General features: G+C 66.8%; 51 protein-coding genes (2 of these 51 running past the window's edge). 28 read left to right on the top strand and 23 right to left on the bottom strand.

Features of this window, described 5'->3' with window-relative positions; genetic code table 11:
* The 5 genes from I5803_RS20635 to I5803_RS20615 form a co-directional block, all read right to left on the bottom strand.
* Positions 1-535, bottom strand: the 5' portion of a protein-coding gene (locus I5803_RS20635) for a L,D-transpeptidase family protein (RefSeq protein WP_196988185.1). Its footprint begins 134 nt before the window's first position; only the first 535 of its 669 coding nucleotides appear in the window; the start codon lies at positions 533-535; the stop codon falls past the left edge of the window.
* 171 nt (positions 536-706) lie between these two features.
* Positions 707-1564 carry an outer membrane beta-barrel protein gene (locus I5803_RS20630; RefSeq protein WP_196988184.1) on the bottom strand — a complete coding sequence of 286 codons (858 nt, stop codon included), beginning with the start codon at positions 1562-1564 and terminating at the stop codon, positions 707-709.
* Between the two features lie 184 nt (positions 1565-1748).
* Entirely contained in the window at positions 1749-2576 is an 828-nt protein-coding gene (locus I5803_RS20625; protein ID WP_196988183.1) for a 5'-3' exonuclease, read from the bottom strand.
* Entirely contained in the window at positions 2576-2809 is a 234-nt protein-coding gene (locus I5803_RS20620) for an HNH endonuclease (protein WP_196988182.1), read from the bottom strand. Before I5803_RS20620 ends, I5803_RS20625 begins: the two co-directional genes overlap by 1 nt.
* Positions 2810-2861: 52 nt before the next feature.
* Entirely contained in the window at positions 2862-3851 is a 990-nt protein-coding gene (locus I5803_RS20615; RefSeq protein WP_196988181.1) for a Bug family tripartite tricarboxylate transporter substrate binding protein, read from the bottom strand.
* Between the two features lie 232 nt (positions 3852-4083).
* Here I5803_RS20615 and I5803_RS20610 point away from each other — a divergent pair, with 232 nt between their 5' ends.
* Genes I5803_RS20610 through I5803_RS20590 form a run of 5 tightly spaced genes read left to right on the top strand, consistent with a single transcriptional unit; the run spans position 4084 to position 10130 of the window.
* A complete protein-coding gene (locus I5803_RS20610) occupies positions 4084-6105 on the top strand; it encodes an alpha-ketoacid dehydrogenase subunit alpha/beta (protein WP_196988180.1) in 2022 nt (673 codons plus the stop codon).
* Complete coding sequence (locus I5803_RS20605; RefSeq protein ID WP_196988179.1) at positions 6102-6926, top strand: IclR family transcriptional regulator; 825 nt, start codon at positions 6102-6104, stop codon at positions 6924-6926. Before I5803_RS20610 ends, I5803_RS20605 begins: the two co-directional genes overlap by 4 nt.
* The gene (locus I5803_RS20600) at positions 6923-8314 is read left to right on the top strand and encodes an aromatic ring-hydroxylating oxygenase subunit alpha (protein WP_196988178.1); all 1392 of its coding nucleotides are present in this window, start codon (positions 6923-6925) and stop codon (positions 8312-8314) included. The genes I5803_RS20605 and I5803_RS20600 overlap by 4 nt, the downstream gene beginning before the upstream one ends.
* Positions 8315-8316: 2 nt before the next feature.
* Positions 8317-9177: an alpha/beta hydrolase gene (locus I5803_RS20595; protein ID WP_196988177.1), complete on the top strand. Its 861-nt coding sequence runs from the start codon at positions 8317-8319 to the stop codon at positions 9175-9177.
* Positions 9174-10130 carry a PDR/VanB family oxidoreductase gene (locus I5803_RS20590; RefSeq protein WP_196988176.1) on the top strand — a complete coding sequence of 319 codons (957 nt, stop codon included), beginning with the start codon at positions 9174-9176 and terminating at the stop codon, positions 10128-10130. Before I5803_RS20595 ends, I5803_RS20590 begins: the two co-directional genes overlap by 4 nt.
* Positions 10131-10163: 33 nt before the next feature.
* On the opposite strand, the gene I5803_RS20585 is transcribed toward I5803_RS20590, so the two are convergent.
* From I5803_RS20585 to I5803_RS20560, 6 genes are all read right to left on the bottom strand, one after another.
* Entirely contained in the window at positions 10164-11312 is a 1149-nt protein-coding gene (locus tag I5803_RS20585) for a zinc-binding dehydrogenase (protein WP_196988175.1), read from the bottom strand.
* A gap of 120 nt (positions 11313-11432) precedes the next feature.
* Positions 11433-12257, bottom strand: a complete 825-nt coding sequence (locus tag I5803_RS20580; RefSeq protein ID WP_196988174.1) for a hypothetical protein — start codon at positions 12255-12257, stop codon at positions 11433-11435.
* Between the two features lie 229 nt (positions 12258-12486).
* Positions 12487-13080 carry a YdeI/OmpD-associated family protein gene (locus I5803_RS20575; protein WP_196988173.1) on the bottom strand — a complete coding sequence of 198 codons (594 nt, stop codon included), beginning with the start codon at positions 13078-13080 and terminating at the stop codon, positions 12487-12489.
* Positions 13081-13118: 38 nt separating this feature from the next.
* Entirely contained in the window at positions 13119-13901 is a 783-nt protein-coding gene (locus tag I5803_RS20570; protein ID WP_196988172.1) for a transporter family protein, read from the bottom strand.
* 33 nt (positions 13902-13934) lie between these two features.
* The gene (locus I5803_RS20565; protein ID WP_196988171.1) at positions 13935-14735 is read right to left on the bottom strand and encodes a cyclase family protein; all 801 of its coding nucleotides are present in this window, start codon (positions 14733-14735) and stop codon (positions 13935-13937) included.
* Entirely contained in the window at positions 14732-15721 is a 990-nt protein-coding gene (locus I5803_RS20560) for a Bug family tripartite tricarboxylate transporter substrate binding protein (RefSeq protein WP_196988170.1), read from the bottom strand. Before I5803_RS20560 ends, I5803_RS20565 begins: the two co-directional genes overlap by 4 nt.
* Before the next feature lie 162 nt (positions 15722-15883).
* On the opposite strand from I5803_RS20560, the gene I5803_RS20555 reads away from it, so the two are divergent.
* Positions 15884-16138 (top strand): DUF6139 family protein, encoded by a 255-nt coding sequence (locus I5803_RS20555; protein WP_196988169.1) that lies wholly within the window; start codon positions 15884-15886, stop codon positions 16136-16138.
* Here I5803_RS20555 and I5803_RS20550 read toward each other — a convergent pair.
* Positions 16135-18342 (bottom strand): hypothetical protein, encoded by a 2208-nt coding sequence (locus I5803_RS20550; RefSeq protein ID WP_196988168.1) that lies wholly within the window; start codon positions 18340-18342, stop codon positions 16135-16137. The two genes, I5803_RS20555 and I5803_RS20550, sit on opposite strands and share 4 nt — an antisense overlap.
* 72 nt (positions 18343-18414) lie before the next feature.
* Positions 18415-19314, bottom strand: coding sequence for a LysR substrate-binding domain-containing protein (locus I5803_RS20545; RefSeq protein ID WP_196988167.1), 900 nt, complete (start codon positions 19312-19314; stop codon positions 18415-18417).
* 120 nt (positions 19315-19434) lie between these two features.
* Here I5803_RS20545 and I5803_RS20540 point away from each other — a divergent pair, with 120 nt between their 5' ends.
* The 10 genes from I5803_RS20540 to I5803_RS20495 all read left to right on the top strand — a co-directional run bounded on the left by I5803_RS20540 (position 19435) and on the right by I5803_RS20495 (position 29426).
* Positions 19435-20319, top strand: a complete 885-nt coding sequence (locus tag I5803_RS20540; protein WP_435520875.1) for a dioxygenase family protein — start codon at positions 19435-19437, stop codon at positions 20317-20319.
* Complete coding sequence (locus I5803_RS20535; protein WP_196988165.1) at positions 20316-21134, top strand: citryl-CoA lyase; 819 nt, start codon at positions 20316-20318, stop codon at positions 21132-21134. The genes I5803_RS20540 and I5803_RS20535 overlap by 4 nt, the downstream gene beginning before the upstream one ends.
* Positions 21131-22276 carry a CaiB/BaiF CoA transferase family protein gene (locus I5803_RS20530; RefSeq protein WP_196988164.1) on the top strand — a complete coding sequence of 382 codons (1146 nt, stop codon included), beginning with the start codon at positions 21131-21133 and terminating at the stop codon, positions 22274-22276. The genes I5803_RS20535 and I5803_RS20530 overlap by 4 nt, the downstream gene beginning before the upstream one ends.
* Positions 22273-22824, top strand: a complete 552-nt coding sequence (locus I5803_RS20525; protein ID WP_196988163.1) for an NADPH-dependent FMN reductase — start codon at positions 22273-22275, stop codon at positions 22822-22824. Before I5803_RS20530 ends, I5803_RS20525 begins: the two co-directional genes overlap by 4 nt.
* Before the next feature lie 23 nt (positions 22825-22847).
* Positions 22848-24059: an amino acid ABC transporter substrate-binding protein gene (locus I5803_RS20520; RefSeq protein WP_196988162.1), complete on the top strand. Its 1212-nt coding sequence runs from the start codon at positions 22848-22850 to the stop codon at positions 24057-24059.
* A 4-nt stretch (positions 24060-24063) separates the two neighbouring features.
* Complete coding sequence (locus I5803_RS20515; RefSeq protein ID WP_196988161.1) at positions 24064-24924, top strand: branched-chain amino acid ABC transporter permease; 861 nt, start codon at positions 24064-24066, stop codon at positions 24922-24924.
* Entirely contained in the window at positions 24921-26687 is a 1767-nt protein-coding gene (locus tag I5803_RS20510) for a branched-chain amino acid ABC transporter ATP-binding protein/permease (RefSeq protein ID WP_231402483.1), read from the top strand. The genes I5803_RS20515 and I5803_RS20510 overlap by 4 nt, the downstream gene beginning before the upstream one ends.
* Positions 26680-27384 carry an ABC transporter ATP-binding protein gene (locus I5803_RS20505; protein WP_196988160.1) on the top strand — a complete coding sequence of 235 codons (705 nt, stop codon included), beginning with the start codon at positions 26680-26682 and terminating at the stop codon, positions 27382-27384. Before I5803_RS20510 ends, I5803_RS20505 begins: the two co-directional genes overlap by 8 nt.
* Before the next feature lie 15 nt (positions 27385-27399).
* Positions 27400-28428 (top strand): uroporphyrinogen decarboxylase family protein, encoded by a 1029-nt coding sequence (locus I5803_RS20500; protein WP_196988159.1) that lies wholly within the window; start codon positions 27400-27402, stop codon positions 28426-28428.
* A 95-nt stretch (positions 28429-28523) separates the two neighbouring features.
* The gene (locus I5803_RS20495; RefSeq protein WP_354001695.1) at positions 28524-29426 is read left to right on the top strand and encodes a sulfurtransferase; all 903 of its coding nucleotides are present in this window, start codon (positions 28524-28526) and stop codon (positions 29424-29426) included.
* A gap of 13 nt (positions 29427-29439) precedes the next feature.
* Here the strand turns inward: I5803_RS20495 and I5803_RS20490 are convergent, their stop codons facing one another.
* Positions 29440-30951, bottom strand: coding sequence for an alpha/beta hydrolase domain-containing protein (locus I5803_RS20490; protein WP_196988158.1), 1512 nt, complete (start codon positions 30949-30951; stop codon positions 29440-29442).
* A gap of 295 nt (positions 30952-31246) precedes the next feature.
* Positions 31247-31390, bottom strand: coding sequence for a hypothetical protein (locus I5803_RS20485; protein WP_196988157.1), 144 nt, complete (start codon positions 31388-31390; stop codon positions 31247-31249).
* Between the two features lie 107 nt (positions 31391-31497).
* On the opposite strand from I5803_RS20485, the gene I5803_RS20480 reads away from it, so the two are divergent.
* The 5 genes from I5803_RS20480 to I5803_RS20460 are packed head-to-tail and all read left to right on the top strand — an operon-like array spanning position 31498 to position 36202.
* Complete coding sequence (locus tag I5803_RS20480) at positions 31498-32688, top strand: CaiB/BaiF CoA transferase family protein (protein WP_196988156.1); 1191 nt, start codon at positions 31498-31500, stop codon at positions 32686-32688.
* Entirely contained in the window at positions 32688-33497 is an 810-nt protein-coding gene (locus tag I5803_RS20475) for an enoyl-CoA hydratase (protein WP_196988155.1), read from the top strand. Before I5803_RS20480 ends, I5803_RS20475 begins: the two co-directional genes overlap by 1 nt.
* Positions 33498-33510: 13 nt before the next feature.
* Positions 33511-34488, top strand: a complete 978-nt coding sequence (locus I5803_RS20470; protein ID WP_196988154.1) for a zinc-binding dehydrogenase — start codon at positions 33511-33513, stop codon at positions 34486-34488.
* 26 nt (positions 34489-34514) lie between these two features.
* A complete protein-coding gene (locus tag I5803_RS20465) occupies positions 34515-35486 on the top strand; it encodes a Bug family tripartite tricarboxylate transporter substrate binding protein (protein WP_196988153.1) in 972 nt (323 codons plus the stop codon).
* A gap of 35 nt (positions 35487-35521) precedes the next feature.
* Complete coding sequence (locus tag I5803_RS20460) at positions 35522-36202, top strand: GntR family transcriptional regulator (RefSeq protein WP_196988152.1); 681 nt, start codon at positions 35522-35524, stop codon at positions 36200-36202.
* Between the two features lie 4 nt (positions 36203-36206).
* Here the strand turns inward: I5803_RS20460 and I5803_RS20455 are convergent, their stop codons facing one another.
* Both I5803_RS20455 and I5803_RS20450 read right to left on the bottom strand, forming a co-directional pair.
* The gene (locus tag I5803_RS20455) at positions 36207-38576 is read right to left on the bottom strand and encodes an FG-GAP-like repeat-containing protein (RefSeq protein ID WP_196988151.1); all 2370 of its coding nucleotides are present in this window, start codon (positions 38574-38576) and stop codon (positions 36207-36209) included.
* A 65-nt stretch (positions 38577-38641) separates the two neighbouring features.
* On the bottom strand, positions 38642-39562 hold the full coding sequence (locus I5803_RS20450) for a LysR family transcriptional regulator (RefSeq protein WP_196988150.1): 921 nt from the start codon (positions 39560-39562) through the stop codon (positions 38642-38644).
* A 115-nt stretch (positions 39563-39677) separates the two neighbouring features.
* On the opposite strand from I5803_RS20450, the gene I5803_RS20445 reads away from it, so the two are divergent.
* The 4 genes from I5803_RS20445 to I5803_RS20430 are packed head-to-tail and all read left to right on the top strand — an operon-like array spanning position 39678 to position 43757.
* Positions 39678-40646, top strand: a complete 969-nt coding sequence (locus I5803_RS20445) for a Bug family tripartite tricarboxylate transporter substrate binding protein (RefSeq protein ID WP_196988149.1) — start codon at positions 39678-39680, stop codon at positions 40644-40646.
* Between the two features lie 8 nt (positions 40647-40654).
* Entirely contained in the window at positions 40655-42025 is a 1371-nt protein-coding gene (locus tag I5803_RS20440; RefSeq protein ID WP_196988148.1) for an MmgE/PrpD family protein, read from the top strand.
* A gap of 17 nt (positions 42026-42042) precedes the next feature.
* The gene (locus I5803_RS20435) at positions 42043-43128 is read left to right on the top strand and encodes an isocitrate/isopropylmalate dehydrogenase family protein (protein ID WP_196988147.1); all 1086 of its coding nucleotides are present in this window, start codon (positions 42043-42045) and stop codon (positions 43126-43128) included.
* A gap of 41 nt (positions 43129-43169) precedes the next feature.
* Complete coding sequence (locus I5803_RS20430; RefSeq protein ID WP_231402482.1) at positions 43170-43757, top strand: alpha-ketoglutarate-dependent dioxygenase AlkB; 588 nt, start codon at positions 43170-43172, stop codon at positions 43755-43757.
* A gap of 13 nt (positions 43758-43770) precedes the next feature.
* Here the strand turns inward: I5803_RS20430 and I5803_RS20425 are convergent, their stop codons facing one another.
* Both I5803_RS20425 and I5803_RS20420 read right to left on the bottom strand, forming a co-directional pair.
* Positions 43771-44235 (bottom strand): hypothetical protein, encoded by a 465-nt coding sequence (locus I5803_RS20425; RefSeq protein WP_196988146.1) that lies wholly within the window; start codon positions 44233-44235, stop codon positions 43771-43773.
* 35 nt (positions 44236-44270) lie between these two features.
* Positions 44271-52205 (bottom strand): calcium-binding protein, encoded by a 7935-nt coding sequence (locus I5803_RS20420; protein WP_354001694.1) that lies wholly within the window; start codon positions 52203-52205, stop codon positions 44271-44273.
* A gap of 504 nt (positions 52206-52709) precedes the next feature.
* Between I5803_RS20420 and I5803_RS20415 the strand changes: the two genes are divergently transcribed.
* Positions 52710-53255: a hypothetical protein gene (locus tag I5803_RS20415; protein ID WP_196988144.1), complete on the top strand. Its 546-nt coding sequence runs from the start codon at positions 52710-52712 to the stop codon at positions 53253-53255.
* Between the two features lie 147 nt (positions 53256-53402).
* Here I5803_RS20415 and I5803_RS20410 read toward each other — a convergent pair whose 3' ends face one another.
* Together I5803_RS20410 and I5803_RS20405 are read right to left on the bottom strand one after the other, a co-directional pair.
* Positions 53403-54056 carry a hypothetical protein gene (locus I5803_RS20410; protein ID WP_231402481.1) on the bottom strand — a complete coding sequence of 218 codons (654 nt, stop codon included), beginning with the start codon at positions 54054-54056 and terminating at the stop codon, positions 53403-53405.
* Positions 54049-54843, bottom strand: coding sequence for a hypothetical protein (locus tag I5803_RS20405; RefSeq protein WP_196988142.1), 795 nt, complete (start codon positions 54841-54843; stop codon positions 54049-54051). The genes I5803_RS20410 and I5803_RS20405 overlap by 8 nt, the downstream gene beginning before the upstream one ends.
* A 196-nt stretch (positions 54844-55039) precedes the next feature.
* On the opposite strand from I5803_RS20405, the gene I5803_RS20400 reads away from it, so the two are divergent.
* Positions 55040-55342: a helix-turn-helix domain-containing protein gene (locus tag I5803_RS20400; RefSeq protein WP_435520866.1), complete on the top strand. Its 303-nt coding sequence runs from the start codon at positions 55040-55042 to the stop codon at positions 55340-55342.
* A 74-nt stretch (positions 55343-55416) separates the two neighbouring features.
* Here I5803_RS20400 and I5803_RS20395 read toward each other — a convergent pair whose 3' ends face one another.
* Positions 55417-56388 (bottom strand): tripartite tricarboxylate transporter substrate binding protein BugE, encoded by a 972-nt coding sequence (locus I5803_RS20395; RefSeq protein WP_196988141.1) that lies wholly within the window; start codon positions 56386-56388, stop codon positions 55417-55419.
* A gap of 127 nt (positions 56389-56515) precedes the next feature.
* On the opposite strand from I5803_RS20395, the gene I5803_RS20390 reads away from it, so the two are divergent.
* Entirely contained in the window at positions 56516-57427 is a 912-nt protein-coding gene (locus I5803_RS20390) for an AEC family transporter (RefSeq protein WP_196988140.1), read from the top strand.
* Positions 57428-57435: 8 nt separating this feature from the next.
* Here the strand turns inward: I5803_RS20390 and I5803_RS20385 are convergent, their stop codons facing one another.
* A protein-coding gene (locus I5803_RS20385) for a hypothetical protein (protein WP_196988139.1) crosses the window boundary here: on the bottom strand, positions 57436-57671 show its 3' end. The gene runs 1789 nt beyond the window's last position; 236 of the gene's 2025 nt are visible here — the last part of the coding sequence; the start codon falls outside the window, past its right edge; the stop codon is at positions 57436-57438.

The raw sequence follows: 57671 nt of genomic DNA, 5'->3' as shown, positions 1-57671 counted from the left end.
TGATGCAGCCGAACGAGATGCGCCGCTCCGAGGGCAAGGGAGACGCGAGGCGCTGCGCGCGACGCTCCTTCGGCGTGCCGGGCACGACCGCATGCAGCGACAGCGCGGAGTCGTAATCGACCCACAGCACTTCCACGCCGTGGATGTCCCGGTCGGTGTTCGCCTTGAAGCGGCCCGCGGGCGTGGTGCGTTCGTCGGGACGGATACTGGAAAGCGGCCGCTGGCCGATGCCGGGCACCGTGTGGTCGCCGATCGCAAGGCCCAGGAGGGCTGGGGTCGCGCCGCGCAACCTGCCGTCGGCCTGGAACACGTACACGCGCGCCTGCACCTTGTCGATGACGATGAAGGGAAGGTTCTGGTTGTCGGCGGTTTGCAGCACGCGGTCCGCCAGCTGCTGCGCGGCAGGCGACGGCGTTTCGCGGCCGAATTCGGCACGGCGCAGCGCCGCATCTTCCTCGGCCCCGGCCCCGAAGGCCAGGAGGCCCCCCAGGAGGAAAACCACGCCACCGATGAACCGTACTGCTGGACCCTGCATTTTTCCGCGTTCCTTGGAAACACATTCGATGCCGTGCCCGATGCGGTACGGCTGACCTTGGGCCCCAGTCTAAATCGACGCCGGCCCGCGTAGTAATCAGTTACGCACACTCCCAAACGACAACACGGCGAAGATGCAATCTTCGCCGTGTTGTTTTCCGGCGATTACCGGTTAATTACGACCCTGCTTGGCCGGCCGGGATTCCGGCATGGGCGCAGGCGGGGGCGGCGGGGGCGGCGGCGGGGATGCAACCGGCGCCGGGGGCGGAGGCGGGGGCGGCGGAGGCGTCCGGGCGGGAGGCGGCGGCATCGGTGCCGGCGGCGGGGCCACATAGGCCGGGGCCGGTGCGGCGGCAGCGACGCGGCGCGGCGCATCACCGAAGTAATACACCAGGCCCACGGAAGCCATGTCGATGTTCGACTTGTTCCTCACGGGGTCGTTGATGCGATAGCGCTCGAGCTCGGCGCGCACCGACAGGCGTTCCGTGAAGGCGTACTGCATGCCCACGCCGACCTTCGGACGCAGGTGCTTGTCGCCATCGTTCGCGAAGATCGTAGTGACGGCGCCCGTGCGGCTGTAGCTGGTGCGCGAGTCGACGTAGGCGGCGCCCACGCGGCCGAACACCGAGAAGCGGTCGCCGATCGGCAGGATGCCGAGCAGGTCCAGGTTCACGCCGCGCGGACGGAGCTCACCGGCGAAGCTGCCTGCGGGCACCGTGGTGTAGCGGTAGTCGAAGCTGCCGAGGTCGAAGTAGCCACCTTCAACCGCGAAGTACGGGCTGATGCGGTAGCCGCCATAGAGCTTCCAGCCCTTGTCGCGGCTGTCTTCGCTCGCGCCGCTCACGGCGAAGCCGGGGCCGACGTAAGGCGTGATCGAAGCGGGATTGTCGAAGTGTCCGCGCGTGCTGCCGTAGTTGCCGCCGATGTACGCGCCGAGGGGCTCGGCAGCGAACACCGGAGAACACGCCAGCGCCGCGAGGGTCACAAGGCTCAGCTTGCGCCCGACCGGCATCTGTTGTCTGTGGGTCATGAGGATTCCTTTAAGTTTGCTTCACCGTACATGTCGGTGCAACGGCGCAAGCTTCAGGCATGAACGAGACAAGCCGCGTAGGACTGAGGCCTATTCGACCGGAACGTGGTGGAAAGCCAACTCGGCAGTGGAATTGCGGCCCGGCGACGCAGCTCGACAGCGCGGCGTGGTGGAATGCGTCGGCTCAGGCCTTCGCGAACGCCTTCCGGCTGCGCTCCAGCAACTTCGGTGCACCCATCCGTTCCGCCCACGCGGCGAACGCCGGCGTCGGGCCCTTCCACTGCAACGCGTCGACCTTGCGAAACAGCTTCGCATCGGTACGCAGCGTCGCGAGCCGTTTGAACAGCAAGGCGGCTTCGCGATGCTCGCCCAGCACGCCCGGCGGAAACCGCTCGATCGACCCGTGCGCGTTCAGCAGGCGCGCCGCGCCGACCGCGCCGATGCCCTGGATGCCGGGATAGCCGTCGGCCGCGTCGCCCACCAGCGCGAGATAGTCCGGGATCTGCTGGGGCGCCACGCCGAACTTCTTGCGGATGTCCTCGGCGCCGCGCACCTGCTTGCCTTTGCGATCGACCTGCAGCACACGTTCTCCGCGCACGCACTGCGCGAGGTCCTTGTCGGGCGTCCAGATGCGCACCAGCTCCACGCGCTTGTCCGCATCCGCCAGATGCGCTGCCGTGGCCAGCGCGTCGTCCGCTTCCAGTTCCACCATCGGCCACACGACGACGCCCATTGCCGCCAGGGCTTCTTCCAGCGGATGGAACTGTGCGAGCAGCGCGGGCTCGATGCCCGCACCCGTCTTGTAGCCCGGCCACAGGTCGTTGCGGAAGGATTCGATGACGTGGTCGGTTGCGACGCCGACGTGCGTCACCTGGTGCTCGAACATTTCGAGCACGCCATTGAGCACGCCGACGACCGCGCCGAACGGGCGGTCCTTGCCCTTGGTGAAGCGGCGCAGGCCGTAGAAGTGCCGGAAGAGCTCGTAGGTGCCGTCGACGAGATCGACGACCATCACTGCCCCGACCCGCCGGCGGCCTTCGCGTGGCGCCCGTGGTTGCAGGTGCGGTGGCTGATGGCGAGGTTGTCGATGTGGCTGCTGCCGCCGTCGACGAGGGGCTTGATGTGCTCGAGCGTCGCGTCTTCCAGCGCGACCGGCTCCCTGCAGATCCAGCACGGCACGACGCCGTGCAACTGGCGCGCCACCGTGCGGTAGATCTTGACGCGGGTGAGGGACAGGCGGCTCATGGGCGGGGTAGGTTACCCCAAACCCTGAGCACGCAGAAGCTCGCCCGACGCGCTAGTCGATTTCGATGCGCGCCTTCTTGATGTAGCGTCCCCAACGGTCGTACTCGGCTTGCGTGAATTCCTGGTATTTCGCGGATGGCATGTGCTGCACGACCAGGCTCATTTTCTTCATGGCCTCGGCCACCTGGGGTTCTGCGATCGAGGCGTCGAGCGCGGCGTTGAGTTTCTCGATCACGGCGGGCGGTGTGCCTGCCGGCGCAAGGAGGCCCGTCCACAGGCCGGTCTCGAGTCCGGCGATACCCAGGTCCTTCAGCAACGGCACATCGGGATGGCCGGGGAGGCGCTCGGGGGAATTGATGGCGAGGATGCGGACCGTGCCCGCTTTCGCGTACTGCTCGGCGACGAGCAGCGGGATGATCGAGCAGTCGATCTCCCTGGACAGCTGTGCCTGCATCAGGGGAGCGGTGCTGAGGTAAGGCACATGTTTCATGTCGACCTTGATGACATCTTTCAGTGCCTCCATCGCGATGTGGCCGGAACTTCCGATGCCCCACGATCCATAGAACAGCGGCGGCTTCGCATCGCGGGCCATCTGCGTGAATTGCGCGAAGGTCTTCGCCGGGTTGCTGCCGTGGACCATCACCGCCAGCGGCGTGATCCCCACCGGGCCGATCGAGACGAAGGCGCTGTTGGGGTAAGGCGCCTTTCGCATCACCTGCGGCGCGATCGATTGGGAATCGGCGGAGCCGAAGAGCAGCGTGTAACCGTCGGCGGGGCTGTTGGCGACCACGGCGCTGCCGAGCGTTCCGGTGGCTCCGGCACGGTTGTCCACGATGACGGGTTGCCCGAGCCGTTGCGACAGGACCGGCGCGATGGTGCGCACGACGGTGTCGCTGCCCCCACCAGCCGCCCAGGGCACCACGATCTTGATGGGACGCCGTGGATAGTCGCTCGCCTGCGCCCTGCCGAAGCCCGGCAGCCCGCTCAATCCCGTGGCGACGAGCCCGCCCAACACCCCGCGCCTTGACATGTGAAAGCTCATTTCATCTCCTTGGTGGAGCAGCGATTTATCCACGCGTCGCGAAGCGGGTCAAATAAAACAGATGGTTATCAATATTTGATGTTTTCATGCGGCGATCCGCGCCGTGTTGGCGCTTCGAAGGCCTGCGCACCCCAGAATCATCAGATAGTGATGAACGCACGTTATATTTGACCCACTGCGTGATGCGCGGATAGATTTCCGGCACGCCACAGTTGGCGGCCGGAAAGAATGCATGACGCAAGTCGAGACAGACCAGAAGGCATCGTTTTTGCTCGATGCCTACCGACGGATGAGCTTCATCCGCAGCTTCGAAAGCACAGCCCTCAGCCTTACGAAAGGCGACAACGCGCTGATCGCCGGCTCGGCGCACTTCTGCGCCGGCCAGGAGGCGGTGCCAGTGGGCGCCCTCGCCGCGCTGGGGTCCGATGACCAGGTCGTGGCCACCTACCGGGGTCATGGCTGGGCACTGGAGAGTGGCATCGGCGCACGCGAGCTCCTCGCGGAGCTTTGCCACAAGGCTGAAGGGATCAATGGCGGCCGCGCGGGCTCTGCGCTGGTCATGGCCCCGCACAAGCGCTTCCTGGGCGAAAACTCCATCGTGGGGGCCGGCCTGCCGATTGCCTGCGGTGCGGCGCTGGCGAGTGCGTCGGCGGGTGCAAACCGCGTGGTGGTCGTGTCGTTCGGCGATGGGGCGACCAGCCAGGGGGCGGTCCACGAAGCCCTGGTCTTTGCGGCGAGCCGCCAGTTGCCCGTGATCTTCATCTGCGAGAACAACGGCTGGTCGGAAATGACTTCGACGTCCTCGATCGTGAAAGTGCCGCGGCTCGCCCGCCGTGCGATCGGCTACGGCATGCTGGGTGTCACCGTTGACGGGTCCGATCCCGAGGCCGTGCGCAGCCAGGTGGCAGACGCCGCTGCGCGCGCACGCGCGGGCGAGGGTCCTTCACTGATCGAGTGCCTGGTGCCGCGGCTGTGGGGGCACTACAACCGTGACATCGAACACTATCGCCCCCCTGCGGATCGTAGCCTCGCAAAGACACGGGACCCGCTCGCCGCCGCCCGGGCCCGCCTGCTGGAACTTGGCCAGATCTCGGCCGGCGAACTCGACGCGATCGACGCCGAGGCAGCGTCCCGAATGGAAGTGTTGGCGGCGGAAGTGCGGCAGCTCGCCGCGCCCGACGCGAAGACGGCAACAGCCCATGTGGTGGGAGAGGCAGTGGTCTCCCGGACGGATGCCGCAAGGACGGGAGCCAGCACGGGCGCGGGCACCGAGATGACGTACATCCAGGCAGTCAACCGCGCGCTGAGACGCGAACTCGAAGACCGGCCGGAGGTCCTTGTTTTCGGCGAGGACGTCGGGCACGCGGGCGGCATCTTCGGCGCCTCGCGAGACCTGCAGAAGGAATTCGGCGCCGAACGCGTGTTCGACACACCGATCGCCGAAAGCGCGATCCTCGGCGGGGCCGTCGGCGCGGCGATGTGCGGCAAGCGGCCCGTCGTGGAGATCATGTGGGCCGACTTCATGCTGGTGGCACTCGACCAGTTGATCAACCAGGCGGCGAACGTGCGGTATCTGACGCGGGGCCGGCTCAGCGTCCCCATGGTCGTGCGGACGCAGCAAGGCGCCACACCGGGCTCGTGCGCCCAGCACGCCCAGTGCCTCGAGACGTTGCTGGCCCACATTCCGGGCCTGCGCGTGGGCCTTCCGTCATGCGCCGAGGATGCCTACGCCATGCTGCGCGCCGCCGTCGCCGATGAGGACCCCTGCGTCATCATCGAATCGCGGGCGCTCTACCAGTCGAAGGGGATCGTCGACCTCGATGCGCCGCTGCAGCACGTCGGCGGCGCGCGCCTGCGAGCCGACGGAAAGGACATCCTCCTTGCCGGCTGGGGCAGCATCGTTCCCGTGCTGATGGGCGCTGCCGCATTGCTGCGCGAACGGGGGATAGAAGCCTCGGTGCTCGATCTTCGCTGGCTGGCTCCTCTGGACGAGGGGGCCATCGAGAAAGCACTGAAGCATTGCGGCGGGCGCATCGTCGTTGCACACGAGGCCAATCTCACGGGCGGCTTCGGCGGGGAAATCGTCGCCCGCCTCATCGAGCGGTGCGGCCCATCCCAGGTGCGATTCCGCCGGGTGGCCAGTCCCAACATCCGCATGCCCGCGTCGCCGGCGCTGCAGGCGGCCGTCCTGCCGGACGCCAGTCGCATCGCAGACGCGGCATGCGAACTCGTCGACGCGGGGGTGACGGCATGAAGAACACCGAGCATGTATCGCCGCAGGCAGCCGATGCGCCCGGCCGAACCGTTGCCGTAAAGCCGCGGATCAATTCGGTCGCCCGGGCGATCAACATCATGCTGGAGATCGCTGGCAGCGACCAGGGCCTGTCGGCCAAGGAAATCAGCGAGCGGCTGGAGATCGAGCGGCAGACGGTCTATCACCTGCTCCACACGTTGTCGGCGCTGCGCGTCGTCACGCGCGACGAGCATCGCAAGTACCGGGTGGGGCTGAATGTCGGCATGCTCAGCGCCGCGTTCCGGCGCCAGTTCTCCGCGCCGATCTACCTGCACCCGATCGTGAGCGCGCTTGCCGAAGCGACCGGGGAGACTTGCTACGCGGTTGGCTGGTGCGAGGAAGAAATCGTGACGCTCGCCGTGGTGCACGGCGTCAACGCCGTCGCCTCCGCCGAGGTCCCGCATGGGCAATACACCGACGCCCACGCACGCGCGTCGGGCAAGCTGCTGCTCGCGCTCGCGCCGCTCAGCCGCAGCTACGAATATCTGCAACGGCGCTATCCGCTGAGCCCGAGAACCGGCAAGACATTGACGGACCGCGCGCAACTGGAAGCCGAGTTCCGCTGCATCCGGGCCGACCGGTTTTCCATGGACGACGAAGAGTTCGAGGAAGGCGTCTGCTGCATGGCCATTCCGCTGGAAGGCGGGCACTCGCCGTACGCGATTGCCCTGTCTGCGCCGGCGGAGCGAATGCGGGCGCAGAAGGACGACTACCTGCAGCTGGCAAGACGAATCGCACGCGGCGACATCTCGCCGCCCACCAAATCCCGGAGCAACGCATGAACGATCCCCACATCCCCGCCCAGATCGCGCAAGTCGACGCGATCAATTACCAGGAGATCCTCGATCTCGACACACGGCCGGTCCCGGACTTCATGCGGGAGAGGCGGGTGCCCGACCTCGGCACGGACGCCGTCCCCGTGGCGCATTACACGTCACCGGAGGTGTTCAGGAAGTCCATCGACAAGATGTGGATGAAGACCTGGCAACTTGCTTGCAGGGAAGAGCAGATCCCCAACGTCGGCGATTACGTGGTCTACGACGTCGTCGGCAAATCGCTCATCGTCGTGCGCTCCGCGCCCGGTGAAATCCGCGCGCTGCACAACTCGTGCCTGCATCGCGGCCGCAGGCTGGTCAGCGACAACGGCCATAAGGGGATGTTCATCTGTCCCTTCCACGGCATGCAATGGAAGTTGAACGGGACGTTTGCGCACAACCCGTTCCAGTGGGACTTCCCCCAATGTCCGGAGAGCTCGATGAAGCTTCCCGAGGCCAAGGTCGGCACCTGGGGTGGGTTCGTCTTCGTCAACTTCGACCTGGATGCCAGGCCGCTGGAAGAGGCGCTGGGGCCTATTCCCGCTCACTTCTCGCGGTGGAATTTCAAGGACAAATACATCGCCGCGCACATCGGCAAGCGCGCGAAGTGCAGCTACCTCGTCGCCTTCGAGGCGTTCATGGAAACGCACCACGCGATCACCACGCACCCGGAAATCCTCTCCTACATCACCACGGGCAACTGCCAGTACGACGTCCTGAGCGAACTGGTGTGCCGCCACATCAGCGCGCGCGGCTACCAGAGCACGGAGTACAAGCGCAAGCAGTTCACCCAGAACGAGATCGCGACGCTGATGCTGCAGAACAGCCTACGCGACAAGGGCGCCGGGGAGTCCGAAAGCGGCGAAATCACGCTTCCCGAAGGAATGACGGCCCGCGCCTTCATCGCCGACATGTACCGCAAGCAGCTGGCCGAGCAGAACGGCCGCAGCATGGACGATGTCGCCGACTTCGAGCTGGGCGACTCGCTCATCTACTCGATGTACCCCAACTTCCAGATCTGGGGCGGCGTCATGCCCAACTGGGTCTACCGCTTCCGCCCGGGCGGCACCAGCCACGACGAGTGCCTGATGGAGTTCTACCTCCTGCGCGATGTCCCGGCGGGCGCCGAGCGTCCCAAACCCGCGAAGTATCACCTGCTCGGCGACAACGAGGCATGGGCGTCGTCGGAGCTCGGCGAGGGTCCCGGCAGCGTGCTGGATCAGGACTGGTCGAACATGGAGCAGGTGCAGCTCGGGCTGGAAGCTTCTGCGACTGGCGTAGTGCAGCTCGGGCACTACCTCGAGATGAAGATCCGCCACCATCATCAGCTGCTCGCGAAGTACCTGGAGGAATGACCATGCATCGCGATGTCACCTTCAAGGCACGGGACGGCACATCCCTCTCCGGATGGTTCTTTCCGGTCGAGCGCGCCGGCGGGACCGTCCCATGCGTGGTCCTGACGCACGGGTTCAGCGCGCAGATCGACTTCGGCCTGGAACCGTTCGCACGGATCCTGCAGGGCGCCGGCATTGCCGCGCTCCTGTACGACCATCGGGGCTGGGGCCGCAGCGGCAGTGAACCGCGCCTCCAGTCGGACCCGTTCCAGCAAGTACACGACATGCGCGATGCCGTGACCTACCTCGCCACGCTCCCCGAGGTCGATGAGCACCGGATCGGCATCTGGGGCAACAGCTATTCCGGCGGGGTCGCCTTGATGGTCGCCGCCGTCGACCGGCGCGTAAAGAGCGTCGTGGCCGTCGCACCCTTGATCAGTGGCTCCGCGGGGATGCGCCGCATGATGGGCGAGCAGAACCACGCCACGCATCTCGCGGAGATGGCGCGCGTGCGCAAGGCCGAAATGCTCAGCGGCACGGTGGCGTATCGGCAGCACACCGCGCACGAGGAAACGATCGCATGGTTTCGTGAAGCCGATCATGAAGGCCAGTGGCAAAACCGGGTGGCCACGTTGTCCTACGACATGATGGGCGAATTCGAACCCGGCGACTACGTGCCGCGCATCGCGCCCACGCCCCTGCTCATGGTCGTCCCCGAAGACGACACACGATCCCCGGCCGACATGCAGCTCGATGCCTTCGAGCGCGCCAAGCAGCCCAAGCAGCTGATCAGGATGAAAGGGGGCCACTACGAGCCCTACCGCCAGGTGGACGCCGTCGGTGGCGCCGCGCGCGATTGGTTCCTGAAGACGCTCGCGAGATGAGGACGCTGCGCGCATACGTGCACGCGATGCGGTTTGAAGCCGAGGGCGTCGTCAGCGTGGAGCTTCGGCCCGATCGGGCCGAGGAGTTCCCCGCTTTCCAGGCGGGCGCGCACGTGGATCTGCACCTGGGAAACGGCCTTGCCCGGCAATATTCACTGTGCAACGACGTGGGTGAGTCCCACCGGTATGTCGTCGGTGTGCTGCGAGACAGGAACAGCCGCGGCGGTTCCGCCTACGTGCACGACCATCTGCGCGTCGGCAGCCCGATCGACATCTCACCGCCACGCCACAACTTTCCGCTTCATGAGAATGCAGCAGGCTCGGTGCTCGTCGCGGGGGGTATCGGCATCACACCCATTCTGTGCATGGCGCGGCGCTTGCGCGAGCTCGGGCGAAAAGTCGAGGTGATCTACCTGGCGCGTTCACGCAGAAGTGCCGCATTTCTGGATGAACTGGCAGCCGCGGGCGTGCCGCATATCCTTCACTTCGATGATGAGCGAGGCGAAGCGCCCAACCTGCGCAGCATGCTGGACCGGCAGGACTTCCGGTCGGATTGGCATTACTACGCTTGCGGGCCGAAACCGATGCTGGACGCATTCCAGCAGTCATGTGCCGCGCTTGGATACCCCAACGTCCACGTCGAACACTTTGCCCCGGTCGAGATCCAGGCCGCAAACGATGCACGGGACGAGTACACGGTCGAACTTCGGCGCAGCGGGAAGCGGCTGCGCGTTGCGCGCGGCCAGTCGGTGCTGGATGCGGTGCTTGGTGCCGGAGTGCATGCCGAGTACAGCTGCAACGAGGGAATCTGCGGTACGTGCGAAACGCGCGTGATTTCCGGCGTACCGGATCATCGGGACGCGCTTCTCACACCGAAGGAGCGGGCGAGCAACGCCTCCATGATGATCTGCGTCTCCGGGTGCAGAAGCGAATCGCTCGTGCTGGATCTGTAGTCGAGAGCTTCCGCCCACGCCTTGAAGCCGCGACTAGCCAGCCCTGGCCGGATTGATCAGGTACTTCTCGCCTGTCGTGCGCTGGCTGTAGCGGGCGATCATTGCGGGATCGAGCACTTCGGCCAGCGAGATTTCCTTCGCATAGTGGCTGGCAAAGGTGGTCTTCAATTCCGCCGCCACGCGCTGCTTGAGCGCCTGCACGGCCTGGGGGCCGATCTTCTGCAGGTACGGAAACAGTAGCCAGCCGCCCATGCTCCACGCGAAGCCGAAGTTACGGTTGAACTCGGTCGGCCCGGTGTCCAGGCCGCCGTAGATGTAGACCTGCTTGAGCGTGTTGGTGCCATACCGGCTGTACTCTTTGCTCTTTCGGCCGAGCGCCGCCTCCATGCAGCCGAGGATCTGCCCCGCCAGCTTGCCGCCGCCGGTGGCGTCGAAGGCGATCGTGGCGCCGGTGGCGACCAGGGCCTCGGTGAGGTCCTGCAGGAAGCTGGGGGAACTCGTGATGCACACATACTTCGCGCCCATCGACTTGAGCAGGTCGGCCTGCTCCTGCTTGCGCACGATGTTCACGAGCGCGATGCCGTCCTTCATGCAGATGCGGTTCAGCATCTGGCCCAGGTTGGAGGCTGCGGCCGTATGCACCAGCGCGCTGTGGCCTTCGCGCCGCATCGTGTCCACCATGCCCAGCGCCGTGAGCGGGTTCACGAAGGAAGAGGCGCCGTCTGCCGGCGTCGCGCCCTCGGGCAGCAGCAGGCATTGGTCTGCCGCGATGCAGCGGTATTGCGCATACATCGCGCCGCCGATCAGGGCGACGGTCTTTCCCAGCAGCGCCTGCGCAGCGGGGGATGCACCGGCTTCGACCACCACGCCCGCGCCTTCGTTACCGACCGGCATGGAAACATCGAGCCGGTTGGCCATGGCCTTCATGGCGGCTTCGGGAATGCGGGCCGTGACCACAGGCCGGCTGGGACTGCCCGATGCCTTGACGCTGCTCATGTCGGCCGGGCCGAACAGGAGGCCCAGGTCTGACGGATTCAGCGGTGTAGCTTCCATGCGGACCACCACTTCGCCCGCCGCCGGCTGCGGCACGGCGACCTCGGCCAATGACAACTCCAGCTCGCCGCTGCTCTTGATGAGTGAGCGCAGTTCGAGTGCTTTGCGTTCGTTGTTGCCGACATTCATCGCCTGCTCCATTGATGATCGCTCATGCCGAAGAGTTTACGCTCAGCCGAGCGAGACCCAAGGCATCGACCACGGCCTGACGCTGATCGATGAAGCACTTGACGCCTCGAGTCGCGACCTCTAGCGAGTTGCTCGAACACCCGTCGAGGAAACACGGTATTTCATTTTTTCCCGAGTGGCGCGTCCGGTCCGGCAGTCCATCCGCAACACGCGGAAAGCGGCGCGGTCGGCGTCGGGACCGCTTTCAATTTGCGCTGCTTCGATCACCGATTCCATGCCTGGCGATCCTTCCTCTCCGCTTGCGCACAGCCTTGCGCTTTCGGAGAGGACGGACTCAGAAAAAGCCAGCACCTTGCTCGACGCCACGGACCTGCCTGCCCGTCTTGCGCCAAACAGAGCGTGGTAGGACACACTCAGCTTCCCATGCGACAAGTCTCCGGTCTTGACGATGGCCCACCAGCGCCCGTCAGGCAAAGTACGCGAGCTGACCACCTCCGTGTTTCCTGGCGCGTTCCAGGGCGTCAGCACCTTGGCGCTGGCGGAACCCATGCATGTGATCTGAATGGCCGCGTATCGGACCAGGTAGCAGTCGCCGCCCACCGGTGCGAAATCTCCACCCTGCTTCAGCATGTCCGCGAAGGCCTCGCTCGTCCCTTCGCTCACACGGACCACGTGTTCCCAGAGGCGACGGGTTTCGTCGGACGCGAACTCATGAGGATCGCCCACGAATTCGCGGTCCTTTGCAAAGCCGGCGAACTCCAGGTCGTCGATGGGCGCGCTGTCCGTCGCGCGGGCTTGCTTGGGGCTGGCTTGCTTCGCCGTCATTTTCGGAGCCTGGGCGCTGGCCGTGGTCGCGCACACCATCATCACCATCCCGATGGCGAGCAGGGGCGAGCGCATGTCGCGGCGAGCAATGACGGGAGGCATGTTCTTGTTGGCTGGCAAGGGTTACACCGAAGTTGGAATTGCGAGGGCGCCGGAGAGACGCTCCGCTTGCAACGGTAGCACGCCCAAGAAATCTTCGTGATGAACTTCGTATGAAACGCCGCATGGGCGTGCCCTGCCCCCTCGAGGCTCGCACGGTCGAGGCGCGCGTGGGCGGCCTTCGGGAGCTGCGATGGGAGCGCGGAGTGCGCTTCCAGGAAGAGATCACGCGACACGCGCGGGACGTCACTCACCCGGGATGGATTTTTTCTTTTTTGGCGAGCATCGCGACGAGCGTTTCGATCCGCCTCGCGCGCGTCTCGGGCTTATTTGCCGTTTGCACGCGCCACAACACCGCATAGCGATTGGCGGCATCCAGGGTCTTAAAGAACGCACCCGCCTTGGGCTGTGCATCGAGCGCAGCCTGAAGATCTTTGGGCACCTGGATCGTCCGCGCGCTGTCGTAGGCGGCATCCCATCGGCCATCGGCCTTCGCGCGATCGATCTCCGCTTGCCCGCGCGGCTGCATGCGGCCCGCGGCGATCAAGTCCTCGACCCTGCCGCGATTCACTTTGGACCAGATGCTGCGCGGGCGACGTGGGCTGAACCGTTGCAGCCAGTAGGACGCATCCTGCGCCTTCTTCTGGCCGTCGATCCAGCCGTAGCAAAGCGCCACTTCGAGAGCCTCCGAGTAGCTGAGGGTTGCCTCCGGCGCGTCGGCCTTGCCGATCTCCAGCCACACGCCATCCGGCGAGGACTGGTTCTTGCGCAACCATGTTTCGAAGGCGCGCGCCGTGCGGAAACGGAGCGCCGGGCTGGCGGGGGCGGATCGAGCTTCAGCCACGGCTGACCTGCAACTGGGGAAGGAAAAGAGCGCTCCCGTCAGAACACGCGCCCCGCCAGGAACGTCAACCCCGTCATGAAGGTCCAAGTCCCGCTCGCGCTTCCCATCCCGCGCGCGACACCGGCATCGAACACCAGTTGCGGCGACACGCTATACGAAGCCGCCACCAGCACTTGCGACGTGGACCCTGCCCCGCCGCGACGCGATCCGGACAACTCTCCGCCGACGCCCCACTTCTCCGAGAGCGTGCGGGACACGGCAACGGCCCATCCGGTCTGCACATCCGACAAGCCCGCGCCCCGGTCTCCCATGCGCGTGGCGTTGAGGTTCACGTCCACGTGCCAGTCCGGCGCGAAGTCGCTGCTGTAGATGCCATTGACACCATAGTCGGTGTGGCCCGAGCCCAATCCGTCGCGCGCGGTCGCGAACTTCACGCTGCCCTCCAGCCCGAAGGCCGCTGCGTCGTTGACGGCGAAGCGGCGCTTGAGCACGACGGTGGTGTCGCCGAAGCCGCTGCGGCGGGCGCCGGTCGCATCCACTTCACGCACCGCCGCATCGCCGCCGATGCGAATGCCCCAGTCGGGCGTGATTGCCAGCTTGAGCGTGTAAGGCAGGCTGTCCCGCCGGCTGCCGTCGTCGCGGCTGCGCTGCAAGCCCGCTTCGACTTCCAGCCAGCCGGGGGCCGTGAGCGTCGCGGGCGTCGACACGCTGGGACGGTAAGGGACGACGGCCGGCAAGGTCTCCTCGGCAAGCGCCGGCGAGGCGACGAAAGCACCGGCGACCGAGCATGCAGCGAGGGCGTGAGCAAGAAGGGATTTCATGCACGCGACTCTACACGCCGGTCCACGGCCCATTCAACGAAGCAGCTTGTCGTCGATGATCGCCACCGCGCGGGTCCAGCCTGCCGAGGCGCCGCGGATCTTGTGCGGGAAGCAGGACACATAGAACCCGTGGTCGGGCAATGCTTCGAGATTGCTCAGCTTTTCCAGGTGGCAGTAGCCGATGTCGCGGCCGGCCTTGTGGCCTTCCCACACCAGGCTGGCATCGCCGGTTTGCCTGTACTTCTCTGCGGTGTGCGAGAACGGCGCATCCCAGCTCCAGGCGTCCGTGCCCGTCAGGCGCACGCCGCGCTCGAGCAGGTACATGGTCGCCTCGTAGCCCATGCCGACGCCCGCGGAGAGGTAATCCGCCTGACCGTAACGCGAACCGGCGCGCGTGTTGACGACCACGATCTCCAGCGGCTGCAGCGCGTGGCCGATGCGGGCGAGCTCCGCTTCGACTTCCCGCGCCGTGACGACATGTCCATCGGGCAGGTGACGGAAGTCGAGCTTCACGCCGGGCTGGAAGCACCAGTCGAGCGGGACCTCGTCGATCGCGATGGAGCGCTCGGCCTGGCCGAGCGCGCCGTTCATGGTGCTGTGGAAGTGGTACGGCGCATCGAGGTGTGTGCCGTTGTGCGTGCACAGCCGCACGAATTCCACGGCCCAGCCTTCGCCGTCGGGAAGGTCTTCCTTGCGCAAGCCCGGGAAAAAGCTCGCGATCTGTTCCACGGTGTGTTCGTGGTTCAGGTACTCGATGTGCGGGCGGAAGGCCGGCGGATCGCTGGCGACGCCGTTCTCGAGATAGATGGAGAGGTCGATGATGCGGCGCGTCATTCGGCCTTGATTCCGTTGTCGGCCACCACCTTGCTCCAGGCCCTGGCGTCGTCCGCGAGGAAGGCCGCGAAGTCGGCGGGGCTGCCGCCCGCGGGATTCAGGCCCAGCTCGTGCAGCTTCTGGCGGAACTCCTCCGACGCGACGATCTCGCGCGACAGGGCCGCGAGCTTCGCGACGGCTTCGGGCGGCGTGCCGCGGGGCGCGAAGATGCCCTGCCACGAGTCGCCGAGGAAGCCCGGCACGGATTCGGCCACGGCAGGAATGCCCGGCAGCGCGTCGACCCGCTTCGGACCGGAGACGGCCAGCGCGCGCAGTTTGCCGGCCTTGACCTGCGGGATCGCCGTGGTGCTCGGCTCGAACGATGCAGCGACGGTGCCCGCCATCACGTCCAGGAGCCCGCCGTCCTTGTAGGGCACGTGCGTCATGGAAACACCGGCGGCATTGAGGAACCACGCCATCGCCACGTGCGTGCCCTGCCCGATGCCGTAGCTCGCATAGTTCAGCCGGCCCGGCTGCGCCTTGGCTGCGGCGATCAAGTCCTGCAGCGACTTGACCGGCGAGTTCGCGGAGACCACCAGCACATAGGGCACGGACAGGAGGCGCACCACCGGCACGAAATCCTCGCTCTTGTAGGGAAGCGTCTTGTAGATGAAGGGGTTGATCGAGGTGGTGTTGTTCACCGTGTAGAGCAGCGTGTGGCCGTCGGCCGGCGCGGCGGCGACGGCCTGCGCGCCGATGATGGTGCTCGCGCCGGGCTTGTTGTCGATGACGACGGGTTGGCCCAGCGATTTGCCGAGCCGCTCGCCCCAGAAACGCGCGATCACGTCCGGCGACGAGCCCGCGGGAAACGGGACGACGACGCGCAACGGCCGGGCAGGAAAGGCTTGGGCGATGCCGGCGCCTGGCCAGGCCAGCGCGGCGACGAGGGTGGCGATGGCGGCGCGGCGGGAAGGGTTGCGCGGTGCGCGCAGGTCAGGAAGATTCATGGGTGCTGGGGGTTTCCAAGAGTGGCGCGCGTACTCTCACCGACTGTCCGGCAGCCATCAATAGACCGATGAGCGAGGTGTGGCGCGCGAACCTCGGCCGTGTGGCCGTTGACAGGGCGAGATTCAGCTTCCGTCCTACGAGCTTGCGCGCTACGATGCGCCATGAACGTCGACGTCTACCGCCGCCCCGAGCCGGGCAACAAGCTCACCTACATGCTCGTACCGGCCGGCAAGCCGATTCCGCCGGAAGTCGAGAACACCGATTGGCAGCTGCGGCAAAGCGGCGCGCACATCGATGAGACCGAGCGCCTGGTGCATCCTTACGAAGTGGAACGCCCGCGCGAGCAGATCGCGGAGAAGGGCTACGCGATCACGCGGCTGGCCGATCAGGTGAAGGCGGACCGGGCTAGCGTTTAGCCCCAGCTGGGGGTCTGCAGCGTTTCCTCCCGCCCCGGGAAATGGCGGTGCAGGTGACGGAAGGCATCACGACCCATGGTGCGCGTCCTCGGGGTGATACAGCCTCCACGCGCCGAGCGCACGACCATGCGCAGTGCTGGCGGCAGGTCGGCATCGCGGGGATGAGCCTTCGCCCAGGGCAGCAAAAGTGCCGCCAGGAATTCCGTGCCGTTGGGGGTTGCGAGAAGCACGTCGTATTCCTTGCGCCACTGCCGGCGCTCGCGATCCCCAAGAAATGCAGGCAACGGTGGCGCTACCGGCGTTGGTGCTTCCTGCGAGTAACGACCCTGCGGCAGGCTGCACCACCAGTTTTCGCGGCTGCCTGCCTCGAACAGCACCCGGTGCATGTTGGGCATTGCCAGCGCCTCCAGCCCTTCCGAGTACGCGACCTCCGTTGCGACGGAGCCGACGATGCCGGGGTGCCGCAGCAGGAACAAGGCCGCCCGTGCACGCCGCTCGGTCGGCTCCGCCGCCACCGCTTTCTGCATCAATACCGCTGACGCGGGCGGCAGGTAGGCGCGCATCCCGGCCTGCAGCTTTTGCAACAGATCCCATCGCTCCAGGACGAACGCGCGAGTCCAGACGACCCCGAGCAACTCACGGCGCAGGCGTGGCGGAGTCACCGGGGAGGACTGGATCGCGTACAGCGTGTCAAGCGGCAGCGCCCGATTCAAAAGTTCGCCGCCGGCGGTGTCCAGCACCGGCACGATGACCCTGGGATTCGTGCGAAGCGCCTCCACCTCGGGGTGCGCGATGGGCTCGCGGTACGCGAGCGATGCGAGGTCGCGCGCGGTCGGCGCGAGTGTCAGGGCCGCGGACTTGACGCGGTTGCGGTCCTGCTCATTCAGTTCTCCGGCGGACAGTGCCAGAAATTCCTGCGCGATCCGCCAGGCCCGGCGTGCATCGGGTAGCAGGCGGATGCGATGAAGCTGCACCGTCTGATATTCGGGGGCAGAGCGCGGAACACCTGCTGCGCGCTCCAGCAACTGCGCCAACCGGGGGTCGTCACGTTTCGCGGCTGCGAGCCAGGCGACAAAGGCCGCGCGCGACGCCGTCGCGATGTCGGCGTCCGCCGCCACACCGTCACTGCGCAGCGCACGGAGCCAAGCCGCGAATCCTGGGTCGGCCGCATCGAAGCGCGCGGAACCCGCCCTCGCAGCGTCGAAGTCCCGCACGTCCTGACCCACGTCGACGGGCAAGCCGCGCGCGCCCAGGCGCGCATCGATCTCGGAAAAGACGCGGGCGGGCTCGAGCTTCAGCCGCACGCGCTGGAGCATGCGCGCGATGTCGGGCTGCACCGAAGGGTCACCTGCGCCCGCAGCCGGCGCCTCCAGCAACTCGCGGGCCTGGCGCCAGAAAACCACCCTTTGCGCGTCGGTCTCTGCCGCGCCCGCCTGGCGCATTCGTGCGCGTGCGGCGAGGTAATGGCCCAGGGACCTCCATGGCGAGCTCGCATCGGCCCCGATCTCGGTGAAGAGTCGTGCCGCATCGTCATGGTGCCCCGCGTAGAAATGAGCGGCTGCGATCTGGTACCGGCGATCGGCCTGCAGCCATGACGGTGCATCCGGCGAGGCCTCGCCCGGCAGTTCTCCCGACGCATCGAAGCAAAGTTGCATGACCCTATCCTGGCCCTCTGCCCAGACCCCCACCCAGGCGCCGGCGCCGTGTGCCGCCATCCGGTCTCGCAAGGTCCGCGCCGCCGTACGAAACGCCGACGGATTGCAGTTGGGCAGCGCCGACTCGGCATACCCCATCACCGAGCTCACGGGTCTTGCTCCCGCGCCCGGCCGGACCGCAGGCAGGCCCGACGCGCTCCTCGCACTGAACCATTCGCGGCGGGCCGCCTGCATCACCGAGGAACTCGCCCACTCCTTCCCATGGAATCCCGATGAGCCATCATCCCAGCACGGATCGAATTGGCGCAACCGATCGAGGTCGGCCAGCGTCACGGGTTTTCCCGTGACGCGCCGATAGGCGAGGAACAGGTAGAAGTGATCGAAACGCGGATCGATCACACCCAATTGGCCGTGTGCAAGCTGCTCCAGGGAACGGTCGGGCCATTGCGATGGCGTGAAGATGCTATTGACGTAGCCCAGGGTGCAGGCACGCCGGCCCTCCGGCAGCGCCCAGACACTGCTGCTGGCGAGCAGAAAGAAGGCGAGCAATATGGCCCGCCACGAAGAACTCCGCATTGGCCTCCCTCATCCGATCGGTCATCCGAAACCGGAATTCTGCACTCACACCTGGGTCCGCAAACTCCTCCCCAACGCCAGCTTCCGGATACAAGAAGCAAACGACCGCACCGCCGCCGACTGCTTCGCATCCCGCTTCCACAGCATCCCCGGCGTCCGCACCGGCGTCGGGTTCTCGATCGGGATCACCCGCACGTCATCACGCGGTTGCACCGCGTGGATCGACACGATCGCCGCAAGCTGCGTCCGGCCCACCAGCCCGATCATCGGCGCGATGGTGTTCATCTCCGCCGCCACCACCGGCTCCACGCCGCACGCGCGAAAGCAATCGTCCAACATCGTGCGCGTGGTGAAGCTGCGCGGCAGCAGCACCAGGCTTTGCCGGTGCAACTCCACCATGCGCACGCGCTTGCGCTGCGCGAGCGGATGCTTCGCGGACACCACCAGCACGAGCTCCTCCGTATAGAGCGGCTCGAACCAGAGCCGCGCGGGGTCCGCCGGTTGGTAGGCGATGCCGACGTCCAGCGCCGCATCGATTAAACGCTGCGCGATCGCGTCGGCGGCGAGCTCGTCCACCGTCACCTTTACCGTCGGGTTGCGCTTGAGGAAGATCGCCATGCATTCGGGCACGAAGCCGATGTTGAAGGTGCCCGTCGAGCCGATGCGCACCTCGCCCGTCAACTGGTCACCCACGCCCATCAGGTGCGACAGGCCGTGGTCCACCTCCAGCAGTGCCTTCGATGCGTAGCCGAGGAAGGTCTCGCCCGCCTCGGTGAGCATCACGCGCTTGCCAATGCGGTCGAAGAGCGGATGGCCGAGCTCGTCTTCGAGCTGGCGGATCTGGTGCGACAGCGTGGACTGCGTGACGTGCGCGCGCTCGGCCGCGCGCGTGAACGACAGGCATTCCGCCAGCGCGACGAAATAGCGCAGGTGCCGCAGCTCCATAGGGTTTACCAGTGTGAATGATCGACGGCGTCGATTCGAATCATCGAAATTCTTCACTTCTTCCGCGCACTGTCAATCGATAGAGTCCCGCGGACTGTTCAGGAGAACTGCATGGCGCAGATGGATTACGACACCGAAAGCATCACCCCCGCCGTCATCGCCCGCATGGCCGAGAGCGACGACCCGCGCTTCAAGGAGGTGATGACCTCGCTCATCACCCACCTGCACGCCTTCGCGCGCGAAGTCGACCTGAAGGGCGACGAGTGGTTCAAGGCCATCGAATTCCTCACCGCCTGCGGCAAGACCTGCGACGAGAAGCGCCAGGAGTTCATCCTGCTCTCCGACACGCTGGGCCTGTCGATGCAGGTCGTGGCGCTGGAACATGCGCGCGCCCTGAAGGGCCGCACCGGCGCGACGCCCCCGACCGATGCAACCGTGCAAGGGCCGTTCTACTGGGTTGGCGCACCGGACGTGCCGCTGGGCGCCGACATCGCCGAGGGCGTGCCGGGGGAGCCCGCGCTCTACAGCGGCCGCGTCACGGACCTCGAAGGCAAGCCGCTCGCGGGCGCGCTGCTGGATGTGTGGTCGGGCGACGGCGACGGCGTGTACGACATGCAGCGCGAGGACGGCGGCATGCGCGCGCGCGCCCGCATCCGCACCGACGAACAGGGCCGCTACTGGTTCTGGTCGATCCGCCCCACCTTCTACCCGGTGCCCGACGACGGCCCGGTCGGCGACATGCTGCGAAAGATGGGCCGCCACCCCAATCGCCCCGGGCACATCCACATGAAAGTGTCCGCGCCCGGCCACAAGGAAGTGACGACGCACCTGTTCGTGAAGGACAGCCCCTACCTCGACTCCGACGCGGTGTTCGGCGTGCGCGACAGCCTGATCGTGGAGTTCGAGAAGCACGAGCCCGGCACCGCGATGGACGGCCGCAAGATGAACAAGCCCTACCACGTGGCGCACTACGACTTCCGCCTGATTCCCCTGGGCCAGGCATGAGCGCCGCGTCCATCAACAAGATCGGCAAGTCGACGGTGCCGCGCACCGCGATCAGCACCTCGGACGAGCACACCATCACCGTGCGCGGCGAGGACCTCTGCCGCGACCTGATCGGGCGCATCGGCTTCACGGAATATTTCAGCCTGCTGGTGACGGGGCAGCGCCCTTCCCCCGGCGACGTGAAGGTGCTCGACGCCACGCTGGTGGCCATCGCCGACCACGGCATGGTGCCGAGCGTGCAGGCGGCGCGCATGACGTACGCCGCCGCGCCGGATGCGCTGCAGGGCGCAGTCGCCGCGGGCATCCTCGGTTGCGGCAGCGTGATCCTCGGTGCGTCGGAGACGGCGGGCCGCTTCTTCAAGGAGATCGACGAGCAGGCTGCCGATGGTGACCTGCTCGGTGCCGCGAGTGAAGCGGTGAAACGCTGGCGTGCCGCGGGCAAGACGATCCCCGGCTACGGCCACTCACTGCACAAGGAGCGCGATCCGCGCGTGGCGGCGCTCTTCCAGGTGGCGAAGGATGCGGGCACGAGCCTTCGCTTCGTCCAGATCGCCGAAGCAGTCGAGGCCGCCATCCCCGACATCGTCGGCAAGGACTTGAAGCTCAATGTGTCCGCCGCGATCCCGGCCGTGCTGCTCGGCACCAACTTCCCGCTCGTGGGCTTGCGCGGCGTGCCCATCCTCGCGCGCGCCGCAGGCCTCATCGCGCACCTGTGCGAGGAAGCGGTGAACCCGAGCGGATTCGCCCTCTCCTTCCAGGCGACACGCGAGCTGGTGTACGAGGGCCCCGCTCCCCGGACGGGAGAGCCCGCGTGATCGAAGTGCTCAAGGGCGTGCGCGTGCTGGAGCAAGGCACGTTCATCACCGGGCCCGCCTGCGGCATGCTGCTCGGCGATCTCGGCGCGGACGTGATCAAGATCGAGCAGCCGGGCACGGGCGATCCGTTCCGCGCGTTCAAGGGCGGCCTGTACAGCCCGCACTTCCAGACCTACAACCGCAACAAGCGCAGCATCACGATCGACACCAAGTCTGCGGCAGAGAAGGAAAAGCTGTACGCGCTGCTCAAAACCGCCGACGTCTACATCCAGAATTTTCGTCCGGGGGTGGCGGAGCAGATGGGGCTCGGCGAAGAGCAGTTGCACAAGCTGAACCCGCGCCTCGTCTACTGCTCCATCAGCGGCTTCGGCGCGACCGGGCCGTCCGCCTCGCGTCCGAGCTACGACACCGTCGCGCAGGCCGCCAGCGGCTACCTCAAGCTCCTCGTGAACCCGGAGAACCCGCGCGTCGTCGGGCCGGCGATCGCCGATGCCGTCACCGGTTTCTACGCGGCGTACGGCATCCTCGGCGCGCTGTACGAGCGTTCGCAAACGGGCCTGGGCCGCAAGGTCGAGGTGTCGATGCTGGAGGCGATGACGCACTGGAACCTCGACGCGTTCACCCACTACTACTCCGCCGGCGAAGTGATGGGGCCGTACAGCCGCCCGCGCGTGTCGCAGTCGTACGTGATGGAGTGCAAGGACGGCAAGTGGGTCGCGCTGCACATGTCGTCACCGGAGAAGTTCTGGCAGGGCCTGGCCAACGCGATCGAGCGGCCTGCGATCTTCCAGGACGAGCGCTTCGCCACGCGCGAGGCGCGCATCGCCAACCAGGAAGCGATGATCGGCGTCCTGTCCGAACGTTTCGCGACGCGCACGCGCACCGAATGGTGCAACCGCCTGCTCGCCGAAGACGTGCCGCACGCGCCGATGTACGACACCGACGAGGCACTGGAAGACCCGCAGGCGAAGCACCTGCAGCTGCTCATCTCCGCGACGCACCCGACCATGGGCGAGTTCCGCACGGTGCGGCCGCCCGTCTCCTTCGACGGGCAGCGCTCGCTGTCGGTCGTGCCCCCGCCGACGCTCGGCCAACACAACGGCGACATCGACGAGATGATCGCGAGGAAGGCGCCCGCATGACATCGAACGTCGCCGTGATCATCGGCAGCCTGCGCCAGGCTTCCTATAGCCGCCGCATCGCGCAAGCCCTGCACGAGCTTGCACCTGCGGGCATGACCCTCACCGAACTGCCGCACGGCGACCTGCCGATCTACAACGGCGACCTCGAAGCGAACGCGCCGCAGCCGTGGGAGCGATTCCGCACCGGTGTGCAGGGGTTCGACGCCGTGCTCTTCGTCGTCCCCGAATACAACCGCTCCATCCCCGGCGGCGTGAAGAACGCCATCGACGTCGCATCCAAGCCCAATGGCAAGAACCTGTGGGTGGGCAAGCCCTCGCTCGTGATGGCGCAGAGCGCCGGGCCGCTGGGCGGGCTCGCGGGTTCGTTCGCGTTGAAGCAGACGCTCACGGGAAGCGGCTCCGTCGTGATGCCGCACCCGGAGGTGTACCTGGGCCGCGTCGCCACGCTCTTCGACAGCGACGGACCAATGGTGGCCGACACGAAGGAGTTCCTGCGCGGTGTGCTCGCGAACTTCGACACGTGGATTTCGCGATTCGCATCCCGGTGATTGAAACAACAAGGAGACAAGCCATGAAGAAGACCTCATCGATCCAGCGCCGCACCGTTCTCGGCGCGGCCGTGTCTGCCGCCGTGGCGGCCTCCCCGCTCGCGGCCTGGGCACAGGCGCAGCCGATCCGCATCGGCAGCACGCTCGCGCTCACCGGCCCGCTCTCGTCGACCGCGCAGGTGCACAAGCTGGTCGGCGAGATCTACGTGGACGACCTCAACCGGCGCGGCGGCCTGCTCGGGCGCAAGGTGGAATGGATCGTGAAGGACGACCAGTCCAAGCCGGACCTCGCGCGCACGCTATACGAGCAGCTCCTCACCTCGGACAAGGTCGACCTGCTGATGGGCCCGTACGCCACGGGCGCGATCCTCTCGGCGATGGGCGTCGCGCAGCGCTACAACAAGGTGCTCATCCATCACACGCTCGGCGTGCCTTCGCTCGCGAAGTACGACATGCAGTTCCCCGCCTGGTCGCTCGGCTCGGACCCGGGCAACACCACGACGAACACCGTGTTCGAGGCGCTGGCCAACGGCCCGAAGCCGCCGAAGACGGTGGCGGTGGTGACGAGCAAGTTCCCGTCCATCCACTTCATGTCCATGGGCGCGCGGGAGACGCTCAAGAAGCGCGGCCTGCAGGAGGTGCTGTTCCTCGAATGGGAATTCGGCAACCGCGATTTCGGGCCCATCGCCGCGCGCATCAAGGATGCGAAGCCCGACTTCGTGTGGGTCGGCGCAATCGGTGTGGATGGCAACCTGCTGCTCGACGCGATGAAGAAGATCGACTACGCGCCGCCGCAGCACTTCTACCTCTATCCCGCGCCCGGCCCGCTCGTCACTGCGCCCGAGGCGAACGGCGCGCTGTCGGTCACGATTTTCGAGGAGCACCCGCCCTTCACCACGCGCCCGCAGGCGGCCGACTTCATCAAGGCCTATCACGAGCGCGCGGCGAAGGCGGGCTTCGCCGACACCGCCGTCGAAGTGCAGGCTGCGGCGTCGTTCACCGCCTGGCAGATCCTCGAGGCCGCGGTGACGGCGACGAAGAGCCTGGACGACAAGGCCATCGCCGACTGGCTGAAGAAGAACCGCGTCAACACGATCCAGGGCACGCTGCGCTTCAACGGCGCGTCGAACTACGGCGACGACCTGATGCACGTGAAGCAGATCCAGAACGGCAAGTGGGTCGTGGTCTGGCCCAAGGACGTCGCAGCCCCCGGCGCGGTGATGACGGCCCGATAGCCGGATGTCCTTCCCCAGCTGGACCCTCCTCTCGCAGTCCATCCTGTCGGGCGTGTTCACCGGTGCGCTGTACGGCCTGCTGGGGCTGGGGCTCGGCCTCAGCTGGGGCCTGCTGCGCACCATCAACCTCGCGCACTTCGCGTTTGCATTCCTGTCCGCGTACATCTGCTGGCAACTGTCGGCGGTCGGCAAGCTCGATCCGCTGCTGACGCTCGCGTGCATCGTGCCGCTGATGTTCGCACTCGGCGCGGGGCTGCATGGGCTCACCGACCGTTTCAGGCTCACGCCCTTCAGCTCGCTGCTGCTCACCTTCGGCTGCATGGGCATCGTCGAATCGGTGATGCAGACGATCTGGACGGCGGACCCGCGCAAACTGGAGTCGCACTACGGCGACATGAAGTTCCGCCTCGGCCCCCTCTTCCTGCCCCTGCCCGAGGTGATGACGCTCGTGCTGGCCGTGTCGATTTCTGTCGCGATCTGGGCCGTGCTGCGCTTCACCGATCTCGGCAAGGCCCTGCGCGCCTCCGCCGAGGACGCACCCGTGGCCGCGGCCTTCGGCATCGACCAGCGGCGCAACGGCTTCCTGCTCGCGGGCACGTGCTCCGCGATCGCCGGCGTGGCGGGCGTGTGCATCGCGCTGTCCGGCAGCATCAGCCCCTCGCAGATGTACACCTGGGTCGGCGTGGTGTTCGCGGCCGTGATGCTCGGCGGCCTGGGCAGCGCGCTCGGCCCGCTGGTTGCAGGCATCGTGATCGGCGTGAGCGAAGCGGTGACGATGGCCGTCACGTCGCCGTCGTGGGCGCCGCTGGTGTCCTTCACGCTGCTCATCGCGATCCTGCTGTTGCGACCGGGGCGCGTGCGATGAGGCTGCGCCGCGCTCCTGCCGGCATCGTCGCAGCCGGCGTGCTGATGGCGGCGCTGCCCTTCCTGAAGCTGCCGTCCTTCTACGAATCCTTCCTCTACCTCGCGCTGTTCTGGATCGTGCTCGCGACATCCTGGAACATCCTCTCCGGGTACGCGGGGTATTTTTCTTTCGGGCATGGGGCGTTCTTCGGCGCGGGCGTGTACACGACGGCCACGCTCGCGGGCAAGTTCGGCTGGCCGTTTCTGTGGACCTTGCCCGCGGCGGCGATCGTCGCGGCCGCGATCGGTGTCGCGGTGGGGGCGGTCGTGTTTCGCGTGCGCGGCATCCGCGGCGAAGTGTTCGCGCTGCTCAGCCTCGCGGTGACTTTCGTACTGGCCACGATCATCGGCAACACGTCCATCGACGGCGGGCCGGGTGTTTACCTGAACGCCGTGCCGGTGCCCGCGATCGGGCCCACGCCTACGTCGAGCCTGTACCTGCTGATGCTGGCCGCTGCGGTCGTCACCCTGCTCGTGTCCTGGGCGATCCGCCATTCGCGCTTCGGGGCGGGACTCTTCGCGATCCATGACGATGAGGACGCGGCGGAAGTGATGGGCGTGCCGACTTACCGCTGGAAGCTGGCGGCGCTTGCCGTGTCCTGCGCGCTCGCGGGATGGGTCGGCGGGATTCATGCGCTCTTCATCTCGTATGTGACGACGGCGGAGACTTTCAATCTCACCGTGCCGCTGACCGTGGTGCTCATGAGCATTCTCGGGGGCACGCGGCACTGGGCGGGGCCTGCGATTGGGGCGGTGGCGATTACGGGGCTGCTGTTCGCGTTCACGGGCGGGCAGTACGCGGTGCTGGGCAAAGGGGTGATCGGGTTGATTCTGGTGGTGGGGGTGTTGTTCATGCCGCAGGGGTTCATGGGAAGGTTCCGGCGGACTTCGAAGCAGAACTCCCTCGCCCCCGGAGGAGGAGGGGGCGGGGGTGAGGGGGAGGCGCGCCCCGACCCTCACCCCAACCCTCTCCCGCAGGCGGGAGAGGGAGCGGGTGAGGCACTCCTTCGCGTCATCGGCCTCTCCAAATCCTTCCGCGGCCTGAAGGCCCTATCGAACGTCAGCCTCGAAGTCCGCCAGGGCGAAATCCTCGGCCTGCTCGGCCCGAACGGCTCCGGCAAGTCCACCTTCATCAACGTCGTGAGCGGCCATTTCCTTCCCGATGCCGGCGAGGTCTGGCTCGGCGGGCGCGACCTCGCGGGCCTCCCCGCGCACGATATCGCGCGTGCGGGCATCGCGCGCACCTACCAGATCCCGCGCCCGTTCCCGCAGCTCAGCGTGCTGGACAACGTCGCCATCGCGGCGATGTACGCGGGCCGCGGCATCTCCACGCTCGACGGCGGCCGCCATGCGGCGCACGAGTGGCTGGAGTTCACGCATCTCGCCGACAAGGCCCACCAGCTGCCCGGCGACCTCAACCTGCACCAGCGCAAGTTCCTCGAACTCGCGCGCGCCCTCGCCGCGCGGCCGCAGCTCGTGCTGCTCGACGAAGTGCTGTGCGGCCTCACGCCCACGGAGATCCAATCGGCGGTGACGCAGATCCGCCGCATCCGCGACCAGGGCACCACCATCGTCTTCGTCGAGCACGTGATGGACGCCGTGATGGCGCTCACGGACCGCGTCGTCGTGTTCGACCAGGGCACGGTGCTCGCCGAAGGCGCGCCGCGCGAGGTGATGCAGCGGCCCGAGGTGATGACGGCCTACCTGGGGGTGGCGCATGCTTGAGCTGCGGCAACTCTCCATTGCCTATGGGCAGGCACGCGCCGTGTGGGACGTCTCGCTCCACGTCGCGCCGGGCGAACTGCTCTGCATCGTGGGTCCGAACGGCGCAGGCAAGACAACGCTGGTGAACGCGATCGCGGGCATCCACCGGCCGCTGTCCGGCAGCATCGCGATGGAAGGGCGGGACATCACCACGCTCGCGCCGCACCGCTTCTGCGAGGCGGGGATCGCGCTCGTGCCCGAGGGCCGGCGGCTCTTCACCGGCATGACGGTCGCCGAGAACCTCGACGTCGGCAGCTTCCTGCCCGCGGCGAAGGCGAAGCGCGGCGAGACGCTGCAGGAAGTGCTCGCGCTCTTCCCCGCCCTGAAGGAGAAGCTGCCCTCGCCCGCCGGTGAACTGTCGGGCGGCCAGCAGCAGATGGTGGCGATCGCCCGCGCGCTGATGGCGCGCCCGCGCCTGCTGCTGCTCGACGAGCCGTCGCTCGGCCTGTCCCCGCTGGTGGTGAATGCGATGTTCGAGGCGATCCAGCGGATCAGCGAACGCGGCATCACCATCGTGCTGGTGGAGCAGAACGTGTCGATGGCGATGCGCATCGCCCATCGCGCATGCGTGCTCGAACTGGGCCGCATCGTCGCGGAAGGCGAGCCGGATGAATTGATGAAGCGGCCGGAGATCCGGCAGGCTTATCTCGGAATTTAGCGACAGGAGAAACGCATGCTCTTCCCCACCACCATCGTCGGCAGTTTCCCGCAGCCTGAATGGCTGATCGACCGCGCGAAGCTCGCGGGCAGGTTCCCGCCGCGGGTGCGGGCACGCGAGCTCTGGCGCTTGCCCGAGCCCTACCTCGCGCAGGCGCAGGACGACGCGACGCTCATCGCGATCCGCGCCCAGGAGGACGCGGGGCTGGACATCGTGAGCGACGGCGAGATCCGGCGCGAAAGCTACTCCAACCGCTTCGCCACCGCGCTGGAAGGCGTCGACCTGGACAACCCCGGCTCCGCGCTCGACCGCTCGGGCCACCCCAACCCGGTGCCGCGCATCGTCGGGAAAATCCGCAGGAGGCATGCGGTCGAAGTGGAGGACCTGAAATTCCTCAAGCGAAATACGACGCGCATGACGAAGATCACTGTACCCGGCCCCTTCACCATGCTGCAGCAGGCGCAGAACGATTTCTACCCATCGGAAGAAGAAGCCGCGATGGATTACGCGGAGGCGGTGAACGCGGAGATCAAGGACCTGTTCGCCGCCGGCGCCGACGTCGTGCAGATCGACGAGCCTTACATGCAGGCGCGGCCCGAGAAGGCGCGGCAGTACGGGCTCGCCGCGCTCAACCGCGCGCTCGAAGGCGTGGAGGGCACGACATGCGTGCACATCTGCTTCGGCTACGCGGCCATCATCCACCAGCGGCCGAGCGGCTATTCGTTCCTGCCGGAGCTCGCGGGCTGCCGCTGCCGGCAGGTGTCCATCGAGACTGCGCAATCGCACCTGGACACGAGCGAGCTCACGCAGTTGCAGGGCAAGCAGATCCTCGTCGGCTGCATCGACCTGTCGGACCCCGCGGTCGAGTCACCGGAAGTGATCGCGGAACGCATCCGCCGCGCGCTGAAGCACGTGAGGCCAGAGCAGGTGATCCTCGCGCCGGACTGCGGCATGAAGTATTTGCCGCGCGAATCCGCGCAGGGAAAGCTCGCGAACATGGTGGAAGCAGCACGCATGCTCAGGCGCGAGCACGGCGCGGCCTGACATTTGGCAAAATCACCTTTCGTTCCCATTGCGTTGCCGGCCCGGCCCGGGGCGTGCTCCACTGAGCCACCCTCCCCCCTTGCCGGACCGCCCCCGTGATTGCCCACGCCGCGCTGCCCCGCCATCTTCCGAGATGGCAGCACCTGGTCACTCCCACGTGGCTGGCGGCGCTCATCGCCGGCCGGCCGGTCGTGGCCGCGCCCACGGGGAGCTGGCGCCTCTTCGAAGTGGGCTGCGAGGACGCCGCCCTGTTCGCCGAGGCCCACATTCCCGGCGCAGGCTACCTCGAGACCTGCCACCTGGAGCACGGCCCGGTGTGGAACAAGGTGCCGGACCCGGCGCTGCTGGAACTGCTGCTTGCCAAAGGCATCCGCCACGACACGACGGTGCTGCTCTACGGCCGCAATACGCTGGCCGCCGCTCGTGCGGCGCACCTGATGCTGTACGCGGGCGTGCAGGACGTACGCCTTCTCGACGGCGGCTTCGGCGCCTGGGTATCGTCGGGCGGCGAACTCGCCACAGGCGCCGCGGTGGCGCACGCGCCGGCGGCCGACTTCGGCGTCGACTTCCCTGCCCATCCGGAATACCTGATGGACATGCGGCAGGTGAAGGACCTGATGCGGCGCGACGACGGCGTGCTGGTCAGCATCCGCACCTGGCAGGAGTTCACCGGGCAAACCTCCGGCTACGGCTACATCGAAGCGAAGGGCGAGATACCCAGCGCGCGCTGGGGCCGCGCGGGGCGCGACGGCGACGTGCACTGCATGGGCGATTTCCACCGCGCGGACGGCACGATGAAGCCCGCGCACGAGATCCAGGCGTTCTGGCGCGAGGCCGGCATCCACGCCGGACAGCGCAACACCTTCTACTGCGGCACCGGCTGGCGCGCGTCGCTCGCGTTCTTCTACGCCTGGCTGATGGCCTGGGAGCGCATCAGCGTGTACGACGGCGGCTGGTGCGAATGGAGCCGCGAGCCGGAACACCTGGCCGCGGCGTGACCGCGAAGCAGCCTCAGCGCAGCTGCGACAGCCTGTCCTGCTGCGCCGCCTCGATCGCGCGCTCCGCATCCTGCGGAAGCAGCAGCCGTTCGGCCACCATCTGCGCGGCGGCCGCACGCACCGCATTCACATAGGCGGCGTTGTCCGCATAACGCTCGGCGATGGAAAGGCGCGGGTCCTTCGCGGCTTCCCGCTCGGCGCGCGTCGCCGCGAAGGGGATCACCGCGCCCTGCAGCGGGAACAGCGTGCCCGCGCCGTAGCCCGGCGCGCGCGGATTCCATCCGGTGTAGGTGGCGCGCGGCACGGCGAGCGGCAGCATGCGGATGCCCGCGATGGACATGCCGTCGTTGTCCGCGCGCGGGACGAACACGGGGTACATGCCCAGCAGCTTCGGCGGGAACACGGTCGGGTCGGTGTAGCTCGCGCCCGTGTGGATCGCCGTGTAGGGCAGCCCCGGGATGTCGCGGCGTACCGCGTCGGCCGCGTCCACCAGCGTGCCGTGCGCGCGCATCGGCACGCGGCTGGCGGGCGGCTCGGCGCCGGTGGTGATCCATCCCTGCATCGCGGTGAGCAGCGCGCGCATCGGCATGCCCCCGTGCATCGGGTTGACCGGCAGCGACATCGTCGGCACGGTTTTCATCCTGTCGCCCGGCGCCGCGAAGTGCGGCGAGCCCGCGATCATGTAGGCGCGCACATCGGCGGGCAGGTCGAGGTGGTTGCCCTGCAGGTCCGTCACCAGCAGCGACGCGCGCGACGCCCACCATTCGTGCTCGCTGTCGGTCTGGATCACGCGCGGGCAGGTGTTCGTCGCGCGGCAGCGGACCATCAGGCCGTCGCGCTTGCCGCTCAGTGGATCGAGCAGCGTCTGGTAGGTGAAGGGAAAGAGGTCCGCCTGCCAAGCCGGGTCCTGCGGGTGGCGCGCGTTTCGGCCGTTCTGCCCGAAACGGTAGTTCGACGCGATGCGCCGGCCGCCCGCGATGTGCGGCATCAGGCCTTCGAACACCGGTTTGCCCGCGAGGTCTTCGTTGAAGCCGAGGTAGAGGAAGTCCCGCAGGAAGCGCCCGGACTGCGACACGCCGAACCCGATGGCTCGCTGTGCGTAGCCGCGCGCGGCGAGCGGATTGGCCGACGTGGGGTCGTGCCGCAAAAAGGACACGACGTCGCGCGTCGCGGCGAAGCCCAGGCCGAGCACCGCCGGGTCGCGCGCGATGTAGGTGACCTCATAGAGCGCGCCCGCATCGAAGCCGGTCTCCGGTCGCGTGATCTCCACCGTGTTCGGCCCCGTCGCGCGGATCGCGAGGCCGGGCGGCTTTTCGCGCGGCGCGTCCCACTTCGCGCGCACCGTCACCGAGAGCGAAGACGGGTCCGCGATGGGCCAGGACAGCGTCGACGTCGCCGGCGAGCGCATGTGGTCGTAGAGGAATTCCTCGCGCGCCGGGCCGCTGACGCCGGGCACCACGGGTGCGAGCAGCGCGTGCTGGTTCGGCTGCGAGGGGATGTCCGCCTGCCAGCCGATCCACGCCATGTGTAGCCCTGCGAATGCAGGAAGCCGATGCCGGCATCGCCGGGCTTGTCGGCCTGCGTCGCCGCGGGATTGGCGGCGTCGTCGAACAGTTGCGGCGCGAGCTTGGTGCCGCGGTTGGGGATGTCCACGAGCAGCGTGCCGTTCGCGCGGGCCGGGTCCGCAGGGCGCAGCAGCACCACATCGGCGACGGCCTCGACCCGCCCTTGCGCATTGCGCGGCGCCTTGTCGATGTCGGCGATGACGGCGTTGCGGCGATCCGAAGGATCGACTGCGATCGTCGCGCGGCCCGTGATCTTCACGTAGGGCCCCACGTTGCCGAAGCTTCGGCCCTCGAACGCGGGCTGCTCTGCAGCACCTCGAAGCGGACCACTTCGGCGTGGGTGGGGATGGCAAGGAAGAGCGACGCGCACAGCGCGGCGAGCCGGTGGGAGCAAGACATGGCAACGCCCTTTCAGAATGCTGAAGATCCTAGCGCAAGTGTTGACACTTTGGCGAGTAGTGGTAACACTAACCGTCCTCCCCTGCACCGTTTCCGGACCCCGCCGAATGCCCCACCAGCCCGCCTCTTCCGCGCTCGCGCGCTTTCGCGTCATCGACCTCACGCAGGTGCGCGCCGGCCCCACCTGCTGCCGCCAGCTCGCCGACTGGGGCGCCGACGTCATCCAGGTGCAGATGCCCGAGCACATGCGCGGCGACGACACGCTCGGCGGCCAGGACGGCTCGGACTACCAGTACACGCACCGCAACAAGCGCTCGATCACGCTCAACCTGAAGGAGCCGGAAGGCATCGCCACGCTCAAGCGCCTGATCGCGGGCGCCGACGTCGTGGTGGAGAACTTCCGCCCCGACGTGAAGTTCCGCCTGGGCATCGACTACGAATCGCTCGCGAAGGACAACCCGAAGCTCGTGTACGCGAGCATCTCCGGCTTCGGCCAGAGCGGCCCGCTCGCGACGCGCCCGGGCTTCGACCAGATCGCGCAAGGCATGGGCGGGCTGATGTCCGTCACGGGCATTCCCGGCGAAGGGCCGATGCGCGTCGGCATCCCGATCGCCGACCTGTGCGCGGGCATCTTCGCGGCGCAGGGCATCCTGGTCGCCCTGCTGGAGCGCGAATCCTCGGGTAAGGGCCAGTGGCTGCACACCTCGCTGCTCGAGGCGATGGTCTACATGATGGACTTCCAGACGTCGCGCTTCCTCATCGACGGCGAAGTCGCGACGCAGGCCGGCAACTTCCACCCCACGAGCATCCCCACGGGCGTGTACAAGGCGCGCGACGGCTACTTGAACATCGCCGTGTTCGGCTCCAAGATCTGGGAGCGCTTCTGCAACATCCTGGGCGCGCCGGAGTGGATCGAGGACCCGCGCTACCACGACAAGGCATCGCGCGACGTCAACCGCGACTCGCTCAACGCGCAGATCAACGAACGCCTTGCCGCGCAGGACCGCAGCCACTGGATCACGCAATTCAACGAGGGCGGCGTCGCGTGCGGCCTCATCAGCGACATGCGCGAGGTGTTCGCGGAGCCGCAGATCGCGCACCTCGGCATGGTGAAGGAAGTCGTGTCCGCGCGCATGGGCCCGCAAAAGCTCGTGGGCCAGCCGGTGCAGCTGGAGCGCACGCCGAGCACCATCGCGCGCGCGGCACCGCGGCGCGGCGAGCACACCGAAGAGATCCTGCGCGAGCTCGGCATCGCCGACACCGACCTCGCACGAATGAAAGCCACCGGAGTCTATTGATGACGCATCCCGAATACCAATCCATCACCGAACGCGTGCAGACCTGGCTGGCCGGCAGCACGCTGCACATCCGCTTCAACAACCCGGCCAAGCACAACGCGCTGTCGGTCGACATGTGGGAGGCCGTGCCCCCGCTGCTGGCGCTGGCCAGAGACGACGACCGCGTGCGGCTGGTCGTGTTCTCCGGTGCGGGCGAGAAGGCCTTCGTGTCCGGCGCGGACATCTCGCAGTTCGAGGACATGCGCGCTGCGAAGGAAGCCGTCGCGCGCTACGAGGCCATGGCCGAGCTGACGCTCACGGGCATCTTCGATTTCCCCAAGCCGACGCTCGCCTGCATCCGCGGCTACTGCATCGGCGGCGGCGTGAACGTGGCGATCGCGTGCGACATCCGCATCGCTTCGACCGATTCGGTGTTCGCGATCCCCGCCGCGCGCCTGGGCCTGGGCTACCGCTACTCCGCGATGAAGAACCTCGTCGACCTCGTCGGCCCCGGCGCCGCCAAGGACCTGTTCTTCTCCGCCCGCCGCATCGATGCGGTCGAAGCCAAGACGATGGGGCTGGTCACCCGTGTCGCCGCGCCCGACGGGCTCGAGAGCCTGCTCGCGGAATACACCACCGCGATGGCGGACAACGCGCCGCTCACCGTGATGGCCGGCAAGGCGATCACGCGCGAGATCCTCAAACCCTCGACCGATCTCGACATGGCACTGTGCACCTCGCTCATCCGCGGCTGCTTCGAAAGCGCCGACTACACCGAGGGCCGCACGGCCTTCATGGAAAAACGCAAGCCGGTCTTCACCGGCCGCTGAAAGGAATCACCCGATGCAGTCCTACTGGATGCAGATGACCGACACGGACACCGTGCTCGAACTGCGCGACACGCCCACGCCCCAACCCGGCGCCGGGCAGCTGCTGGTTCGCGTGCGCGCCGCGTCGCTCAACCGCGGCGAGTTCATCGTGGGCCACGGCCTGCACGGCAAGCCCGGCAGCTGGAAGGCCATCGGCGGCGAATGCGCCGGCGAGGTCGCGGGGCTCGGCGAAGGCGTGACGGGATTCAGGACGGGCGACAAGGTCATGGGCCGGTGCAACGGCGCTTTCTCCGAATACGCCCTGCTCGACGTGGCCGAGGCGATGGCCATCCCAGCGAACCTGTCCTTCGAGGAGGCCGCGAGCATCCCGCTCACCTTCCACGTGACTTTCGACATGCTGGTGCTGCACGGCCGGCTGAAGCCGGGCGAGTGGCTGCTGATCAACGGCGTGTCCTCGGGCGTCGGCGTCGCCTGCCTGCAACTGGGCAAGGCGCTGGGCGCGAAGGTGATCGGCACCTCGGGCTCGCAGAAGAAACTGGACCTGCTCCGCCCCCTGGGCCTGGACCTCGGCCTGTGCACGCGCGGCCCGGATTTCGGCCCCGCCGTCATGGAAGCGACGGCGCAGCACGGCGCCGATGTGGTCGTGAACACCGTGGGCGGATCGGTCTTCGCGGAGAACGTCCGTGTCGCCGCCTTCGAGGCGCGCCTCGCGACCGTCGGCTATGTCGATGGCGTGCTGCATGCCGACATCGACCTGGAAGCCCTGCATGCGAAGCGGCTCACGCTCTTCGGCGTGTCCAACAAGTTGCGCAGCAAGGCGCAGAAGGCCGCGGCCGTGCCGCGCTTCGCGGCCGAAGTGATGCCGCATTTCGCGTCGGGACGCATCAAGCCGCAGATCGACCAGGTGCTGGACTTTTCGCAGCTCGCGCAGGGCAAGGCATTGATGGAATCGGGCGGGCACGTGGGCAAGATCGTCCTGCGCATGCCCTGAAGTACAGAACACAAGGAGACGAGAACATGAAGTCGATGAAGTACGCCCTGGCGCTGACGCTGGCCGCCACAGCATGCGGTGCGTGGTCGCAAGCCGCCTATCCCAGCAAGCCGATCCGCCTCGTGATCGGCTTCGCGCCCGGCGGCGCCGCGGACATCGTGGCACGCTCGATGAGCGACGCGCTCGGCAAGGCGCTGGGCCAGACCGTGGTGGTGGACAACAAGCCGGGCAACGGCTCGAGCATCGCGGCGGACATCGTCGCCAAGTCGCCCGCCGACGGCTACACGCTGCTGATCGCGAGCCCCAGCAGCATCTCGGTGAACCCCGCGCTCAACCCGGCGCTGCAATACAAGCCGGGCGACCTGCTGCCCGTGACGAAGATGACGACCTCGCCGCTGGTGCTGGCCGTCAATCCCGCTACCGGCATCAAGTCCGTGCCCGACCTGATCGCCGCCGCGAAGAAGAACCCGGACAAGCTCAATTACTCGACATCGGGCAACGGTTCGGCGCCGCACCTGGGCGCGGCGCTGTTCCAGCAGATCACGGGCGCGCAGATGACGCACGTGCCCTACAAGGGCGGCGCGCTCGCGATCCAGTCGGTGATGGCCAACGACACGCAGCTCACCTTCGGCACAGCGCCCTCGGTGCTGCCGCAAGCCTCGAACGGCGGCCGCCTGCTGGCCCTGGCCGTGAGTACGCGCGAGCGCTCGCCGCTCGTCCCCGGCATCCCCGGCATGAAGGAAGCGGGCCTGCCCGAATACAACCTGGAGTTCTGGTACGGCATGTTCCTGCCCGCCGGGACGCCGCCCGCGATCGTCAAGAAGGTGTTCGACGCGACGACCACCGCCATGCAGCAGGCCTCGGTGAAGGCGGCGCTGGCGCGCGACGGGACGGAAGTCTCGCTCTCGGCCTCGCCCGACGCATTCAACAGTTTCCTCGTCGAGGACGGCAAGTTCTGGGTGAACCTCGTCAAGAGCGCCAAGGTCAAGGTCGAGTGATGTCCCAGGAGCCCGCCTGACGGTACGATGTAGCCATGCCCACCTCGCCCTCCACCGTCCGCGGCGCCGGCCTGTCGCAGGCCATCGTCGCCGAACTCAAGCAGCTCATCTACGCGGGCGAGTTCAAGCCCGGCGAGCGCCTGAACGAGGCCGCGCTGGCCCTGCGCATGGGCACCAGCCGCGGGCCGATCCGCGAGGCGATCAAGGTGCTGGCGGGCCTGGGCATCGTGAACGCCGTGCCCAATCGCGGCGTCTACGTGCGGCAGCTGTCGCTGCGCGAGATGCTGGAGGTGTACGAGCTGCGGGCCCTCGTGTTCGGCTATGCGGCCGAGCGCGCGTGCGAGCACTTCAACGAGGAGCATGCGCGCAAGTTCGAGCGCCTGCTCACCGCGATGGACAAGGCGTGCGACGCGGACGACGGCTCGAAGTACTACGAGCTGAACCTCCAATTCCACGAGTTGATTCTGGAACTCTCGAACAACCAGCGCGCGCAGCAGGCGTACGACGACTACGTGAAGGAGCTGCACCTGGTGCGGCGCAAGTACTTCAACGTGCCGGGCAACATGCGCCGCTCCAACGTGGAGCACCGGGCGATCTACGAGGCGATCGCCGCGTCCAACCAGTCACGCGCGAAGGCCGCTGCGGAGAAGCACGTGCGGGCCGGGCGGGTTCGGTTGCTGGCGAACTTCGAGGAACCCTTGGCGCGCGGCGAATGATCTGTCAGACGTACGCCAACCCCGTTACACCGACCAGGGTAGCGAGTTCGATGTGCGCCGCATTCACGTCCTGCGCCGCCGCCAGCTGCGCCAATTCCACGCGTGAATACGCGCCGCTGTCCAGCATTCCCGTGAAGTGCGCCAGCTCTCCCGCCGACGGCGCGACGCCCACCACGTTCTGGTAGACCGCGGACACCCACTGCGAATTGCTCGTGCCCGGCGTGAAGCGCACCCCCAGGGCCAGCTGCATCAGGTCCGCCTCGCTCGTGCCGCCGTCGATCAGCGACAGGCCGATGCCGGCATAGGTCATGTCGTGCACCGACGCGGCGCCGAAGACCGCGCCGAGATAGCGCGCGATGACGCCCGCGTGTCCCTCCAGGTCCAGCGCCACCTTGTGGTCCGCGAAGGACAGCCGCTCGACGCCGTTCAGCGTGTCGACATCCAGCCCCGTGCGCGTGACCGACCACGCCGCGCCGGCATGCGACAGCGTGTACGAAGTCGCCGCATCCGCATACACCGCCGTGTCGATCCCCGCGCCGCCCGCGATGTGCTCGGGCCGCTCGCCCGGATGGAACACGAGCTGGCCGATGCGGCCGGTGAAGATGTCGTTCTGGAAGACCGTGAGCACGCTTCCCGTGGCGGCGACGAGCTCGGGGATCGCATCGCCGTTCACGTCCATCACGTGCACGATGCGGTGCCCGAGGAAGGTGCGCGCGATGCTGAAATGCCCGCTGCCGTCGTTCATCAGCAGGTCGGCGCTGTCGCCGTACTCGTTGTTGGTCACCGCCAGGATGTCGTCGGCGCCGTCGCCGTTCACGTCCGCGATCTCGACGAACTTGTACCAGTAGCCCGCGTGGTTCGCCGGGTCCTGCGCAAAACGCAGCGCCGTCTCGTCCGAGAAATTGCCGCCGCCCTGGTTCACCAGGAACTGCAGGTAAGGCACCTGGTAGAACTGCGAACGCTCGCCGCCGTTGGTGGCGGACAGCACGAGGTCGCGCAGGCCGTCGCCGTTCAAATCGATCGGCGAGATCGCGACGATGGTCGGCTCGCTCACGCCCGTGTCCGGCAGGGTATGCACGCCGGCATTGGTGAACACGCCGGGCGCGGAGGCCAGCAGCAGCCGCGTCGGCCCGCCGGTGTTCTCCCAGGTGCCCAGCACGATGTCCGTCATGCCGTCGGCGTTCAGGTCGCCGGCATAGGACCAGGTGTTGCCGCCCGCCCAGGTGCCCGGCTTCTGCACGACGGAGGGAAACAGCGAAGTGTTGGTGGTGAAGCCGCCCTGGCCGTTGCTGAGGATCACCTCGTTCGCGCGGCCGCTCGGATCGTTCAGGCCATCGACCAGCACGTCCGGGAAGCCGTTGCCGTCGATGTCGCCGATGGAGACGCCATGGCCCTGCGTCAGCCGCTGGCCCAGCTGAGCCGACTGGTCGGTGAGGTGGCCGCCGGCACTCACGAACAGTCGGTTCTGGCCGCCGTTGAAGGGCGCCTTGTCCGGCCCGAAGTCGGGGATGAAGACATCGGTGATCCCGTCGGCGTTGAAGTCGGCGCCCGCGATGCGCGGGCCGTATTGCGTCGAGGGAATCACGCCGGAGAACACCTGCGAGGTTCCGTCCGTGAAATGCCCCGCGCCATCCCCCAGCAGGATCTGCGCGGGGCTGTAGACGTCGCCTGTCGTCGCGTCGTCGATGCGCGCGACCCAGATGTCCACTTTGCCGTCACCGTTGAAATCGCCCTGCAGCAGCTGCTGGATGCCGTTGCCGCTGGGAATCGCTGCCGTCGCGTACGGGCCGAAGGGGCCGGTGAAGCGATACGTGTCGAGGACTTCCTCGCTGTTGTCCGTGGCGCGGAAGACCACCGCCTCCACGTTGCGCAGCACGTCGGTGCCAGTCACGCCGTTCGCGAAATGCTTGACGACCGTGAAGGCGTGCTGGGCCGCGTCGTACGTGACCGTGGCCTCGGACGCTTTCGCACCGTAGTAGGTGACGGTGTCGGTGCCGCCGCCCAGGTCGATGCTGTTGCTGCCGGGCGCGGTGGGCCAGACGGATTCGTCATGGTCCGACCCCGTCACCTGGTTGTTGCCGCTGCCCAGGTGCACCGTCCACAGGTCGACGAGCGTGTCGGTCGTCCCCCAGCCGTCCAGCACCTTCCCCGTCGCGAAATTCACGGTGACGGGTGCGGGCGAATCCCAGTAGGCCGCGGTGGACCAGCGCGTGGTGCCGATGAGGGTGTCGTTGCCCTGCTGGCCCACCACGCTCCCGAAGCCGAGCGTGACGGTGTCGTTGCCCGCGCCGCCGTAGATGGTGACGTGGTCGGTGAAGCCGAGGGCCGATTCGTTGATCGTGTCGTCGCCCGCGGTGCCGTGGTAGTCGCTCATGGGAGCCTCGCTGTGTTCTGGTTGGTGACTTCAGGGAAAAGTCTACCAACGGCGGCGCCCCTGGCTCAACGGTGGCGAACCCGGGCCCCCGTTTTGCTCGTTTGCAACAACAATTTCGCAAATGCGGCCGCCGCGGGCGACAGGGTGCGGCCGGTTCGCTGGATCAAACCGATGGACCGGGTGACGGACGGCTTGAGCGGAATGCCCACCACGCCCGCCGGTTTGCGCGGCACGGTGAGCTGCGGCACGATCGCCACGCCCAGCCCCGCTTCCACCAGGCCGATCAGCGTGGATACATGCCGCACCTCGCACACCGGGCGCCTTTGCGAGGGCGCTGCCGCCAGCGCGTGGTCGATGAACACGCGGTTGCGGCTGGCCTGGGCGACGCGCACCTGGTCCCACGCGCCGAGCTCGTCCCAGCGCACGGAGCGGCGCCTGGCGAGCTCGTGGTCCGAACGGCAGGCGAGCACGTAGGCGTCCTGCATCAGCGGCGTGAATTCCACGTCGGGCTCCTGCATGCCGATGTAGTTGATGCCGAAGTCCACCTCGCCATGCTTGACTGATGCAAACACGCCGTCCGCACCATCCTCGATGATGCGCACCAGCACGTTGGGGTGCCGCTCGCGGTAGGAATCGATCACGGCCGGCATGAAGTGGTGTACCGCAGAGAACACGCAACCGATCGTCACGTCGCCCGCCTCCAGGTGCGCTGCGCCGCGCAGGCCCACGACGGACCGGTCGAGGTCTTCCACGACGGGCGTGATCTCACGCAGGAAGCGGCTGCCGAGCAGGGTGAGCTCCACGCTGCGCGTGGTGCGGTCGAAGAGCTTCACGCCCAGGCGCGCTTCCAGGTTGGAGATGCGGCGGGAGAACGCGGGCAGCGACAGGTGCAGCGTCTTGGCCGCGGCCGCGAAGCTGCGCAGCTCGGCAGCGGCGATGAAGGCGCGCAAGTCGGCCAAGCCGGGCGTTCGGGCGGGGGTGCTCACTGTCGAGCCAGAGGGAGAGGGTTGCACGTTCTGCAATAAAGGCTAGCAAACTTGCACTTTACAGCGTCCGCCCCGCGGTCCACCATGGCCGTCTTCCCAGGAGACACATCACCCCATGAAACGCCGCGTTTTGCTGCAGGCAGGAGCCACTGCCGCCCTCATCCCCGGTTTCGCCATCGCGCAGGCCTGGCCGTCCAAGCCCATCCGCTACATCGTCCCCGTCGCCGCCGGCGGCGGCAACGACATGATCGCCCGCGTCGTCACCGAGCGCTGGGGCGCCCTGCTCGGCCAGACCTTCCTCGTGGACAACCAGAGCGGCGGCGGCGGTGTCGTCGCCAGCGTCGCGACCGCGCGCGCGGCGCCGGACGGCTACACGCTGATGCAGGGCTACGTGGCCACGCACGGCACGACGCCCGCCACGCGCAAGGTCGCGTACGACGCCGTCAAGCAGTTCACGCCCATCGGCATGATCGGCGCGACGCCCAACGTGCTCGCCATCAACGCGAACGTGCCCGCCAAGACCGTGAAGGAGTTCATCGAGTACGTCAAGCGCAACCCCGGCAGGCTCAGCTACGGCTCGGCGGGCCAGGGCTCGCTCACGCACCTGACGATGGAGCTCTTCAAGCAGGAGACCGGCGCGTTCATGCTGCACATCCCGTATCGAGGCATCGCTCCGGCGATCACCGACCTCATCGGTGGGCAGACGCAGGCGATGTACCCGGGCCTGGCCGCCGCGCTGCCGCACATCCGCTCCGGCAAGATGCGCCCCCTCGCCGTCACCGGCAAGACGCGCAGCCCGCAGCTCAAGGACGTGCCGACCATGGAGGAAGCCGGCTTCAAGGGCTTCGACGCGATGCAGTGGTACGGCTCGGTCGGTCCGGCCGGCATGCCCGCGGACATCGTCAAGCGCTTGAACGAGACGCAGGTCGCGGTGCTCAAGGCGCCGGACATGCGCGAGAAGCTTGCGAGCGAAGCGGTGGAGCCCTGGCCCATGACGCCGGAGCAGTTCGGCGACTACATCAAGGCCGACATCGCGCGCTGGACGAAACTCGCCAAGGCACGCAACATCCAACTCGAAGACTAGGAGCCGCCATGGCACACAACACGCACGTCGCCGCGGACACGAATGCGCCGCCCGTCACCTCGATCCTCGCAAAGTTCGTCTCCGGCCATGTATCGAAGGGCTGGACGCAGGCTGTGGAGCACGAGGCGCACCGCACTTTCTACAACTGGCTCGGCTGCGCGATCGGCGCGGCCCGCCATGAAGCCGCGGACGCCGCGCTCGCGGCCGTCGCCATGTTCGAGCCCGCGCAGCAGGCCACCGTGCTGGGACGCTCCGAGCGCGTCGACATGGCCAGCGCCGCGCTGGTGAACGGCATCACGTCGCACACCTTCGACTTCGACGACACGCACCTGAAGACGATCATCCACCCGGCCGGCCCCGTGGCTTCCGCCGTGCTCGCCCTCGCCGAGAAAACCGGCGCGTCCGGCCGCGACGTGATCGACGCGCTGGTGCTGGGCATCGACGTGGCCTGCCGCATCGGCAACACGATGTACCCCGACCACTACGACCGCGGCTGGCACATCACCGGCTCGACCGGCATGCTCGGCGCCGCCGCAGGCTGCGCCCGGCTGCTGAAGATGAACGAGCAGCAGACGCAGATGGCGCTGGGCATCGCAGCCTCGCAGCCCGTGGGCTTTCGAGAACAGTTCGGCACCATGACCAAGCCCTTCCATCCGGGCGGCGCGGCGCGTGCCGGGCTCACGTCCGCGCTGCTCGCCAAGCACGGCTTTACCGCGAGCCCGCGCGCGCTGGAGGCGCCGCGCGGCTTCGTGCAGGTCGTCTCGGACAAGCGCGCCTGGAACGAGGTGACGGACGAACTGGGCGAACGCTTCGAGATCTCCTTCAACACCTACAAACCCTTCGCCTGCGGCATCGTGATCCACCCGAGCATCGACGCCTGCGCGCAACTGCGCGAGCAGGGCGTGAAGCCGGAGCAGGTCGAACGCATCGAGCTGCGCGTGCATTCGCTGGTGCTGGAACTCACCGGCAAGAAGGAGCCGAAGGACGGCCTGCAGGGCAAGTTCAGCGTGTACCACGGCTGCGCCGTCGGATTGATCTACGGGCACGCGGGCGAAGAGGAATTCTCCGACGCCGTCGTCACGGACCCGAAGGTCGTCGCATTGCGCAACAAGGTCGTCGCGACGGTGGATGACACCATCGCCGAAGCGGCGGTCGACGCCACTGCCGTGCTCACCGACGGACGGCGCGTGCACGTGCGCGTGGACCACGCGATCGGTTCGCTGGAGCGCCCGCTCTCCGACGTGCAGCTCGAAGGCAAGTTCAACGCGCTCGTCGTGCCGGTGCTCGGCGAAGCGAAGGCGCGCGAGATCACTGCCGCCTGCTGGAAGCTCGCGGCGCTGCCGAACGTGCGCGACCTCACGGCCCTGTGCCGTCCCTGAACCTCATTGCCGATCCCATGACCACCTCTTCCACCACCCCCCTTCGCATCGGCATCCTCGACGGCGACGACATCGGCCTCGAGATCGTGCCCGCCTCCGTCGAGATCAGCCGCGCCGCCGCCGAACTGCACGGCGTCACGATCGACTGGCATCCGCTGCCCATCGGCCGCACCGCGCTCGACACGCACGGACACACGCTGCCGCCGGAGACGCTCGCCACGCTCAAGACGCTCGACGGCTTCATCCTCGGCCCCATCGGCCACCGTGCCTACCCGAAGGTGCCCAACGCGATCAACCCGCACCCGATCCTGCGCAAGGACTTCAACCTCTTCGCCAACGTCAGGCCCACGCGCTCGTACCCCGGCATCGGCTGCCTGTACGACGACGTGGACCTGGTGATCGTGCGCGAGAACAACGAAGGCTTCCAGCCGGACCGCAACATGCTGCTGGGCAACGCCGAGTTCCGCCCGAACGACGAAGTGACGCTGTCGATGCGGGTGATCTCGCGCACGGGCAGCCGCCGAGTCGCGAAGGCGGCCTTCGAGCTCGCCCGCCAGCGCCGCAAGCACCTCACCTACGTCCACAAGGACACGGTGTTCAAGCTCGGATGCGGCATGTTCGTCGAGGAGTGCAAGAAGCTCGCCGCCGAATACCCGGACGTGCGCGTGGACGACGTCATCGTGGACACGATGGCGATGCGCCTCGTGCGCGACCCGCAATCCTTCGACGTCGTCGTCACCACCAACATGTTCGGCGACATCCTCTCCGATGAGGCCGCCGGCCTCGTCGGCGGCCTGGGCATGGCGCCCGGCCTGTGCATCGGCGACGGCGACATCGTGATGGCGCAGGCCACGCACGGCTCCGCCCCCGACATCGCGGGCCGCGGCATCGCGAACCCCTACGCGATGATGGAATCGACCCGCATGATGTTCGACTGGCTGGGCCACAGCCGCAGGAACGAGGGCGCGGTGCGCATGGCGGCGTCCATGTCGCGTGCGATCACCGAGGCCCTGGGCGACGCCACGGCGCGCACGGGCGATGTGAAGGGCAAGGGCAACACCGCGAGCATGACGGCGGCGGTGCTGCGCGCGATGCGCGCTTGAAGGGGCCGGGCGCCCGGCCACGCCGGCGCCCGACCGAACGCATGAGCCTCTTCGAGCCTGACGGCGCGCTTCCCACGGAGCCTTCCGGCCTCTCCCTGCGCGACGAGTTCATCACGCCGGCCGAAGAGCAGGCACTCATCGAGCTCATCGGAACGCTGCCGCTGCACAACGCGCAGTACAAGCAGTACACCGCGAGGCGCCGCGTGATCAACTTCGGCTCCTCGTACGACTTCGACGAGAACGTACTGCGCGAGGCGCCGGACATCCCTGCCGACTTCGCGTTCCTGCGCGAACGGCTCGCGCACTGGCTGGGCATCGAGTCGCAGGCTTTCACACAGCTGCTGGTGGCCGAGTACGCGCCGGGGACGCCGCTCGGCTGGCACCGCGACGTGCCCGACTATGAAATCGTCGCCGGCGTTTCGCTGGGCACGCGGGCGGTGCTGCGCTTTCGGCCGTATCCGCACCGGCCCGGCGTCAAGGCCGCGGTGCGCGAGCTGGAAGCAGCGCCGCGCTCCGCCTATGCGATGCAGGGGCCCGCGCGCTGGGAATGGCAGCACAGCGTGCCGCCGACGCCGGGGCGCCGGTGGTCGCTGACGTTTCGCACGCGGGCGGCGCGCGGTCGCGGTTGAGCCGCGCGCAGGGTCAATCTTCCAGGCCGGTCCTGGCGGCGACCGCGCGGCGGATCTCGCGGCGGCGCACTTCGAGCGCCATCTGCTTGGCGCCCCGCTCGCCCCAGCGGCGCACGCTGAACTTGCGCGTGCGCGTGCGGCCGTGCTCGTCGATCCAGCCCGCCTGCCAGAAGATGTAGCTGTACTTGCCGCCGGGCGCGGGCGGCCGCTCATAACGCGCGACGCCGACGACGCCCGAGCGGTTGTTGCGGCGCATGACGTTGCGCCGGCCGATCTCGTAGACGTAGCTGGTGAGCGAGTCCAGCTGCTCGTCGCGGAAAGCCTTCGCCGCCGCCAGCGCCTTGCGCTTGCCGCCCCACACGCTGTCGCTGAACACCCGGCGCACGTTGAGGTTGTGCCGCTGGAAGAGCACCACCCACGAGTGGGTGTTGTTCGAATCGGTGTCTTTGCGGTGGATGTGATGCAGCGGATTTTTCAAGATCCGCCGATTCTAAAAGCCGCCTGTGCCGGGAGCTACACGCCGTACAGGATGTCTTGCGGCGTGCCGACGAAGCCCACCGCTGCGAGCTCGCCGGTGCTGCCCTCGTACTGCGCGTTGACGAGCGCTCCGTCTTCCGCGTAGCGATACGCCAGGTTGCCGCCGTGGGCGAGCGAGTCGCTGGACGTGAGGCGCGCGGTGTGCAGCAAGGCATCCTGCGGGGACCAGTTCACCAGCGCCGGGTTGGACGCCCGGGCTGCGTCGTAGCCTGCCACGAGTTGCTTGAAGTCCAGCACCGTGATGCGGCTCGCGTACAGGGCGTCGGTGCTTCCCGGCTGGTAGTCGGCGGTGGAATCCACCATCACCTGCAGCTTGGTGAAGGTCTGGTCTCCTGTCGCGGCGTACCAGCTGGCGAAGCGGATGGCGTCGGTCGTGCCGGTGACGCGCAGCACCAGATCGTTCGTCTCGCGAGAGAAGTTGATTTCGGCGAGGCGAATCCTGCCCAGCGAGAGCACATCATTGAGCTCGCCCAGACCCGCACCCGAGAGCGGCGCGTTGATCGTGTCCACGCCATCGCCTCTGTCGAATGCGACGATGTCGGCGCCTGCGCCCAGCGTGTACGTGTCGTTGCCCGTGCCGCCGGCCAGAAGGTCGTTGCCTGCGCCGGCCGTCAGCACGTCGTTGCCCGCGCCGCCGTCGAAGGCGCCGTTGCCGGCGGTGTCAGTCAGCGTGTCGGTGCCCGCGCCGCCTTGCAGCACGTCCGCGCCTGCAAGGCCGTTGAGCGTGTTGCTGGCGGTGTTGCCGACGAGCCAGTTGATGGAGGCGTTTCCTGTGCCGTTGACTGCATTGGCGCCGGAGAGCAGAAGCTTTTCGACCTCCGTGGCGAGGGTCCAGGTCAGGTTGGTCTCGACAGTGTCGATGCCGCCTGCCGCAGCTTCCACCGTCGTGTCCCCCGTCGCGTCTACGACGAAGGTGTCGTTGCCCGCACCACCCGTCATCGAGTCGTTGCCTGCGCCGCCATCGAGCCGGTCGTTGCCCGCCAAACCTGAGAGCGTGTTGGCGACGCTGTTGCCGATGAGGAGGTTGTCTCCTGCGTTGCCGGTGGCCACGAGCTTGGTCGCGGAACCGGTGAGCGTGAGGTTCTCCACATTCAGCGGGAGGGTGAACGTGATGGCCGCCTGCACACTGTCGATGCCCTCGCCCGCGGCCTCGGTGATCACGTCCGTCGCCGAATCGACGATGTACAGGTCGTTGCCCGCGCCGCCTTCCAGCGTGTCGTTGCCTGCGCCGCCGTCCAGGCGGTTCGCGCCCGCGTTTCCGATCAGGCTGTTGGCCAGGCCGTTGCCCGTCAGGTTCCACGCGGCTGCGCCCGCTGTCAGTTGGCCGCGCTCGATGTTGGCGGGCAGCGTGTACCCATCCATGCCCACCATCACCGTGTCCGCAGTGCCGCCGGTGGAAGCTTCGACCACCGCATCTGACGCGGAATCCACGACGTAGCTGTCGTTGCCTGCCCCACCCGTCAGGCTGTCGGTGCCCGCGCCGCCATCGAGCGTGTCGTTGCCCGCGCCGCCGGTGAGGGTGTCGTTGCCGCCCCGGCCTTCCATGCGGTAGCTGGTCGCAGGCGCGGTCATTGCCTCTGCCGACTCGGTTCCGATGGTGCCCGTCACCTTGGACTTGAGCGTCGCCAGGCTCCACAGCGTGCCGTCCGCGAATTTCACCTGCTCGACGGCGCCTGCGTTGCCGGGCGCGTACTCGCGCTGCAAAGTCAGCGTGTCGCCGGTCGATGCGATGCCCAACACGAGGTTGGCCGCACCGCCGGTGAGTTGCTGCGAGACGGTGATGTCCGAGACGGCCACGCTGGAGTCGAACTCGATCGTGTCGATCGCGCCGTCGTCCGTGCCGCCTCCGGCCACCGCGACATCGTCCACCAGGTCCTGGCCAAAGCCCTTGCCGAAGCGGTACACGTCCGCCCCTGCGCCACCGGTGAGCGTGTCGTTGCCGCCAGCGCCATAGACGATGTCGTTGCCGTCCAGTGCATTGATGATGTCCGCGCCGGGCGTTCCGTACAGCAGGTCCGCCAGCGCCGTGGGCGTCGTGCGGTCGCTCGTGCGGCTCATGATGTCGATCTCGGCGGGGCCGAAGGTGCTGCCATCGGGCAGGCGCAGGTTCAGCGCGTCGGTATCGGGCATGCTGATCGACGAGCCGTCGGCCAGCGTCACGGCCAACACGCCTGTTGCCTTGGTGAAGCTCACGTCACCCAGGCCCAGTCCCGCTTTCAGCTCCACCGTCACGGTGGCAGCCGCACCCGCGTCCTGCGCCAACGTGTCGTGGCCTTCGCCCAGGCCCAGGCGCGCAACCACGCTGCGCCCCGCGCCGAGCACGCGCAGGCTGTCGTCGCCCGCGCCGCCGTCCAGCGTGTCCGCGCCTGCCGCGCTCATCAAGGTGTCGTTTCCGCCGGCGCCCGCCAGGAGGTTGTTGCCGCTGCCATCGCTGAGGGTGTTGGCCAGCGCATTGCCCGTGGCATTGATTCCTGCCGCGCCGCCTTCCAGGCGCAGGTTCTCCACGTGGGCGTAGTTGGCCAGACTCACCGTCGGCGCGAAGGCGGCAGTGACCACCACCGTATCGATCGAGATGTCGCTGCCGGTCACGTCCAGGCCCGGCTCCTGCACCACGTCGCCCGCGTTGTCCAGGTAGTAGGTGTCGGCCCAGCGGCCGCCCACCAGCGTGTCCGCGCCCGCACCGCCATCGAGCTGGAATTCCAGCAGGCTCGGGTAGGTGTAGACCTTGTTCCTCCAGCTGCTCTGGTAGATCACCCAGTACTCGTACTGCGAGGCGTCGATCACGTTGTTGCCCGCATTACCGATGTACTTGTGCGTGTAGTCGTTCGGCTGGCTCGAGTAGTACTGGAAGACGCCCGAGGTGTACCAGCCGTTGGGCTTGGTGAGCACCAGGTTCTCCACGTTGTCCGGCAGGGTGCTGGACCAGTAGCCCGAGAGCACCGTGTCGTTTCCGCCGCCCGCGGCTTCCGTGATGGTGACGTTGGCCAGGCCGGAGGCCGGATCGAGCCCCGGCGTCACCACTTCATTGGGCAGGCGCACCACGTAGGTGTCATCGCCCGCACCACCGATCATGGCGTGGCCGCCCCCGGCCGTGGGCTCGAACCAGTTGTTGCCCGCGTTGCCGGTGATGGTGTCGGCGCCTGTACTTGGTACTGCGAACAGGTTCAACGTGCCTGTCATCGTGAGCTTCGACACGTTGGCAGGCAGCTTGAAGCTCGCTGACGCGTTGATCGTATCGATGTCCGCCGCCGACGGGTCCGTCACCACGTCGCTCCAGTGATCCACCGTGAAGGTGTCCGCCTTGGTCGTGCCGGTCTGTGTGTTCACCGTGCCGCCCGCGCCGACCTTGGTGAGCACCGCCGCGTAGTTCCAGGACGTTCCGTCCGCGAACTGGATCGACTCGATGTTGCCCGGCGCGTTCGCGTCGAAGTAGTTCTCGATCCACATCTGGTCGCCCGTGCTGCCCAGCTGCACCACGAGCGAGTCGCCCCGGAAGGACAGGTCCGCGGCCGCCGGCGAGGAGACGCGCGTGAGCGTCACGTTCGCCGCCGTGATGCCGGCCGCGAGCAGCACGCGGTCCGTGCCGCTCATGTCGTTGCCGATGATCTCCATGCCCTGGCCGGCCGCGAGCGTGTAGGTGTCGTTGCCCGCGCCGCCATCGAGCCGGTCCAGCCCCGCGCCGCCATTGAGCGTGTCGTTGCCGCTGTTGCCCCACAGCGTGTCCTGGCCTTCGTCGCCGTACAGCTGGTTGTTGCCGAAGTCGCCGTAGAGCTCGTCGTCACCCTGGTTGCCATGGATCGTGTCGTCGCCCGAGTTGCCGTGGATGTAGTCGGCGCCGTAGCCGCCGTTGACCGAGTCCGCCAGCGCCGTGGTGTACAGCTCGTCGCGGTCGACGATGCCCGTGTTCAGGCGGTCCATCACCTGCTGCGCGGTGAATGTGACACCGTCGCTGAACTCGAAACGCTCGATCTGGCGGCTCGCCCCGGACGCGGTGAACTGCGCGGCCACCGTCGCCGCGATGCCTGTCGCGTAGTCGCGCACGTACAAGGTCGTGCCGTCCAGCGGGGTCTCGAAGAAGGAGCGCGTGCTGGGGAACGGCAAGCGCACCGTGTCGATGGAGGCGGCGTCGCCACCGACCTCATCGATGAAGTCGCCGAAGCTGGCGACGTACACGTCGCTGCCCGCGCCGCCCAGGAGCGTGTCGGCGTCCGCGCCGCCGTCGAGCGTGTCATCCCCTGCGCCGCCATTGAGCGAATCGTTGCCGGCCAGGCCCCGCAGCGAGTCGTTGCCGCCCACGCCGGCGAGCGTGTCGTTGCCCGCGGTGCCGGTGAGCGTCCAGCCGATCTGCCCGCCGGCCGCGACCGCGGCCAGTACGTCGGTTTGTGTCCAGCTGGTGCCGTCTGCAAACGTGATCGCTTCGACCGCATCCGCGCCCGTGGCGAAGTAGCCTTTCAGGGTCACCTGGTCGTTGGTGCCCGACACCTGCAGCGTGACGTCGTTGCCGCTGCGCAGGCCCGCCAAGTCCGCCGGTGCGATGCCCGCGCCGAAGCGCAAGGCGTCACCCGTGCCGAGCGCCGTGTCGCCGTCGGCGATCACGTCGGCGCCATCGCCCAGGTTGAACGTGTACACGTCCGCACCGCCGTGGCCCGCCAGCGTGTCCGCGCCCGCGCCGCCGGTGAGGCGATCCGCGAGGTTGGTGCCTTGCAAGGTGTCGGCGGACGGTGTGCCGGTGATGTCGAATCCGCGCTGCACGAGTTCGGCCTGCGTCATCGAGCTGCCGTCGGCGAACTTGAAGGTGGCGATGCCTGCGGGCTGCGCGGCGTTGTTCGCGTCGAAGCCGGTGAGGCGAATGGAATCGTCAGTGTCCGCGCCGAACGTGAGCACCATGGCGCCCGCGTCGGTCGAGAGAGTGACGTCGTCCTTGGACAGGCCCGCACCCAGCACCAGCGTGCCGCCGCCCGCATCGGTGATGGTGTCGGCGCCGTCGCCCTGGAAGTAGCGGTAGGTGTTGTTGCCGCCGCTGCCGGTGAGGGTGTCCGCGCCCGCGCCGCCTGCCATCGTGGCGCCGCCGCCCGTGGCCGTGAGCGCGTCGTCCTGCGCACCGCCTTGCAGGGCCGAGCCGGCAGCCGCGCTCGACTGGCTCATGCTGCCGCTGTACGTCTGGCCGAACAGTTCGCCGGCCGTGTACGTGTGGCCGCTGACCTCCACATTCGCAATGCCACCCGTGAGCATGCCCGCCAGGTCGACGCTCAGCGCGCCCACGTTCAGGCGCAGGTTGTCCAGGGAGATCGGCTGGCCGGGAAGGTCGATGCGCTCCAGCGTCATCGCACCGCTCGCGCCCGTGAGGCGGATCGTGCTTGCGCCTTGCGTGTCGTTCACCCAGGTGTATCCCATGGTCTCGGCGATGACGTAGGTGTCGTTGCCCGCGCCGCCCGCCACGCCGGGGCCGGAGCCGAAGATGGTGTCGTCGCCGAGACCGCCCACCATGACCGCGCCGCCTTCGAGCCAGTCGTTGCCCGCGCCGCCGTCCATCGCCACGTTGGCGGCGCCATGGCCCGTGAGCACGTCGTCGCCGTCCTCGCCGAGTAGCAGGTCCTGTCCGTCGCCCGCGATCGTGTCGTTGCCCCCGCCGCCCTGCAGCGTGTCGTTTCCTTCGCCGCCGTCGAGCACGTCGTCGCCTGCCTGGCCAAAGAGCGTGTCGTTGCCCGAGTCGCCGGTCAGCACGTCGGCGCCTTCGCCGCCCTGCAGTTCGTCGTTGCCCTCGCCGCCTGTGAGCGTGTCGTTGCCTGCCTGACCGGAGATGAGGTCATTGCCGGCGTCGCCCGCAACGATGTCCGCGCCATCGCCGCCTTGCACGTCGTCGCTGCCCTCGCCGCCGGCCACGACGTCGTTGCCCGCTTCGCCCTGGACGGTGTCGTTGCCCTCGCCGCCGGCGAGTTGATCGTCGCCGCCGAAGCCGCGCAGCGAGTCGTTGCCTGCGCCGCCGTCCAGCACGTCGTTGCCCTGGTTGGCTACGGGGACGTCGTCTGCGTCGCCGAAGAGCTTGTCGTTGCCAACATCGCCGATCAGCGTGTCCGCGCCGCCGCCTCCGACGATGCTGTCGTCGCCATCTTCGCCGTCGAGGTAATCGGCGCCGTGGAACGCCGCGACCAACTGGGAGGTGGAATCGTCCCCCAGCAGCGTGTCATTGCCCGAGCCGCCGAAGAGTTCATCGGCCCCGCCCTCGCCTACGAGGGAGTCGTTTCCGTCTTCGCCGTCGATGTAGTCACTGCCGTGGTCTAGGCCAGAAAGCCCATCCCCTCGCGTGTCGCCGAGCACGATGTCATTCCCCGAGCCACCGAAAAGCTGGTCGCTCCCACCTTCGCCCATCAGGGTGTCGTTGCCGTCTTCGCCATCGACGTAGTCGTCCCCGTGGAGTGAAGGCGTGATGTAGCCAGGGTCACTGGAACCCAAACCGCCTGCATCTCCCGCGAGCTGGTCGTCTCCAGTACCGCCGTAAATCTCGTCGCCCTTGCCACCGCCGACGATGGTGTCGTTTCCACCTTCCCCGTCGAGGAAATCGTTGCCATGCGCGCTGAGCGGCGTAACTTCCACGCTTCGGTCGTCGCCATAGATAAGGTCGTTGTCATCACCACCGAAAATGTCGTCGGTGCCACCTTGCCCGGTCAGCGTGTCGTTGCCTGCGCCGCCGTCCAGGAAATCGGCGCCGTGCGCTTCGGCCGGCGCCCAATTGACCAAATCGCCATTGGGATTCAGTGAAGGCCCGTCGCCATAGACCATGTCATCGCCGCTATCGGCGAACAGGACGTCCGCACCCCCCATGCCATAGATCACATCCTGGCCGTCGCCGCCGTCAGCCCGGTCGTTGCCAGTGCCCGCGAAGATTGCATCGTTACCCGTACCGCCATCCAGGGCGTTACCCGCGTCATCCATCTGCTCGTCGCGATGGAGCGTCACGCTGAGAAAGCGCGTGGCGACGTTCTCTGCACCGGCCGAATTGGCTGCAGTGACCAACCAGTTGAAGCCAGCCGAAACGACGACCGGCAGGTCATGCGGCGGCGGCGGGAAGTCCACCGTGACGGGGTAGGGCAAGCTGCCGTTGGACGAGCCGTACAGGATGTCGTCGCCCGCTCCGCCGTTCAAGGTATCGGCGCCTGTGCCACCCTGAAGCACGTCGGAGCCGTCCCCACCCTCGATGGAGTCGTCGCCCGCCCGCCCGATCAAAGCGTCGTTGCCTGCCAGGCCATCGATTTGGTCGGCGTCGCCACTCCCCGTGATGAGATCCGGCGCCCCCGGAGCGGAACCGTCGTCGATGTAGTTGCCGTAGGTGTCGAAGACATACCGGTTGGCGTCGTCGGGAGAAGTCTTTCTGACGAAGTCACCGGTGAAGGTGTGATCGGCCTGCGGCTCGGGCGCCGCTTCGTCGGACAACCGAATGCCCAGCTGGTCGCCGCCACCGTCTCGCCAGCCACGAACGACGATGTGGTCCGGATTCGACCCTCTGCTGATGACGAGGTCACCGTTCGAGGCCAGCATGAAGCCCCATTCCTTGTCGTCGCTGACCCAGTAGCCGTCGGCGGCCTTCTTGCCGCCGGTCAGTTGCTGGTCGTTGACCCAGATGCTGCCATTGCCGTCCGAGTCGCGAATGATGTCGAACAATTCGCCCCGTGCGAGGCGGTACTCGTCGTCGCCGTTTCCGCCATACAGGTAGTCGCCGTTGGCGCCGCCATCGAGCGTGTCGTCGTCGTCACCGCCGAAGAGCGCATCGATGCCGGTACCGCCATCGAGGCTATCTGCCCCGGCACCAGCCACCAGGATGTCGTCGCCTGCACCGCCATTAATGGTGTCGTCGTCGGAGCTGCCGACCATCAATTCGTCCTTGTCGTTGCCGGTCAATTCACCGGATTCCACGGCGATGACGATTCGGCCCGGAGGCGTGAGGCTCAGTCCCGATCGATCTGTATCGGAGAGCTGATTGGCTACATAGTCGCGTAGCCCATTGAGTGCCGCGTTCGGGAAGCTGGGAAGCTCCAATGTGACGGTCGAGCCGTCATCAGCTACCTCAATTCGTTCGGTGAGGTAGCCGTTGCTCTTGGCGAAAGTCAGCACCGTCTTGAGCAAGAGATCACGACCGACCAATTCGTCGCCACCGGAGTCAGAGTCTGCGAAGACCTCGAAGAGCTTCACGATGTCCGCATTGAGCGCATCACTGTATGGAACATTCAATGGAGATAGCACTAGCCCGGTAAGCACCGCTTTTGACTGGCTATCCACGTCAATTCCGGCCAGCCAGGAGCCATCGTAGTGACCCAACGCAATTCTTATCTCGGCAAACCTTGTGTCGATGACCCCAATTAAGGACTCCGCGCCATCGAGCATTTTTGGCAGATATATGTTCCTGTAGTTGTCGTACGCTTGCGACCAAAGTTCTTCGCCAAATTTACCACCTACATAACCAAGAAAAACACCTCCAGCTATCGCAGCTGCCCCCACCAGTATAGGTGCAGCAGCGACGCCCGCCAGAGCAAGGGCGCCAGCCGTGATCCCGCCTGCGGCCACCGCGCCGACGGTTCCGGCCTGAAGTCCGATGTAGAACCCCAACGCCTTTCCGGTAGCCTGCACGACATTTTGCTCGGTCACCTCCCCACCTTCGAAGAGGGCAGTGCCCGTCTGGATCAAGGCAAAGTAGGCCCCAAGATTCTTGAACGCCTCCGACGCTACCTTTGTGAGTCGATCAAGCGCCGACAAGTCACCGTTCTGAATCTGTTGAGCAATGACTGCCAAGCGGCCTGCCTGAAACCTCGCGTCGAGAGTCAAACCCCCAAAATAGCCCTTGATTCGCGTCCCGGCATCGGTCGCCGCAGGCAATGGTTCAGCTTTCAAATGTGTGTTTATGGCCTCATATACCCGCGCAAGCTGCTCAAAGGCAGGGGCGAACTTATTCGCGTCTGCGGCCGTTAGTCTTTGACTGCCAATCTTTCCAGCAAGCTCCCCAAGTTGCTTGAAGAACTCGTCCTGAGAACCAACGAAAGCGCCGGCTGAATCGAAGATTGAGTCAAAGTTTCCTAGCTCCCTATACAACTTTTCTTCAAAAGAATCTGCCACCGCTCATTTTTCCTTCAGATTGATATCAATAAATGCTCTCGCGGAGGGATACACGAATCCCAACGCGATGCCGCTCACCCAAAACGCTGCCCACAACAACAACCCAAATCCCAAACGACTGTCCGTCGCGAGCCCTTTCACAAGAGACCAGTCGCCTGGGGAGGCAGTTAGCGCGAGTAGAGCCGCTGGGCATACCATCACGCTTCCCAACACCAGCCAAAGATCCCGCCATCCCAAACGTCCACCTCCACCACGGAGGTATTTCCAAACTACGTAACCCTCTTTCGCCCGAACAACTTCAAAGATGATTGCTGTAGCAAAAATAGAAATAATCAGCCAAGTCCAGTGGAGTGCGCAAACGAGCAGGGCAACCTCTGAAAATTTCGTTGATTCAGAGAATCTCCCGATGTCGGCGCCGGCGAAGAGGCTCATCAGGACTTCCCGGATCGACGCTGTAAAGCGGCCAACCATTTGATTTCGTCGAACCACGTCTTCAGGAGCTGCGATGGCTACGATGAAGATCAAGAGTAGTGGGCACTGATAAATTGGCCCGCCGGGACTACGCCATGAAAGCCCTCCACGGCTTCTAGCCCTGGCGATCAGATGCATATCGCTAATTTCCGTCTCCATTGGCTGCGTGTCGTTCACTTTATCCAACCGATCTGTATTGCGCACATGGCTCTGCCTCAGACCCATTTCTGGCTTTCCTTCTACAGGCTTCCGCCTTGAATCCTCCCATAAACGCTCGATCGACTACAAAAGCCAAATATGTAGGCTGCAGAAAAATGCAGGACGCAGAAAGCAAGATAACCGCCGTCGACAACCACGCGTATCCGAATCGGATCATCGTCGTCACACCGGCGTAGATTCCGGGATCTCCCGGAATTAGAAAGAAGATCTGCACAATCCAAATTCCAATCGGAATTCCGAATAAGAGCAAAGTCCCAGTGACGATGACTTGGGCTGCGCCCATTCCTTTGAAGGGATTTTTCTCAATGCGTCCGTACGGGTAGCCAATAATCAATCCCATCGCGGCCGCGATGATCAGCCAAGGAATGAGGACTACGGCGCCCGAGCTGCACAGCAAGGCTGCTTGGGGAAATCCTGTGCTTCTCGCATGAGTTTGGATGTCTCTTCCCGGAAACACCGTCATAACGAAGCGAGCCACTCCTGATGTGAATGCGTGCAGAGCCGGGACTTGATCAAGAATGTTGCTTGGAACAGCTAAGGCCATTAAGAAGTAGAAGACCAATGGCAGGACCACGCCGTAGGCGAATATCCGCCTAACCCAAGATCTCCGCGTGGCAAACCGATCCCTCGTCTCCGAGGTTTCCTCGGCCCCGATATTCTCTCGAAGATGATTCACCATCGCCCACTTACCCTTCAGATCGATATCAATTGAATCAGCGAATTCTTGATAGCAGCACCGCCAGACAGCCGTCACACGAAAGTCTTGAAGACCTTAGGCCATGCGCCCATCACCTGTGGTCGCAAGAAACGCAGTTGAATTTCAGCTGACCAATGACCGGCGGAAAGTCCTCATCCATGTCGATTTAGAATATTAAGTACTCTAACACGATTTCCGCCGTTGTCACTCATAAAGAGTGGCCTCATAACGGACGGTCTCGTAGCCTAGGCCGGTGCCGAAATCCACCGCCACTTCCACGCTCGAGATCGCCCTCGGCTCGCTCGCATACGACCCCATGCAGCGATTCGGGCTGCATCTCAGTGAGCTGCGTCGCTCACGTGGAATCTCTCAGGAAGGATTGGCGCTGGACAGCGGGCTGGCTCGCAGCTACCTCGGCGGCGTTGAGCGCGGGCAGCGCAACATCGCGCTGGTCAACATCTGCCGATTGGCACAGGCGCTCGACGTGCCACCGTCACGACTGCTCGAATTCGATGTCTCGCGCCCCACACCGAAGTCGCGGGCCAAGCGCAAATAGCTTTCCCAAAAACAAAAGCGACCACCGGCGCCTAGGCGCGGGTGGTCGCTGGTCTCGAGAGCGTGAGTTGAAGATCAGTCCAGCTTCAACTTCGCCCCCTCCACCACCTTCTTGTACACCTCGAACTCCGCCTTGATCTGCTCGGCGAACTGCTGCGGCGTGTTGCCCACGATGATGGAGCCGGTGTCCTCGATGCGCTTTTTCACCGCCGGGTCCGACAGCGCCTTCATCACGCCGTCATGGATCTTCTGGACCACTTCCGGCGGCAGGCCCTTGGGGCCGTAGATGCCGTAGTACGCCATGCGGTTCACCGGCTCCAGGCCCACTTCCTTGAAGGTCGGCACGTTGGGCAAGGCGGCCACACGCTGCGGCGCGGCCACGATGATGGGCACCAGGCGGTTCTCCTTGATGAAGGGCAGCGCGGAGGGCAGGTTGTCGAAGATCATCGGCACCTGGCCGGCGACCGTGTCGTTCAAGGCCGGGCCAGCGCCGCGGTACGGGATGTGCGTGACGAAGGTGCCCGACAAGCTCTTGTACAGCTCCATCTGCAGGTGGCCGATGCCGCCGGTGCCCGACGACGAGTACGAATACTTGCCCGGCGACTTCTTCAGTTCCGCGACGAAGGCTTTGTAGTCCTTGGCGGGAAAGCTCGGGTGCACCGCGATGATGTTGGGCGTCGCCGCGATGTTGATGATCGGCGTGAAGTCCGTGATCGGGTTGTACGGGATCTTCGGGTTGATCGCCGGGTTGGCGGCGGTGGTGGACACGGTGGCCACGCCCAGGCTGTAGCCGTCCGGCGCCGCGCGCGAGGTGTCGAGCGCGCCGACGACGCCGCCGCCGCCGGCCTTGTTCTCCACGACGACCGACTGGCCGAGCGCCTTGCCGAGCGGCTCGGCGATCACGCGGGCCACGATGTCCGTGGTGCCGCCCGGTGCGAAGGGCACCACCAGCTTGATCACCTTGTTGGGGTATCCCTGGGCCAGCGCGGGGCCGGCGGCCAGCGCGAGCGCGGCGGCGGACAGGGCGAACCATTGGCGGCGATGCATAAACTCTCCTTGAGGTTGTCGAAGACGGGGGTTAACCGGCAATCCTAAGCCCAGCGGCAATTCCCTGCGCTGTGGAATCCACATAAGGGCTAACCCGGTGCGTGATTCGCCTCGCTATGCTCTGCCGGTGGACTTCGCGCAACTGCTCTTTCCGGACTTCTCGCTCATCCTGTGCGGCTACCTCGTGTGCCGCTTCACCCCGCTGGACCGCAAGGTGTGGGGGCCGGTCGAAGGGCTCGTCTACTACTTCCTGTTCCCCGTGCTGCTCTTCCAGTCGGTCACCAAGGCGCCGCTGGACCTGGCCGCGGCCTCCAGCCTGCTCGGCGCGGGCCTCCTGATGGCGCTCGCCGGCATCGCAATGGCGTATGCCCTGCCCTTCCTCCCCGTGATCGGCCGGCACGTCGACCGGCGCGAGCACGCGGGCGCCGCGCAGGTCGCCTTCCGCTTCAATTCGTACATCGCACTCGCGCTCGCCGAGCGCCTCGCTGGCGCTCCCGGCCTCGTGATGATCGCGATCCTGATCGGGTTTTGCGTGCCGCTGTACAACGTCGCCGCGGTGTGGCCGATGGCGCGCCATGCGCAGCGCGGCTTCCTGCGCGAGCTGGTGCGCAACCCCCTGATCGTCGCGACGGCCTGCGGTCTCGTGGCCAACCTGCTCGGGTTCTCGATGCCGCGCTGGCTCGAGCCCGGCGTGACGCGCATCGGCGCGGCCTCGCTCGCGCTGGGGCTGCTCGCCGCCGGCGCGGGCATGCAGTTCGCCAGCCTCGCGGCGCAGAAGACGCTCGCGGTGTGCCTGCTCACGATCCGTCATTTGCTCACACCGCTGGTGGCGGCAGGTCTCGTCCACGCATTCAAGCTCGACGCCGCGCAGGCGTCCGTGCTGCTTGCGTTCTCTGCCTTGCCGACAGCGTCCAGCGCGTACGTGCTCGCGGTGCGCATGGGCTACAACGGCCCTTATGTCGCGGGGCTCGTCACGCTCTCCACGATCCTCGGCGTGTTCAGCTTGACCTTCGCGCTCGGCGTGCTTTGGGCGGCTTGAGCGCTGCGTTACTGGAAGCTGTACATGGTGATCGAGCGTTCACCGTTCACGCCGGTGATGTTGAGATTGACGGTAACGCTCTTGATCGCCTGTCCGTTGCACGTGGTCGGCATGTTCAACACGCCTTGCGTCGAGCTGGTTCCCAGCACCGGGCTGTTCACCTCGCACCTGAAGGTCGACGGCCCGGACTGGGTGCCCGTATAGACGAGCGCCGCCAGGCGCACCCGGGCGACGGCGTAGGTCT

Source organism: Caenimonas aquaedulcis (genome assembly GCF_015831345.1).
Taxonomy (GTDB): Bacteria; Pseudomonadota; Gammaproteobacteria; order Burkholderiales; family Burkholderiaceae_C; genus Ramlibacter; species Ramlibacter aquaedulcis.
This window is presented reverse-complemented; position numbering and strand designations above follow the sequence as displayed.

Excerpts from the sequence above, each read along its gene's own strand:
- I5803_RS20455 (WP_196988151.1), bottom strand. The coding sequence starts at position 38,576 with ATGAGCGACTACCACGGCACCGCGGGCGACGACACGATCAACGAATCG.
- I5803_RS20600 (WP_196988178.1), top strand. The coding sequence starts at position 6,923 with ATGAACGATCCCCACATCCCCGCCCAGATCGCGCAAGTCGACGCGATC.
- I5803_RS20555 (WP_196988169.1), top strand. The coding sequence starts at position 15,884 with ATGAACGTCGACGTCTACCGCCGCCCCGAGCCGGGCAACAAGCTCACC.
- I5803_RS20470 (WP_196988154.1), top strand. The coding sequence starts at position 33,511 with ATGCAGTCCTACTGGATGCAGATGACCGACACGGACACCGTGCTCGAA.
- I5803_RS20500 (WP_196988159.1), top strand. The coding sequence starts at position 27,400 with ATGCTCTTCCCCACCACCATCGTCGGCAGTTTCCCGCAGCCTGAATGG.
- I5803_RS20570 (WP_196988172.1), bottom strand. The coding sequence starts at position 13,901 with ATGAAATCCCTTCTTGCTCACGCCCTCGCTGCATGCTCGGTCGCCGGT.
- I5803_RS20435 (WP_196988147.1), top strand. The coding sequence starts at position 42,043 with ATGACCACCTCTTCCACCACCCCCCTTCGCATCGGCATCCTCGACGGC.
- I5803_RS20525 (WP_196988163.1), top strand. The coding sequence starts at position 22,273 with ATGACATCGAACGTCGCCGTGATCATCGGCAGCCTGCGCCAGGCTTCC.
- I5803_RS20585 (WP_196988175.1), bottom strand. The coding sequence starts at position 11,312 with ATGAATGTCGGCAACAACGAACGCAAAGCACTCGAACTGCGCTCACTC.
- I5803_RS20595 (WP_196988177.1), top strand. The coding sequence starts at position 8,317 with ATGCATCGCGATGTCACCTTCAAGGCACGGGACGGCACATCCCTCTCC.
- I5803_RS20430 (WP_231402482.1), top strand. The coding sequence starts at position 43,170 with ATGAGCCTCTTCGAGCCTGACGGCGCGCTTCCCACGGAGCCTTCCGGC.
- I5803_RS20465 (WP_196988153.1), top strand. The coding sequence starts at position 34,515 with ATGAAGTCGATGAAGTACGCCCTGGCGCTGACGCTGGCCGCCACAGCA.
- I5803_RS20620 (WP_196988182.1), bottom strand. The coding sequence starts at position 2,809 with ATGAGCCGCCTGTCCCTCACCCGCGTCAAGATCTACCGCACGGTGGCG.
- I5803_RS20505 (WP_196988160.1), top strand. The coding sequence starts at position 26,680 with ATGCTTGAGCTGCGGCAACTCTCCATTGCCTATGGGCAGGCACGCGCC.
- I5803_RS20485 (WP_196988157.1), bottom strand. The coding sequence starts at position 31,390 with ATGTCTTGCTCCCACCGGCTCGCCGCGCTGTGCGCGTCGCTCTTCCTT.
- I5803_RS20515 (WP_196988161.1), top strand. The coding sequence starts at position 24,064 with ATGTCCTTCCCCAGCTGGACCCTCCTCTCGCAGTCCATCCTGTCGGGC.
- I5803_RS20610 (WP_196988180.1), top strand. The coding sequence starts at position 4,084 with ATGACGCAAGTCGAGACAGACCAGAAGGCATCGTTTTTGCTCGATGCC.
- I5803_RS20510 (WP_231402483.1), top strand. The coding sequence starts at position 24,921 with ATGAGGCTGCGCCGCGCTCCTGCCGGCATCGTCGCAGCCGGCGTGCTG.
- I5803_RS20630 (WP_196988184.1), bottom strand. The coding sequence starts at position 1,564 with ATGACCCACAGACAACAGATGCCGGTCGGGCGCAAGCTGAGCCTTGTG.
- I5803_RS20615 (WP_196988181.1), bottom strand. The coding sequence starts at position 3,851 with ATGAGCTTTCACATGTCAAGGCGCGGGGTGTTGGGCGGGCTCGTCGCC.
- I5803_RS20460 (WP_196988152.1), top strand. The coding sequence starts at position 35,522 with ATGCCCACCTCGCCCTCCACCGTCCGCGGCGCCGGCCTGTCGCAGGCC.
- I5803_RS20535 (WP_196988165.1), top strand. The coding sequence starts at position 20,316 with ATGAGCGCCGCGTCCATCAACAAGATCGGCAAGTCGACGGTGCCGCGC.
- I5803_RS20560 (WP_196988170.1), bottom strand. The coding sequence starts at position 15,721 with ATGAATCTTCCTGACCTGCGCGCACCGCGCAACCCTTCCCGCCGCGCC.
- I5803_RS20480 (WP_196988156.1), top strand. The coding sequence starts at position 31,498 with ATGCCCCACCAGCCCGCCTCTTCCGCGCTCGCGCGCTTTCGCGTCATC.
- I5803_RS20520 (WP_196988162.1), top strand. The coding sequence starts at position 22,848 with ATGAAGAAGACCTCATCGATCCAGCGCCGCACCGTTCTCGGCGCGGCC.
- I5803_RS20590 (WP_196988176.1), top strand. The coding sequence starts at position 9,174 with ATGAGGACGCTGCGCGCATACGTGCACGCGATGCGGTTTGAAGCCGAG.
- I5803_RS20440 (WP_196988148.1), top strand. The coding sequence starts at position 40,655 with ATGGCACACAACACGCACGTCGCCGCGGACACGAATGCGCCGCCCGTC.
- I5803_RS20395 (WP_196988141.1), bottom strand. The coding sequence starts at position 56,388 with ATGCATCGCCGCCAATGGTTCGCCCTGTCCGCCGCCGCGCTCGCGCTG.
- I5803_RS20565 (WP_196988171.1), bottom strand. The coding sequence starts at position 14,735 with ATGACGCGCCGCATCATCGACCTCTCCATCTATCTCGAGAACGGCGTC.
- I5803_RS20490 (WP_196988158.1), bottom strand. The coding sequence starts at position 30,951 with ATGGCGTGGATCGGCTGGCAGGCGGACATCCCCTCGCAGCCGAACCAG.
- I5803_RS20445 (WP_196988149.1), top strand. The coding sequence starts at position 39,678 with ATGAAACGCCGCGTTTTGCTGCAGGCAGGAGCCACTGCCGCCCTCATC.
- I5803_RS20475 (WP_196988155.1), top strand. The coding sequence starts at position 32,688 with ATGACGCATCCCGAATACCAATCCATCACCGAACGCGTGCAGACCTGG.
- I5803_RS20605 (WP_196988179.1), top strand. The coding sequence starts at position 6,102 with ATGAAGAACACCGAGCATGTATCGCCGCAGGCAGCCGATGCGCCCGGC.
- I5803_RS20540 (WP_435520875.1), top strand. The coding sequence starts at position 19,435 with ATGGATTACGACACCGAAAGCATCACCCCCGCCGTCATCGCCCGCATG.
- I5803_RS20545 (WP_196988167.1), bottom strand. The coding sequence starts at position 19,314 with ATGGAGCTGCGGCACCTGCGCTATTTCGTCGCGCTGGCGGAATGCCTG.
- I5803_RS20625 (WP_196988183.1), bottom strand. The coding sequence starts at position 2,576 with ATGGTCGTCGATCTCGTCGACGGCACCTACGAGCTCTTCCGGCACTTC.